39 protein-coding genes and 3 pseudogenes are annotated in these 51,727 nt (G+C 45.1%); 22 read left to right on the top strand and 20 right to left on the bottom strand.

The window, feature by feature from the left end:
* From QUB56_RS25085 to QUB56_RS25075, 3 genes and pseudogenes are all read left to right on the top strand, one after another.
* Nucleotides 1–189, top strand: a pseudogene (locus tag QUB56_RS25085) (hypothetical protein); the annotation flags it as partial.
* A 99-nt stretch (nucleotides 190–288) separates the two neighbouring features.
* Nucleotides 289–1,560, top strand: a pseudogene (locus tag QUB56_RS25080) (RNA-guided endonuclease InsQ/TnpB family protein).
* Between the two features lie 27 nt (nucleotides 1,561–1,587).
* On the top strand, nucleotides 1,588–2,001 hold the full coding sequence (locus tag QUB56_RS25075; RefSeq protein ID WP_332958900.1) for a Uma2 family endonuclease: 414 nt from the start codon (nucleotides 1,588–1,590) through the stop codon (nucleotides 1,999–2,001).
* Between the two features lie 120 nt (nucleotides 2,002–2,121).
* On the opposite strand, the gene QUB56_RS25070 is transcribed toward QUB56_RS25075, so the two are convergent.
* Nucleotides 2,122–2,307: a hypothetical protein gene (locus tag QUB56_RS25070; RefSeq protein WP_332958899.1), complete on the bottom strand. Its 186-nt coding sequence runs from the start codon at nucleotides 2,305–2,307 to the stop codon at nucleotides 2,122–2,124.
* Between the two features lie 12 nt (nucleotides 2,308–2,319).
* On the bottom strand, nucleotides 2,320–3,399 hold the full coding sequence (locus tag QUB56_RS25065; RefSeq protein ID WP_332958898.1) for a PIN/TRAM domain-containing protein: 1,080 nt from the start codon (nucleotides 3,397–3,399) through the stop codon (nucleotides 2,320–2,322).
* Nucleotides 3,400–3,794: 395 nt separating this feature from the next.
* On the opposite strand from QUB56_RS25065, the gene hemW reads away from it, so the two are divergent.
* From hemW to QUB56_RS25040, 5 genes are all read left to right on the top strand, one after another.
* Nucleotides 3,795–5,162 (top strand): radical SAM family heme chaperone HemW, encoded by a 1,368-nt coding sequence (gene hemW / locus QUB56_RS25060; protein WP_332958897.1) that lies wholly within the window; start codon nucleotides 3,795–3,797, stop codon nucleotides 5,160–5,162.
* 227 nt (nucleotides 5,163–5,389) lie between these two features.
* On the top strand, nucleotides 5,390–5,650 hold the full coding sequence (locus QUB56_RS25055) for a hypothetical protein (protein ID WP_332958896.1): 261 nt from the start codon (nucleotides 5,390–5,392) through the stop codon (nucleotides 5,648–5,650).
* A 110-nt stretch (nucleotides 5,651–5,760) separates the two neighbouring features.
* Nucleotides 5,761–6,033 (top strand): DUF1830 domain-containing protein, encoded by a 273-nt coding sequence (locus tag QUB56_RS25050; RefSeq protein WP_332958894.1) that lies wholly within the window; start codon nucleotides 5,761–5,763, stop codon nucleotides 6,031–6,033.
* Nucleotides 6,034–6,748: 715 nt separating this feature from the next.
* Nucleotides 6,749–6,895: a zinc ribbon domain-containing protein gene (locus tag QUB56_RS25045; protein WP_332958901.1), complete on the top strand. Its 147-nt coding sequence runs from the start codon at nucleotides 6,749–6,751 to the stop codon at nucleotides 6,893–6,895.
* A 126-nt stretch (nucleotides 6,896–7,021) separates the two neighbouring features.
* Nucleotides 7,022–7,264: a hypothetical protein gene (locus QUB56_RS25040; protein ID WP_332958893.1), complete on the top strand. Its 243-nt coding sequence runs from the start codon at nucleotides 7,022–7,024 to the stop codon at nucleotides 7,262–7,264.
* 278 nt (nucleotides 7,265–7,542) lie between these two features.
* Here the strand turns inward: QUB56_RS25040 and QUB56_RS25035 are convergent, their stop codons facing one another.
* Nucleotides 7,543–7,686 carry a hypothetical protein gene (locus QUB56_RS25035; protein ID WP_332958892.1) on the bottom strand — a complete coding sequence of 48 codons (144 nt, stop codon included), beginning with the start codon at nucleotides 7,684–7,686 and terminating at the stop codon, nucleotides 7,543–7,545.
* 1,185 nt (nucleotides 7,687–8,871) lie between these two features.
* On the opposite strand from QUB56_RS25035, the gene QUB56_RS25030 reads away from it, so the two are divergent.
* The 4 genes from QUB56_RS25030 (at nucleotide 8,872) to QUB56_RS25015 (ending at nucleotide 13,528) form a co-directional block, all read left to right on the top strand.
* Nucleotides 8,872–10,731: a DUF7507 domain-containing protein gene (locus QUB56_RS25030; protein WP_332958890.1), complete on the top strand. Its 1,860-nt coding sequence runs from the start codon at nucleotides 8,872–8,874 to the stop codon at nucleotides 10,729–10,731.
* A 152-nt stretch (nucleotides 10,732–10,883) separates the two neighbouring features.
* On the top strand, nucleotides 10,884–11,165 hold the full coding sequence (locus tag QUB56_RS25025; RefSeq protein ID WP_332958889.1) for an aromatic amino acid lyase: 282 nt from the start codon (nucleotides 10,884–10,886) through the stop codon (nucleotides 11,163–11,165).
* A 492-nt stretch (nucleotides 11,166–11,657) separates the two neighbouring features.
* Nucleotides 11,658–11,822: a hypothetical protein gene (locus QUB56_RS25020; protein ID WP_332958888.1), complete on the top strand. Its 165-nt coding sequence runs from the start codon at nucleotides 11,658–11,660 to the stop codon at nucleotides 11,820–11,822.
* Between the two features lie 140 nt (nucleotides 11,823–11,962).
* Entirely contained in the window at nucleotides 11,963–13,528 is a 1,566-nt protein-coding gene (locus tag QUB56_RS25015; protein ID WP_332958887.1) for an FAD-dependent oxidoreductase, read from the top strand.
* Nucleotides 13,529–13,822: 294 nt separating this feature from the next.
* Here QUB56_RS25015 and QUB56_RS25010 read toward each other — a convergent pair whose 3' ends face one another.
* The gene (locus QUB56_RS25010) at nucleotides 13,823–14,692 is read right to left on the bottom strand and encodes a lipid kinase (protein ID WP_332958885.1); all 870 of its coding nucleotides are present in this window, start codon (nucleotides 14,690–14,692) and stop codon (nucleotides 13,823–13,825) included.
* A 224-nt stretch (nucleotides 14,693–14,916) separates the two neighbouring features.
* Here QUB56_RS25010 and QUB56_RS25005 point away from each other — a divergent pair, with 224 nt between their 5' ends.
* Nucleotides 14,917–16,218 (top strand): HEAT repeat domain-containing protein, encoded by a 1,302-nt coding sequence (locus QUB56_RS25005; RefSeq protein ID WP_332958884.1) that lies wholly within the window; start codon nucleotides 14,917–14,919, stop codon nucleotides 16,216–16,218.
* Nucleotides 16,219–16,347: 129 nt separating this feature from the next.
* Here the strand turns inward: QUB56_RS25005 and QUB56_RS25000 are convergent, their stop codons facing one another.
* The 14 genes from QUB56_RS25000 to QUB56_RS24935 all read right to left on the bottom strand — a co-directional run bounded on the left by QUB56_RS25000 (nucleotide 16,348) and on the right by QUB56_RS24935 (nucleotide 33,228).
* The gene (locus QUB56_RS25000) at nucleotides 16,348–17,484 is read right to left on the bottom strand and encodes a DegT/DnrJ/EryC1/StrS family aminotransferase (RefSeq protein WP_332958882.1); all 1,137 of its coding nucleotides are present in this window, start codon (nucleotides 17,482–17,484) and stop codon (nucleotides 16,348–16,350) included.
* Nucleotides 17,485–17,520: 36 nt separating this feature from the next.
* Nucleotides 17,521–18,597: a GNAT family N-acetyltransferase gene (locus tag QUB56_RS24995; RefSeq protein WP_332958880.1), complete on the bottom strand. Its 1,077-nt coding sequence runs from the start codon at nucleotides 18,595–18,597 to the stop codon at nucleotides 17,521–17,523.
* A gap of 5 nt (nucleotides 18,598–18,602) precedes the next feature.
* Nucleotides 18,603–19,475: a phytanoyl-CoA dioxygenase family protein gene (locus QUB56_RS24990; RefSeq protein ID WP_332958879.1), complete on the bottom strand. Its 873-nt coding sequence runs from the start codon at nucleotides 19,473–19,475 to the stop codon at nucleotides 18,603–18,605.
* A gap of 17 nt (nucleotides 19,476–19,492) precedes the next feature.
* A complete protein-coding gene (locus tag QUB56_RS24985) occupies nucleotides 19,493–20,593 on the bottom strand; it encodes a DegT/DnrJ/EryC1/StrS aminotransferase family protein (protein ID WP_332958878.1) in 1,101 nt (366 codons plus the stop codon).
* Between the two features lie 13 nt (nucleotides 20,594–20,606).
* A complete protein-coding gene (locus tag QUB56_RS24980; protein ID WP_332958877.1) occupies nucleotides 20,607–21,293 on the bottom strand; it encodes a sugar transferase in 687 nt (228 codons plus the stop codon).
* Between the two features lie 335 nt (nucleotides 21,294–21,628).
* Complete coding sequence (locus QUB56_RS24975) at nucleotides 21,629–22,510, bottom strand: glycosyltransferase family A protein (protein WP_332958876.1); 882 nt, start codon at nucleotides 22,508–22,510, stop codon at nucleotides 21,629–21,631.
* 282 nt (nucleotides 22,511–22,792) lie between these two features.
* Nucleotides 22,793–23,059 carry a hypothetical protein gene (locus QUB56_RS24970; RefSeq protein WP_332958875.1) on the bottom strand — a complete coding sequence of 89 codons (267 nt, stop codon included), beginning with the start codon at nucleotides 23,057–23,059 and terminating at the stop codon, nucleotides 22,793–22,795.
* 74 nt (nucleotides 23,060–23,133) lie between these two features.
* Nucleotides 23,134–24,267 (bottom strand): glycosyltransferase, encoded by a 1,134-nt coding sequence (locus QUB56_RS24965; protein ID WP_332958874.1) that lies wholly within the window; start codon nucleotides 24,265–24,267, stop codon nucleotides 23,134–23,136.
* Nucleotides 24,268–24,370: 103 nt separating this feature from the next.
* The gene (locus QUB56_RS24960) at nucleotides 24,371–25,246 is read right to left on the bottom strand and encodes a glycosyltransferase family 2 protein (RefSeq protein ID WP_332958873.1); all 876 of its coding nucleotides are present in this window, start codon (nucleotides 25,244–25,246) and stop codon (nucleotides 24,371–24,373) included.
* 74 nt (nucleotides 25,247–25,320) lie between these two features.
* Complete coding sequence (locus tag QUB56_RS24955; protein ID WP_332958872.1) at nucleotides 25,321–26,493, bottom strand: hypothetical protein; 1,173 nt, start codon at nucleotides 26,491–26,493, stop codon at nucleotides 25,321–25,323.
* 54 nt (nucleotides 26,494–26,547) lie between these two features.
* Nucleotides 26,548–27,861 (bottom strand): O-antigen ligase family protein, encoded by a 1,314-nt coding sequence (locus tag QUB56_RS24950; RefSeq protein ID WP_332958870.1) that lies wholly within the window; start codon nucleotides 27,859–27,861, stop codon nucleotides 26,548–26,550.
* A 10-nt stretch (nucleotides 27,862–27,871) separates the two neighbouring features.
* The gene (locus QUB56_RS24945; RefSeq protein WP_332958869.1) at nucleotides 27,872–29,059 is read right to left on the bottom strand and encodes a glycosyltransferase family 1 protein; all 1,188 of its coding nucleotides are present in this window, start codon (nucleotides 29,057–29,059) and stop codon (nucleotides 27,872–27,874) included.
* Nucleotides 29,025–30,365 (bottom strand): oligosaccharide flippase family protein, encoded by a 1,341-nt coding sequence (locus QUB56_RS24940; RefSeq protein ID WP_332958867.1) that lies wholly within the window; start codon nucleotides 30,363–30,365, stop codon nucleotides 29,025–29,027. Before QUB56_RS24940 ends, QUB56_RS24945 begins: the two co-directional genes overlap by 35 nt.
* 79 nt (nucleotides 30,366–30,444) lie before the next feature.
* Complete coding sequence (locus QUB56_RS24935) at nucleotides 30,445–33,228, bottom strand: polysaccharide biosynthesis protein (RefSeq protein ID WP_332958865.1); 2,784 nt, start codon at nucleotides 33,226–33,228, stop codon at nucleotides 30,445–30,447.
* A gap of 1,333 nt (nucleotides 33,229–34,561) precedes the next feature.
* On the opposite strand from QUB56_RS24935, the gene QUB56_RS24930 reads away from it, so the two are divergent.
* Nucleotides 34,562–36,778: a polysaccharide biosynthesis tyrosine autokinase gene (locus tag QUB56_RS24930; RefSeq protein ID WP_332958864.1), complete on the top strand. Its 2,217-nt coding sequence runs from the start codon at nucleotides 34,562–34,564 to the stop codon at nucleotides 36,776–36,778.
* A gap of 20 nt (nucleotides 36,779–36,798) precedes the next feature.
* On the opposite strand, the gene QUB56_RS24925 is transcribed toward QUB56_RS24930, so the two are convergent.
* Complete coding sequence (locus QUB56_RS24925; RefSeq protein WP_332958863.1) at nucleotides 36,799–40,203, bottom strand: PAS domain S-box protein; 3,405 nt, start codon at nucleotides 40,201–40,203, stop codon at nucleotides 36,799–36,801.
* Nucleotides 40,204–40,814: 611 nt separating this feature from the next.
* Here QUB56_RS24925 and QUB56_RS24920 point away from each other — a divergent pair.
* The 7 genes from QUB56_RS24920 to QUB56_RS24890 all read left to right on the top strand — a co-directional run bounded on the left by QUB56_RS24920 (nucleotide 40,815) and on the right by QUB56_RS24890 (nucleotide 48,012).
* On the top strand, nucleotides 40,815–41,789 hold the full coding sequence (locus QUB56_RS24920; protein WP_332958862.1) for a LysR family transcriptional regulator: 975 nt from the start codon (nucleotides 40,815–40,817) through the stop codon (nucleotides 41,787–41,789).
* Between the two features lie 110 nt (nucleotides 41,790–41,899).
* Nucleotides 41,900–42,964, top strand: coding sequence for an anthranilate phosphoribosyltransferase family protein (locus QUB56_RS24915; RefSeq protein ID WP_332958861.1), 1,065 nt, complete (start codon nucleotides 41,900–41,902; stop codon nucleotides 42,962–42,964).
* Between the two features lie 142 nt (nucleotides 42,965–43,106).
* On the top strand, nucleotides 43,107–43,712 hold the full coding sequence (locus QUB56_RS24910) for a molybdenum cofactor guanylyltransferase (protein ID WP_332958860.1): 606 nt from the start codon (nucleotides 43,107–43,109) through the stop codon (nucleotides 43,710–43,712).
* Between the two features lie 119 nt (nucleotides 43,713–43,831).
* Nucleotides 43,832–45,007, top strand: coding sequence for an aminotransferase class V-fold PLP-dependent enzyme (locus tag QUB56_RS24905; protein WP_332958858.1), 1,176 nt, complete (start codon nucleotides 43,832–43,834; stop codon nucleotides 45,005–45,007).
* 620 nt (nucleotides 45,008–45,627) lie between these two features.
* Nucleotides 45,628–45,975, top strand: a complete 348-nt coding sequence (locus tag QUB56_RS24900) for a DUF6717 family protein (RefSeq protein ID WP_332958857.1) — start codon at nucleotides 45,628–45,630, stop codon at nucleotides 45,973–45,975.
* A gap of 14 nt (nucleotides 45,976–45,989) precedes the next feature.
* Entirely contained in the window at nucleotides 45,990–47,339 is a 1,350-nt protein-coding gene (locus QUB56_RS24895) for an LCP family protein (RefSeq protein WP_332958856.1), read from the top strand.
* A 163-nt stretch (nucleotides 47,340–47,502) separates the two neighbouring features.
* On the top strand, nucleotides 47,503–48,012 hold the full coding sequence (locus QUB56_RS24890) for a pentapeptide repeat-containing protein (RefSeq protein ID WP_332958854.1): 510 nt from the start codon (nucleotides 47,503–47,505) through the stop codon (nucleotides 48,010–48,012).
* Between the two features lie 246 nt (nucleotides 48,013–48,258).
* Here the strand turns inward: QUB56_RS24890 and QUB56_RS24885 are convergent, their stop codons facing one another.
* A complete protein-coding gene (locus QUB56_RS24885) occupies nucleotides 48,259–49,512 on the bottom strand; it encodes an S-layer homology domain-containing protein (RefSeq protein WP_332958852.1) in 1,254 nt (417 codons plus the stop codon).
* 827 nt (nucleotides 49,513–50,339) lie between these two features.
* Here QUB56_RS24885 and QUB56_RS24880 point away from each other — a divergent pair.
* Nucleotides 50,340–51,727 (top strand): annotated as a pseudogene (locus QUB56_RS24880) (hypothetical protein); the annotation flags it as partial.

Below are 51,727 nucleotides of genomic sequence, written 5' to 3'. Positions count from 1 at the left end.
GTCTTACACTTTATCCGCGCCGTTCGCGAGTCAAAGTCTTTTCAGGTAAGGGTTTTAGGCTTATTCAGCAAACCCTATTTAGAAGCCGAGAAAGTCCGCCTCATCAAACACGAGTACAGGCAAGGTGAAATCTATGCAAGGGCAGGGGCAAGCAAACCTCATGCCATTATTACGGGGAACGTATTATAAAACTTCATTAAGATTGTAAGCATCAATAAACAATAGTAGTATCATATAGTCATGAGAGTTAAATGAAATTGTTTCGCTCGTTCCGAATGGAGACTCTGGATGCAACTAACAGAAAGGCACATCATTAAATCTACGGAACACCGTTTCGCACTGATTGATGAATTAGCTTTTAAATCCAAAAATCTCTACAATGCTGCCCACTACGTCATTCGTCAGAGTTTTATCTATGGATGGGGCTATATCAACTACAACGAAATGAACCGTTTGATGAAGTATCATCAAGCCTACAAGGCTTTACCTGAATCGGTTAGCCAACAAATCTTGATGATATTGGATAAGAATTGGAAATCATTCTTTGAAGCGGTCAAAGCTTACAAAGCCGATTCCTCTAAATTCACTGGTCGCCCCAAACTGCCGAAGTACAAAGATAAAGCTAAAGGGCGAAACATTCTCGTCTACACGATTCAAGCGATTAGCACTACACAGTTGAGAAAAGGAATTATCAAGCTTTCGGGTACGGAGCTTTTAATCAAAACTCAAGTCAATCCCGATCGAATTTGTCAAGTTAGACTTCCAAATGCGATTCCTATGTAATTGAGGTAATTTATGATGAACCGGAGTCCACCGTTAGTAACGGCAACTCTGTAGCTAGTATTGATTTAGGATTGGATAACTTAGTGGCGTTAACTTCAAATCAGCCGGGTTTTATCCCTCTGTTGATTAACGGGCGACCATTGAAATCAATCAACCAGTTCTACAACAAACGTAAAGCACAGTTACAATCTCAGTTGAAAGGAAGCCGCAAGATATCACCCCGCCTTCAGCGTTTAACTCGCTGTCGCCACCAAAAAGTTGATAATTACTTACATCACACAAGTCGCCTAATTGTTGACCATTTGGTAGCGAAACAAATTGGGACGCTAGTAATTGGTAAGAATGCACAGTGGAAAACCGAGATTGATTTAGGAAAGCAAACCAATCAAAACTTTGTCAGTATTCCTCACGCTCGATTAATTGAGATGTTGGAATACAAAGCTCGACTGGTTGGAATCAAGGTGATCGTGCAAGAAGAATCTTACACTTCGCGCGCAAACTTTCTGAATCTAGACCCACTCCCTGTTTACGGAAAAACCGATAAAGACCCTGTGTTCCAGGGTAAGCGAATCAAGAGAGGTTTGTACAAAACATCAGTCGGTCAATTAATTAATTCTGATGTTAATGCTGCGTATAACATCCTTAGAAAAGCAATCCCAAATGCGTTCAGCACTCTTGATAGAGAGCTGCGTAGTTCAGCCAATGCGGGTTAATCCGCTCAAAGTGAAAGTGAAGGGGGAGGGACTTAACGCCTCCCATGTCATGTGCAATAAATGACTATACTTTTGCCAGCTATCTGTACTTTTGAGGAACCATCTTCGGGGAAGTGGTTGTATGCCTTACATGGCAGATATGAAAGTTCGGAATGAGACATCTAATTTTTTTTACTATCCCGATGTAGCGGTGAGTTGTGATGAACGAGACAAAAATGCTGATGAAGATTTCATTCGCTACCCGCGCTTAATTGTGGAAGTTTTATCGCCGGCAACAGCGGCTTTTGACAGAGGCGATAAATTTGCTGATTACCGCACTTCTGAAAGTTTGCAAGAGTATGTATTAATCAATCAAGAAAGAGTTAGTGTAGAGTGTTTTCGCCGGAATGCAGAGGGTTTGTGGGTGCTTTATCCTTACACTCAAGGACAAGAAGTTCAGTTTGCTAGCGTTAATTTTAGCTGTGCAATTGAGACATTGTATGAAGATGCGATCGAGATTGGTTGATTTTAATTACTCCTGAATCACTGATATTGATAGGATTGAACCGCTTTCGACGCGTTAGGCGAAGCCGCGCGTAAGCGCTAGGACGCGAAGGAAGAGAACAAAAGAAGAAGCTGGTAATTGCTATTTTTTCTTGGTGGCTTTCCAAGTGCCGCCGTAGAAGTAAAAAGGATTGTTTGCACTTACCGATTCCCAACATTTAAGACACAAAAAAAACCACTGCCCCGACTCGTCATACCGGGCGCGGTAGAGAATCGGGGCAGATTGGGAACAGCGATCGCAATATTTGATTCTGATTGCCCTGGCCATTGTTACTCTGTTTCAAACAATTACGGACTCTTGAGGGCGGGCGAATATCATCCGGCCGGCGCTGGTTTGCAGGGCGCTGGTGACTACGACTCGGGCTTCGCCGCCGACATAGCTGCTTCCTGCTTCTACGACAACCATGGTGCCGTCATCCAAGTAACCGATTCCCTGAGAGGGTTCTTTGCCTTCTTTGCGGATTTTTAGTTCGATCGTATCTCCGGGCAAATAAGTGGGGCGCACCGCATGAGTCAAATCGTTGATATTCAACACCGGCAGTTTTTGGACGGTAGCTACTTTCGATAAGTTGTAATCGTTGGTGAGCAAAATGCCGTCGATATCCAAAGCGAACCGGACTAATTTCGCATCGACTGTGGCCAGATCTTCGTAGTCAGCCGAGTGAATTTGAATCCGTTCTGGATATGTTTCTTTGATGCGGTTGAGTATATCTAAGCCGCGGCGCCCGCGCACTCGCTTTTGATCGTTGGCGGAATCAGCTATTAGTTGCAGTTCTTGCAGCACGAATTGCGGCACGATAATTTGACCTTCGAGGAAACCTGTTTCTAGCAGGTTTTCAATTCGGCCGTCAATAATGCAGCTAGTATCGACAACTTTGGCACTTGCTGGTTTGAAGGTACCTTCGGCTACCAACACCGTGTCAATGCTTTTGGGGTTGATCAGCCGCAAGAAAGCGCGGCCGTGGGTGTCGGTCAAACTGACGCCTGTGAAGCCGAACATGACGCTACCCAAAACTGCGACTAGAGGTTTGATGAAGCCGAACTCGCGGGGAATTGGCAGCAGGAACAGCGGAGCCAGCATTAAGTTCGCTACTAGCAGTCCGATGATTAAGCCGATCGCCCGCGTCAGCAGCATCTCCACTGGCAGATCGCGGACTTGTTTTTCCAGACGGCGATAGGTTGTTTGAGCCACCAATCCCATCACGAAGCCGATTAATGCTCCAAAGGAGCCTAGTACAGAACTTAAACCTTGTATATTTGTAACTTGCACCAGCAGATTGCTCGGCAGCAGTTCGACTCCGTAATAGCCGATGCCTCCGCCTGCGATTATGAATGAGATAATTATGATTGCGTCTAGCATTTGTTCTAGGTTAATGAATTTATTCACATTATATCTTTTCAGTGCTGATACTTGTTTTCATGCTTTGGTCGGATATCGCTATCTTTACTCACGGCTTTTCATAAACTTATATTTCGCCCTTGTACCCTTTGGGGGATGTGCCACCGAGTCGATCGGCATTTACCAAGCCCGGCCGAAAGCAGAAGGTGCGAATATACCGCCCTGCGGGCTGTGCAGGAATTGTCGCTGCTCTCAACTGGTACGGGGTTTAACTAAAAGAGCCGTAGCACGGGCGAGGGCCCGACGCCATCGTTCGCAGCGCTTTTTTGCTAACAAAATGTCATAATATACATAATTATTCATAACAGTTTAATTAAAACTTTAGATTTGAAGTTGAGCTGGCGGCTCCAGAGGTAATGAACGCTACCACAGATTATTTAACATTTGAATTAAAAAAAAGTACGCAAGTGGCAAATTCCGGCATTCCCAGTTCGGCTTACCTGCACGTACCTTTTTGTCGCCGTCGCTGTTACTACTGCGATTTTCCGGTTTTTGTGGTGGGCGATCGCAAAAATGGCGAGAATTCCGGCACAATTGTGCAATACGTTGATGTACTGTGTCAAGAAATTCAAGAAACTAAAAATTTAGGCGCATCTCTAAAAACAGTTTTTTTTGGTGGCGGCACCCCTTCGCTGCTTTCTGTCAGTCAGTTGAGCAATATTTTAGAGACTCTCGACGGCAAATTTGGGATTGCTGCAGAGGCAGAAATTTCTATAGAAATAGACCCGGGTACGTTTACTTTAGAACAGTTGCGGGGATATGCAGCGGCGGGAGTAAATCGAGTGAGTTTGGGAGTGCAAGCTTTTCAGGATGAATTGCTGCAAGCTTGCGGGCGATCGCACTCTGTCGCTGATATTTTTGAAGCGGTAAAAATAATTCGATCGGCTGGTATGGTCAATTTCAGTTTAGACCTGATTTCGGGACTGCCGCACCAAACCTTAGAACAGTGGGAAGCTTCCTTGCAATCGGCGGTGGAAATTAGCCCGACTCACCTGTCGAGTTACGACTTAATTGTTGAGCAGGGAACTGCTTTCGGGCGCTACTTTCAAGCAGGCGCGCAGCCGCTGCCAGCAGATGAAACCGCTGCTGGTATGTACCGTTTGGCGCGGGAAATTCTGACAGGTGCTGGCTACGAACATTATGAAATTTCTAATTACGCTCAAGAGGGCTATCAGTGCCGCCACAACCGCGTTTATTGGGAAAATCGCCCTTATTACGGCTTGGGCATGGGGGCGGCGAGTTATGTGGAAGGCCGGAGGTTCACAAGGCCTCGCAAAACTCAAGAATATTATCAGTGGGTGCGATCGATGTCTAGCCTCAATTCCCCTGCTACCTCAAAACTTGGAGGGGAAACCCAGCCAGATAGGGATCGAGAAATTGAGCAAAATTTTCAAGTCTCAGAAAATGACGTTTTGTTAGAAACGCTAATGCTAGGTTTGCGTTTAGCAGAAGGAGTGACGCTGTCGGCGCTGACTCAAAAGTTTACTCAGCAAACCGTCGATAAAATTTGGCGTTGTTTGCAGCCCTACTGGCGCCAAGGATGGGTGGAAATTATCACTGAGGATAGGGCGATTCCCTACGGGATAGATCCGCTTCACGCAACTTTAGGCGATGGCGCGAAACTGCCGCTTTCGGGCAATTTAAGGTTGAGCGATCCCGAAGGTTTTTTATTTTCTAATACAATTTTAGCCGATTTGTTCAGCCAGTTAGGCGAGGATAATTAGCTCTGTCTGAGGAAGTACACCCCCAGGCAAAGGCGATCGGCCCTAAAGCCGGGGCCGCCAATGCGACAGTCAGCAAATGAAATTGAACCCTAGCTTTAGGCTGTCAAAAATGACCTATTTTCTATCGATCCCTAAACAAAACTTAAGGGCGAAGTAAGCCTAGAGATAGACGCAGCGACTGAAATCCTGCTGTCATACTTAAGAGTAACAATTAAAAAAATACCTTGATGGAAACTCTAACTTTAGAACGCAACAACATCCACCGCAATCCCAATAGGGTAACTAGCGAGCGCGGCTGCAGTCAGGCCTCAAAGTGTAATTTTTGCGGTCACTACAAACTGCAAAGAGGTTCAGTAGGTCACTGTCAATTGTTGAACGCACCTGTTCGGGGAGGATGGAAATCTTGCGCTTTAGCAATGCCACCATTTGCACCTTCTTGGGAATACGTGGAAGGCGCCAATGTTTCCCCTGCAGCCTTAATTAATTAACCCAAACAATGTAGAAAAAATTTTTTTTAAGTGGCGATCTGCTATATATGCTATATTTAGTTTAGGCCAGTCGCCGATGGATCGCACAATTTCACAAACAAGTTAAAAAGATGAATTTGACACTAAATGAAGTAATTTCCGAACGTCATGCGCGCATTTTGTGTTGGTATGTAAATACTACCAGCCAAGTGCAAATCGCTCGGATTACAAATATTCCTAATTGGTATTTTGAGCGGACGGTTTTTCCAGGGGAACGTTTTTTGTTTGAAGCGCTGCCGGAAGCTCAGTTAGAAGTTTGCAGGAGTACGGAGACAGGTGGTATTGTGTGCGAGCGAACTTTGTGCGATCGGCTGCGAGTTGAAGAGTTAACCACGGCTGAGTGAAGATAATTCCCCAGACTTACCGACGAGGGGTAGAAACCCGGTTTTTTTTTCAGAAACCGGGTTTCTCTGTGTGATTTTGACATACTCACCGCCCGATCGCACCTGCGGTAATTCTTGACTTTTCACAGGGTGATGCTACCGGATCAGTCTTACTCTCCCTCCACCTCCATCAGCCAGTGGTGGCAATGCCCTATCCCGACTTCTTTACCTTCTATAGCAATCCTAAATGATTCTACTCGTTACCAGTCAGAGGCTGGTAACGCAGATCCCGAGGCTGTGCCTCGATTGTAGCAGGCGAGGCTCTTCCTCTGGACATTGATTAAGAGGCGAAACGCCTGGAAGTTATTGAAACTGATGCGAGGAGTGCTATGGTACCGCAGCAACGGTTCCCCATCCTCGTTATATCCGCAAAATAGAAAAAGATTTAAAACAGTTACAGAAACGAGTTTCTCGGAAAAAAAAGGTTCAACTAATCGCAAAAAAGCTATAAATAAATTGGGAATAAAACATCTAAAAGTTAATAGGTAACGCCCAAAAAACGCTATTTTGACGGCGTTGTGCGTTGTGAAATAAGCGCGATTTCCTAGCCTACGAAAACCTTCAGGTGAGGAAGATCGTGACAAATCATAAACTTGCTAAATCTATCAGCGATACAGCTTGGTAACAATTTGCCCAGTGGTTGCCATATTTGGGAAAGGTGTAGGGCAAAACAGTAATTGCCCTTACTCCTGAGTACACCTCCCAAGATTGTTCAACCTGTGGTAATAGTGTCAAGAAATCGCTTTCAGTTAGGATTCATATTTGCAGTAGCCGCACATTGTTATATAGCGGTTCTCGGAAAGATGAGGTATTCACGAATTAATTAACAATTCCCCAATCCCCCAATCTAAAATCTAAAATCTAAAATCTAAAATCTAAACTTGTACCTCATCTATCTGAGAAAGGCTATATCATGTCCGGTCGATTACCCGACCTCAGGTAGGGGCCCGTGAGCCAACAATATCTGCCAACAATCTCCAATTTCAAAAACCCGCCCGGCCGGGATATTATGGTCAATCGATCGCACATGATATTAGATCGCGATCGCAATGCAGCTTTGAATATTCTGGCGAAAGGTTTGAGGCAAGCAGGAGCAGATTTAAATACGGTGGGACACATCGGAATTAACGCTTGGGGACACACCCACCTCTACTCGTGGCTGGTGACATCCGCGAGCAAGTTGACTGATTGAGCCCAGAATCAAGAGTGCGTTTACACCCGGGAGTGTCAATTGAGGGATCTTCGCGCCTCTAGTAGGAATTCCCATCTTTAGCTTCCGCCTCCCTCTGCCTCATACCATTACAGGTTGGCTGGCATCTATCTTGAGATAGGTGCCTACTGCACAAGCGCTTATATCCGAAAATATACTTAGATGCTGTCGGCTTGCCTCCGCATAATCCCTTTATGGGTTGGCTGAAATCTATCTTGAGATAGGTTTCTACTTGACAAGCCTTTATCTCCTAAGATATATTAATCTTCTACCGGCCACAGCAGATTTGCTGATCCGCCCTGAAGGAGCAGAGTGCAGGCATTTATCCTCTTTCCCCAATTTCTGGCTCCCAATACAGGTTGGCTGTCATCTATCTTGAGGTAGATGCTTACTTGACCAGCCATGATATCCGAAGATATACTTAGATGCTGTCGGTTTGCCTCCGCCAAACCCCTCTACGGGTTGGCTGCAATCTATCTTGAGATAGATTCCTACGAGACAAGCCTTTATCTCCTAAGATATATTCATCTTCTACCGGCCACAGCAGATTTGCTGGCCCCCCCGAAGGAGCAGAGGGCAGGCATTTATTCTCTTTTCCAAATGTTTCGATCCCAACAGTCTCGGCTGAGGGTGGCCGGCAGCTAACAACCAAACAGCTAACAACCAAGAGGTAGGTAACATCGACTGAAAAATCAAGGCTTTGCCGTTATTAACCTGTTTTATAGGTTCTCGCGTGAAATCGGCTCCTCATATCAATTCCGGTAACACCGTTCGGGATGGGGAGTGGTCCGCGGTCCGTGGTCCGTGGGGGAATTATTGACCTTGACTTTATCGTGCCCATCCAACCGGAAACGATATCAAGTCTGGTTGACAGCCTCTAACCAACGTGTTCTTTTCAGTGATGCTCAATCACACTTGTAAACAAAGACAGCCCAAGGGTTAGGAAAGTTCCCTAGACAAATCACCGCAAATAAGGGTAGAGCCAGAAAAGTTACTATTTGCGAATCTACTCTCAATGGCATCGCTTAGACGTGCTTTATTGCTGAAGTTGAGTTGTAGTTTTTGATGTCAAATAAGGCTAATGTTTCCGCTTCTGACGAGCAGAAGTTTTTGTCATGCCAATAAATTGAATTTAAATTAAACGCGGTTTTAACGCAGTTTAGTGATTTGTATTGCTGATGCTTCGACCGGAATGGCGAGCTAAATAGTGACGCTTGATTTTTTGATAATAGCAAGCGATAGCTTTTAGCTAGCATTTTTTACAAGCAGTTCGGCGGCTTTTTCCTGCTTAAATATGAACTAAAAAGAATCAAAATAAATCATAAAAAAAGTTGCCAATATACTTGACATAACAAGATTGTGAGAGTAACTTAGATTCTAAGCCAATAAAAATCCTTGCCACAGGAAATTAAATACCTTTTTGATGGCTGTTCACCTTCTAGAACAAGCTATTTGCCAGTGATTGATGAAAGCAAGATTCATTAATCTGAAGTGACTGATTGCCGATTAACAGGGTTATTGTATAGATCAGGTTTGTCACTCAAATACAACACAGAAAAACCAAGTAGTACAACACAGGAGAATTACCAATGACAACCTATTCAACTGTTTTTAATCAGCAATTTGGCGCGTCAAATGAGCCGATTAATGCACTTTTTGAATTCGATCAAGACTTCACGGGCGATGGCTTGAACGATATTCAAGTCACGCTCAGCTTAAACCCAGGCGCTAATTCTGGCACTGAGGATATGCTCGGTGTTGCCTTCGATATTGCAGGCGATGCCACCAGTGGCTTGCAGATTGTGAATATCGATCGGTCTGAGCAAAGTAATACTCAAACCCTGAGCACTTTCAACCCCACAGTTGTTATTGGTCCCAATCAGGTAAGCGATAGTGGACCCCTCGATCCTGGCTTTAATACCAGTGGGAGCGATTCCGCTGAACCCTACGATGTGGGCATCAAATTCAGCGAGCAAGGATCGGGAGAAGGGATCGTCCAGACAGCGAGCTTTGTGATCAGCAAACCAGGTGCATTTCTTGACAAGTCGCTGATCGAGAACACCAACTGGTGGGTGCGCTTGCAGTCCACTAATGGCGGTGGGGAGAGTGCCAAAACGGGCGGCTTTATCGGCATGATTCCTGGTGGAGGGACTCCACCAACTCCAAATCCAAGCATCTTCATCGACAAAGTAACCAACGGCGCGGACGGTCTCAACATTCTCGCAGGTGAGCTGATTACCTGGACTTACACAGTCAGCAACACCGGCAACGTCCCACTCTCAAACATCACCGTCACCGATGACAAAGAGACAGGCCTCACCTACTCGGCTGGCGACGCGAACAGTAATGCCTTGCTGGATACAAACGAAGTTTGGACTTACACGAAAACCGGCACTGCCCAGCCTGGCAACTACAGCAACACTGGTAGCGTTACCGGGAACTACAACGGCACACCTGTAAGCAGTTCTGACCCCAGCAGCTACTTCGGTGCTGACCCCAAGATTGCGATCGACAAAGTAACGAGGAGCGCTCCTGTGCAAGGGGATGGCCTGTTAGTTCCGCAAGGTAGCCCAATAAGCTGGATTTATACTGTCACCAACACCGGGAACGTGCCTCTCTCTAATGTCCAGGTGACAGATAACCAAGGTGTGGTTCCTGTTTACCAAAGTGGTGACACCAACCTAGACGGCAAGCTCGACCTCACAGAAAGCTGGGTTTACAGCGCTAACGGCACTGCCATATTGGGCAGCTATCAAAATACCGGGACGGTTCAAGGTTCCTACACCGACGACTTGACCAACCCCGCAACCCCGACGGATTCCGATGATAGCTCCTACACAGGCATGCTGCCTCCGGGAGCGCGGACACCAGGCTTCTGGTCTAATTGGCCTGCTGTGTGGAACGCCAATGCCAGCGACGATTCCTCCTTTGCCGGCAGGGCAGGTTTCCCAACCAGCGACATCCTGCGCCCACCTTACACGGCAGCTACACGAGATCCAGTCACAGGACAGATTACTGTGGGCATTCTGGTTGGTGACTATAACCGGAACGGACAGACGGATGCAGGTGAAAATACCTTGTTCTACACCCTTCAGGAAGCTCGGACTATTGTCAACGCTAGCCTGACTCAGCAGCAGGACCGTCGCTATACGCTCGATCGCTCCTTGATTGCCTCTTGGCTGAATTACCTCGCCGTCAACCCCGCGCCGACTGGAGATATGAGCCAGGCGATTATGTGGTTGCAAAGATCTACTCCCGACGAAAACGGCGATGGCAAGGGAGATGGGAATCTCTCCTTGCAGGCATCAACCTACCGAGTCCCTGCGAGTTCCCCAGCTTGGTCAAACCTAAGTAACACCTACAACGGATTGCCCACCGGCGAAGTGCTCAACAACAAGCTCGATTCCTACAACAACACCGGACTGTTCGGGCCTCAGCCTATCATCTAATGTTGGCATAACCTAAGTTGCTAGTTAACGCTAGTTGCTAGTTATCACCGCTACTGACTCTTAAAGGGAAAGGGGAAAGGAAAATAGCTTTTCCCCTTTTCCCTTTTTCCCATTTCAACTTTCAAACGCATCTACCCAGCGAACAATTAAGCTTGGCAGCCCAGATTTTACCCACTTCGATTTTTAGGAAGGAAAATACCGTTCATGCCTATGGTGCAATTCAGAAAACTTGCGTGTACTTAGCTAGAGAAAATCAGGAACTAGCAGCGGCAATACTTGATTTTCCCATTGCTGGCAATATTGAAGATGTGCCAACAAATGCTCGAAGAACTGTGCAGCGTGTTAGGACACAGATTGACACCCTCTCTTACATTTTAGGAATCGAAATGATGCACGCTGCACAACCTATTGACTTACAGCAGATTCCACGTTAAGGAAGTACATCCGTCAAGCGATCAATCGCTGTAGGGAAACGGCACGGCGCCGTGTCCTCTATCGAAAGCTATGCACCTGACTTACCTAAAAAATGCTGTAAGATGGCAAAAAAATCCTCAGTGGAAATTATCGACAGTCACTAAAAAAATATTTGAACAGTACAGACAGGTCGTTGCTTTCATGAAAAGCGATCGCGTGTTAACCTATGGTATTGAAAAGTCATATTCATTTGTGAAAAACTATCAAAAATAGGTAGAATCAAATTTTTGACAAATGTGAAAACTTACTCGCTTTTGACTAGCTTAAATACCATTTTTTAGGGCCGTCTAAGATTATGAATCCGGTTGCCAAATAGAACTTGGTAGTCCCTAATTATTTGAACTTATATTCGTTTTCATCGGGAGCAGATAACTTGCTCGGAGAGGCGCACGCAACAGGTTAACTGTTCACCATCAAGATTAATAAAAAAGATATTAAATCCCCTAAATCGCTTGCGTAAGTTCCGTAATGGCTCACTAAGTAATCTCAAAGGGAGCCACTGGACAATTCAATCCAAGCTGCAAGGGTTGCTGCTAGGAGTTAGCCTCGGTTCTGTGGTGGTAGTTAGTGGGATTGGCTGGGGGGGTGACAACCCGCCTGAAACTCTGATGGAGTAAAGATTTAGCCAACTTATGCTAAAAAAAAGATAGGTAGAAAGCGGGTTTCCCGCCACCCCATGCGTAAGCCCTGAAACTGTCGGAAATGTTGATCTAAGCTAAATTATAAAAAATCAACCGCTGTTTAATACTAAAACCCGATGTCCCTCACCGAACAAATCCTCTCCCAACTGCCAGCAGATGCCCTCGGAGGCCTGAGAAAAGTCGATCGACTCTGGGAAAACCTCAAACAAAACACCGCACCGGCACCCCAAGCAGTCAAACACAGCCAACAACCCCTGGAAACCCTCGACTTCGACATAGTTATCGGCGGCGGAACCCTAGGAATATTAATCGGTACCGCCTTAGCCGTGCGGGGTTGGCGAGTAGCCTTGCTCGAACGCGGCATCCTGCGAGGACGCGAGCAAGAATGGAACATTTCTCGCAAAGAATTAGACGCATTCTTAGAACTAAATCTGCTATCTGTTGAAGAGATAGAAAAAGCCATAGCCACCGAATACAACCCAGCGCGCATCAGCTTTGCCAACACTCCAGACATCTGGATTTCGGGCGTACTAAACATCGGAGTCGATCCAGTTTTCCTCCTCGAAACCCTCAAGCAGCGATTCCTCCAAGCTGGAGGGAAACTATTTGAAAATACCCCCTTTAAAATAGCTACTATTCACCCAGATGGAGTCCTTGTTGAATCGGAAAATACCGATTTACAACTTGCTAAAAATTTATTTAAAACCAGATTATTCTTAGACGCTATGGGACATTTTTCGCCGATTGTCCGCCAAGCAAGACAAGGCAAAAAACCCGACGCCGTATGTTTAGTAGTCGGCAGTTGCGCTCAAGGATATCCCAAAAACGACACCGGCGACATATTTGCATCCTTCACCCCAATGCAAAATCAGTGCCAATATTTTTGGGAAGCATTTCCAGCCAGAGACGGCCGCACCACCTACTTATTTACCTACATAGACGCCGACACAGAAAGATTCAGTTTAGAAACATTATTTGAAGAGTATTTGCGCTTGCTTCCCCAATATCAAAACGTCGAGCTCGAACAGTTAAAATTCCAAAGAGCACTCTACGGATTCTTCCCCTGCTATCGCCAAAGTCCTCTAAAAACGCCTTGGAATCGCATACTCCCAGTCGGAGACAGCAGCGGTAGCCAATCTCCCCTCAGCTTTGGCGGTTTCGGCGCGATGGTACGCCACCTCAAACGCTTGACTCTAGGAATTGAGGAAGCTTTGACAAGCGATAGTCTCAGCAAAAATTCCCTGGCACTTTTGCAACCCTACCAGCCGAATCTATCAGTTACCTGGTTGTTTCAGCGTTCGATGAGTGCTGCGATGAATCAAAAAATAGACCCCAATCAAATCAATCAACTTTTGGCTGCGGTATTTCAGGTAATGGCAGAGTTGGGAGAACCGGTACTCAAACCGTTTCTTCAAGATATCGTGCTGTTTCCTGCTTTGTCCCAAACTCTGTTTAAAACAGCAATTAGCCATCCCGGATTAGTTATGAAAATTATCCCGCAGGTGGGAATAGCTAATTTGCTCGATTGGATGGTTCATTATGTGAATTTAGGAATTTATACGGGATTGCAGCCTTTGGGGAAAGCCGTAGAACCGCAGGTAAAAAATTTAGGACCGGAGCAGCAATACTATTTTCACCGATTAGTTGAAGCGTGGCAATACGGCGCTGGAGGCGATTATTAAGTGAACTGGCTAGGAGGGCTTGTTGCACAAAAAATTACTCGTTACTAGGCTGGAGCCTAGTAACGCAGATCCCGAGGCTCTGCAAAATTACTCGTTACCAGGCTGGAGCCTGGTAACGCAGATCCCGAGGCTCTGCCTCGATTTTCGGCAGCGAGGCAGAGCCTCTATATATGGGTTCCCAGGCTGGAGCCGGGGAACCAGTTAACTGATATATTCGGCAGCGAGGTAGAGCCTCTAGATATGGGTTCCCAGGCTGGAGCCGGGGAACCAGTTAACTGATATATTAGTTGTGAGTTATAAAGGAGCTATAACTGCTAAAGCTTGAGGAATCACTCGGAATTTTGCAGGGGTGTAAGTTGTAATTTCACCGTCGGTATTAATCGGACGGCGTTTGCTAGTATTAACCTCAAATTCTTGAGCTTGCAATGTGCGAACGTTAGGCCAACTGGTATGATTGCCTTGCTTCATAGCCGGCAGCAAAGCAATGATTTCCCACCAGTTTTTTGTTTCCAAACTGTACAAATCTAGTCGCCTGTCGTCGATTGTGGCATCCTCGGCAACTTTCATGCCGCCACCGTAATAGCGGCCGTTGCCAATGGCAATTTGAATAGTTTTAACATGAAAAGATTGGTTGTTTACCTTGATTTGTGCTCGGAACGGTCGCGCTGACAAAATTGTCTGCAGAGCAGTAAAAGCATAAGCTAAAACTCCCCAGCGCTGCTTTACGTCTTTAGTCAGCCGCTGGGTAATTTGCACGCTCAATCCCAAACTCGCTACATTAAAAAAATGCTGGCCGTTCACCCAACCTAAGTCTATTAGCCGAACTTGACCGCTGGCAATTACTTGACAAGCTGCCGATAAAGCTGTAGGAATTTCCAGAGTGCGAGCGAGGTCGTTAGCCGTTCCCATCGGCAAAATACCCAAGGGTAACTTGGTGTCTATCAAACCTTCTATGGCGGCGTTGAGAGTGCCGTCGCCACCGCCGATTATTACTAATTCGACTTGGTTTTGGTAGCGCCGAATTGTGTCGGGAAGTTCGCGGGGGTGGTTGGTAGATTCTATAATTAACTCAAAACCCAGTGCTTCTAATTCTACAGTGGCTTGAGATAATAGCTTTTGCCCTTTTCGGGAGTGCTGGTTTACTATAAGTAGAGCTTTCTTCATTGGTTAATCTTTAATGGAGAATATGGAGTATTTTAAATTACAAAAAGTATAGCTTGATGGCTTAACTGTATGAAATTAATGCTTTAGTTCGATTTTATAGATTATGATGGATTGACAAAAATGTCGGAAAATGGATAATTGTAGCAAAAGATTCCTAAAAAGTACCTCCGGCTCTGGGCTAGCAGCAAACAATCTCGCTTCTCGATCGAAGCCAAACTAAAATTATGTCTAATTTTTTAGAACAAGCGCAAGTCGCTGCCGATCGCAAAAACTGGCCCTTGTTAGTCGAATGCTTGCAGCAAGTGACAGCCAAGGGGGGCACGCCGCAGGAACAACAACACATTTTAGAGCAAGCTGTTAGTTTAGCAATAGAAGCCTTGGAATGGGGTGATTTTCAAGACCGTTGGGAAATTGCTAAAGTATTGCCCAATCTGGGAAATGGCGCGATCGCACCTTTAATTTCGATTCTGGAAGACGAAGACGCAGACACGGAGCAGCGGTGGTTCGCCGCCCGCATCCTCGGAAAGTTCGATCGCCCGGAAGTGATTCAAGCTTTAGTAGAATTGGTCAAAAATTCCGACGAAGAATTGAGCCAAATCGCCGCCGAAACCCTAGGGAATTTCGGCCCTCGGGCTATAGAATCCCTCGCAACTCTCCTACTCCAAGAAGACTCGCGACAGTTTGCAACAGCAGCACTTGCCCAAATTCGGCGCACCGAAACCATCGCACCGCTGTTGAGCGTAGTCGGAGACTCTCAAGTTGCGGTGCGGGCGCACGCAATCGAGGCCTTGAGCAGCTTTCACGACTCCCGCATCCCGCCGGTACTGGTAGCAGCACTCAAAGATCCGGCGACAGCAGTCAGAAAAGAAGCCGTGCGAGCTCTCGGGGTGCGCGCCTATTTAGACGCAGATTTAGATTTAGTTAACTTGCTCAAACCGTTGCTTTCGGACATCCGATTAGAAGTTTGCAAGCTGGCGGCGATCGCTCTAGGGCGAGTGAAAACCGATGCTGCTGCGGCTGCTTTATTTGAATTGCTGCGATCGCCCCTAACTCCGGTTGAATTGCAAATCGAAACTGTGCGCGCCCTAAGCTGGAGCGAAACCGCAGCCGCTTTAGAATATTTGCAGCAAACCTTAATTGCCGACTTTTATAACTCAAACTCTCTTGTTTGTCAAGAGATTGTCACTGTTTTAGGACGAGTAGAAAAGCCGGAATTAAAAGCCAAAGCTGCTGAAATTATGATGGATTTGCTCAAAACCGGTCATCCCGCCGTGGAGTCTGTGGAAATCAAACAATCTTTAGCTTTAGGGTTAGGGCAATTAGGGGATATGAGAGCGCTAGATGTCCTGATTCAAATGTTAGCAGACGCCAACACAAGCGTCAGGCTGCACTGCACTGCTGCGCTCAAACAGCTAGGTGCTGCCGAGGCGAGGCAGCAATTACAAAGTTTACTTAAGCAAGAGAGTCTCGAACCAAGATTAAAACAAGGAATTGCGATCGCCCTGCAAGAATGGCAAGAAAATTAATCAAAAGACAAAATACCCAAATCCCCAACTTCTTGAAGAAGTCAGGGATCTAATAGCGATCGCATCTTTCTTCTTCCTGCCTCCGTTACATCGGTTACAGAATCCGTTGCCGAACTTCCTTCGGCTATCTCATCCATTTTCTTTGTGAATTTGGGCGATCGCACTTGTCACCCGCTCTAAATCTTCATCAGTTAAATTAGAGCCAGAAGGCAAGCAAAGCCCGTACTCAAATAACTCTTGGGCCACCGCACCTTCAATACATTCGCAATCGGCAAATACTGGCTGTAAATGTAAAGGTTTCCAAACCGGACGCGCTTCTATTTTCTTTTGAGCAAGTGCTAAACGAACTTGTTCTCTATCTGCACCGAAAGCGGCCGGATCGATTGTTAAACAAGTCAGCCAGCGAGTAGATTTTCCAAAAGCAGCTTCCGGCATAAATTCGATTCCCGGCAAGTTTCCTAAAGCTTGTTTGTAAACCTCAAAATTGTGTCGTCTCGCTTCAACTCGCTCCTCCAACACCCGTAATTGACCGCGACCAATTCCCGCCAAAACATTACTGAGACGATAATTGTAGCCAATTTCTGAATGTTGGTAATGAGGAGCGGGGTCACGGGCTTGTGTTGCCAAAAAACGAGCTTTTTCTACCAGTTTTTGGTCATCGGAAACTAACATTCCGCCGCCGGAAGTGGTGATAATTTTATTGCCGTTAAATGAGAAAATGCCGATTTTACCAAAGCTTCCAGGCGATCGGTTTTTATAGCTAGCCCCTAGAGATTCTGCCGCATCTTCTATTAGCGGAATTTCATAAGCATTGCAAGCTTCTAGAATTGGGTCGATATCGCAACTTTGACCGTAGAGGTGTACAATTACAACAGCTTTGGGTAAGCTACCAATTTTTGCTCGTTTGTCAAGTGCTTCTCGGAACAAATCGGGGTTGAGATTCCAAGAAGTGCGATCGCTATCAATAAAAACTGGTTTGGCGCCAAGATAAGTAATCGGCGTCGCAGTCGCAATAAAAGTCAGAGTCGAGCAAAAAACCTCATCTCCCGAACCGACACCAATTAATTGTAAAGCCAAATGCAAAGCTGCGGTACCGGAAGTAACAGCCGCTGCGTGTTTAGCGCCAACTACCTCGCAGAATTCTTGCTCGAAAGCATCCACATGGGGGCCGACGGGGGCGATCCAATTGGTGTCAAAGGCTTCTTTGACGAACTCCTGTTCGAGGGAACCCATGTGAGGTGTTGATAGGAGAATTTGTTTGAGCATTACTTCTAACCAGGCTTATTGACTACGAGCTTGCTGTTATGGTAAAGCACGATAGGCAGGGAAAAACCCTGAATTGAACAGTGTTGCAGAATCCGTCTCCAAAGCGCTTGCCCGCAATTCTACCAGATGATGATATTTTTCTTCATCTGTAATCAGACGCATTGTAAAAAAAAGATGCCTTTGTTCAGAAAACCCAGACTTGAATATATAGAGACTATCTTGATTTGAGCCTCCCACACCACCTCCCATGTGAAAAAACTCATTGCCTCGTTCTTGAGACCAGTATCTGCCGTAATCAAATACTAAACTAAAAGGAGACTCGCTCAAAAACTCGGTTTTGCTTCCACCGAGGTGAGCCTGAACTATCCCACCGCATTCCAGAAACAAGCAAGCACTGGCAATCTGATCTCCCTTTTCTACAAGGCATAAATGAATGCTATCGCCTAATTTTGATAAATCTTCAAAATAACTGCGCCCAAAATAATAAGATTGACTGGCTTCAACGCGCCCCATAGTCTCTTCATAAATTGCCATAAATTCATTGATATATTCTAAATAAGGGACTATTCTTGCCGTCAACCCCAATCTTTTGCACTTATTAATTGTACTTTTATGACCTCTTCTAGTCCGCGATTTAATTTGAGAGGCAGGAAGTTTTAAGTCAACGGATACCGTGCTGCCATTGTCAGTGAGAGTACCGGGTTTAAATATTTGATTGATGTTCTCGTTGAGGATGGGATGAAGCCGAAAAAAAGCGGAACATATATTTTTGCTCCTGAACACCCGCTTCAACTCTTCGATCGCCGAATCTGGAAACCCAGGCGTACTAGCTGCTGCCTCACTTAATAAAATTCCGGGATACCCGTAGGGCGAAACCGCATCAAAAATTCCCTGTGCGGTTGATTTTGTGGGAAGTATATCATCGCATTGACGCAGCAAATAAGGCAGGAAAAAAATCTTGGCGCCATCAACCATCAAAAAAGCTTCAGGAGTTGTCTTAGTTCTTTTTGCTTCAGTCAACAAATACTCAGGCAAGTGATAGGTATCATGGCGCACTTTTTGCAATGTTTCCTGCCACAATGGGTTTAATAAATCAATAATTTGAACGTTCATTTGTCTTACTCCGACCACACAATGGGAAATATTGCCGGATCGCTGAAATCAGGATTGCCGTTGGGCAATTTACGGCACAAAAGTTCGTTAGGGATGTGAATTTCTTCTCCTTTTTGGTTCCAAAAATGCCTATATTGGTTGGCTTCGTCCTGTAGATGGATTGCCATTGCCAAGCGGAAGACATTGCTGGTGTTGGGGTAGCTGCCGTGAACTGTCCAACAGTGATGAAAGCTGATTTGACCTTTCTTTAATATCATTGGCAATTTCAGGACTTGTCGTCCTTCTCGGTGAAATTGATCTTCAATTTCTTCAAGGTTTGGGTTGTTGAAGGAGCGCATATTTCCGAGTCCAGGCCACTTGTGGCTACCATCGAAAACGGCGACCGGCCCGAGAGACTCATCGCAGTCTTGGAAAGGTATCCAAGCGGTAAGTAAGTTGTCGGAGGTACAGGTAGACCAGTAAGCGCGATCGACGTGCCAGCCGATGGTGGTTTTGGTGCTTTTGGGCGGTTTACAGATGATTTGGTCGTCTAGAATGCGAATTTGTTTGGTTCTGGCAAGTCGTGCGGCGATCGCGCCAATAATTGGCTGAAGGGCAAATTTTCGCAGCAGCTTGCTTTGCAAGGAAATGAATTCGTTATTGCGCGTAACGTCCCCATCTTCCGGCTTCCAGTTGCAGTATCCGCCACTGAGGGGAAGTACCGCATCTCGTTCTCCCCGGTAGAACTTTTCGCAGCCAAGTATTCCCTCTTCAATCATTTCATCGGGGATGACTTTTTTTGAGATGTACCAGCCGTGTTCTTCGTAAAAAGCAACATCTTCTTCTGTGGGTAAAAGAGCTATCTGTTCGGCTGTCAAATGTTGGGTAAAAGTCTCCATTTTTGCTCTACTCCTGACTAATAACTAGCGCTTGGTTGCAGTGGGTAAAATTCAGCAATTTTTGCTGCTACTTGGGTAATATCGTTGTAGGAATAACGATGATCTGTGGGAACAGTCAGCAGGCGATTTGATAAATCGAAGGCCTTCGGATCGTTACCCGACAATTTGTCTGGCGGTTGAGGCCAATGAACAGGAGCGAAAATGTTTTTACTTATCAAAAATCGGCGCAGTTCTTCCCTAATTTGATGATTTTTACAGAGTAAGATGCTATTAAAGGGAACAGAACCGGAAGACCAATTTGTAAATAGAGGTTGGTAACTTTCCTGTTGGTTTTTTAATAGCATCTCTAAAAAATCTTTGACGTTGGTTGCCCGCTGTTGCCTCATTTCGGAAATCTTTAAACTTAAGAGTACATTGTTTGTGAGGGTGGAAATAGACCGATCGCCATCATTGATTAGATGCTCCTCTCCTTCCATTTGCAGGATTCGATAGCTATCTTTGGAAATATCTGCACCTATCAAGTACGCTCGCTTGAGCAGCATAGCCGTGAGTTTTTGGGCGGCTGCCGATGATTCGGGTTGAGAAGGTCGAGGCAGTTCCATTTTTTGCCCAGACCAAATCATCGCTCCGTCTGGAATCGGCAGTGTTTTACGCAGCGATGCCATTGCGTAATGAGCGGTAGTTTGCTGCGCCCAAAGCGAGAAAGGATCGTGGCTGTGGTCTTCAATTAAGATAATATCTTGATTTTGAGTCAGCCAATCTTGCCAAGGTTTTCCTTCTTTCACCCCAAACAAATTAACTGCCAATACTAAATCACCCGGTAAGGGGCGAAGGGAGTTAAAATCAGGGACTGTTTCTGTGGGCAAATCGCGATACCAACACAGCTCGAAAACTTTACTGATTTTGGCTGCAACTTCCATGCAGTAATATGTCGGTAAATGCAGCCTTAATCGACCTTCGCGATCTCCTTTCAAAAAACGCTCAAGAGCCAATAGAATGCCCGTAGCTGTGGAAAATAGTTCGTAGTTTTCGGGGAATAAATTTTCCGATGATGCTGGTGGTGTCAAGGCATCATCCGACCAATGAAATTCTGAGCCGACTTCCCATCTTGCTATCATTGATTTTAATGCCTCATTCATTACCTTTAAACTCTTCACCGGTAGCCTGGCCTTCTTGACTAATTTCTTTTTGCCCCAAGACTTTCCAGACTGTTAGGAAAAGTATTTTTAAATCTAATGACAGGCTCCAATTATCGACATACCAAACATCAAGCCTGAATTTCTCCGGCCAATTTCCATCTAGAAGTCGGCGACCATTTACCTGGGCCCAACCGGTGATTCCGGGCATAACATCGTGGCGGCGCGCTTGTTCTGGACTGTAACGCCCTAGATATCGTACTAATAAGGGGCGAGGCCCAACAAAGCTCATGTCGCCTTTGAGAACGTTCAATAGTTGTGGAAGTTCGTCCAGACTTGTTTTGCGAAGAAATTGACCGAGGGGTATGAGACGCTGTTCGTCGGGCAGCAAATTGCCATCAGCGTCGCAATCGCTTGTCATAGTGCGAAACTTGTAGAAATTGAAAACCCGACCGTTTTTACCGGGACGGGGTTGGCAGAAAAAGATGGGCCCGCCCATGCGGATGTAAATGGCGATCGCCACCATTAATATGAGGGGAGAGAAAACCAAAAGGGCGATCGCTGCACATAATCTATCTAATACCCACTTAACCAATTGGCTGACTTTTTTGGGATTTACTAGTTTATTAAGTTGCGATATTTGTGAGTTTGATTTGAGCGGTAGTAATTCGTAAATACTCATGATTCTGCACCCCAACAGCAATTTACTGTTCTTCCCTGACTCTTACAGTATACTGGTTTATACGGTAATGAATCCTGTTAGCTTTACATAAATTTTAAATAACTTCGGTATTCTATGAAGCTTTTGTGAACTTCGGGTTGGGGCGATCGCTTACTTTTACAGCAATAGTCCGGAAAGTTTTTAGTTTGCCGTCTGAAACCCTCGATTTTCCGTTGGTAGCGAACTTGCCTTGGAGCCTTGAAACCCTTATTCTACGGTTAGCCATTAAAAACTGTCCGAAGTATTGTAACCACAAAGAGTCTGATCAACCAATTACTTGAATCTTCATTTGGTTGCTAATTACTTCCACCGCAGGGATACAAACCAAATTCATCAGCGATCGACTGACTCAAAAATACCAATCTATACTTAAAAATCTTTTTAATGAGGGAGCCAATACCTTGCATCAAATTTGTCTTGAGAATCTGTGACGTTATTTTTTTGTTTGCTAAAATATTTTCACCATTTTCAATGGTGTAAACAGCTCCCACAAAGGGTAAGGGTTGGATATTGGCACCCGGTAACACATTAAAGGTACAATCATACCAATCAGGATTTTCAAAAACCCGCTTATGCAAAGCATACTTAATAATCACCGAGGTGCCACAGGTCTGATTAAAAGTTTTAGTGTTCATGTAAAGAATTTTACTGTTTTCTCGATAGATGTATCCTTTCCTAAACGCCCAACCATCACCATCCTGATGTTTATCGACATACTCAGCGAGGTGTTTACTGACACAATCATCAGAATCTACCACCATAATATGTGAAGGCTGAAATTGTTGACTAAAGTCTATTCCCGTTAAAATTTTTCGGGATTTGTCTGCATTTTTCAGGGTAATTTCTTTGCTATGGAAAGCATATTCATAACCCTGCAGCCGTTCTTGTTCGGTTTCCTTGTAAATAGGTACTGGAAAATCAACCTCAACATAGTAAAGATGAGGATGTTGAAACTGAATATTCGGCCTCTCGTTACAAACCACAACAACTCGGAAATTAGGTGATGTTTGGTTACAAGCAGACTTAACGCATCGTTCAACTAATTTAGAGAGGATTTCCCATGAATTTGTAATTTTTTTACTTTTGACCGGAATAATAAAGACAAGCATGAATATTTCCTCATATTTTAGTTTTTTAGAGTTTGTTAAAACAATTTTGCTGAGTATATCCATCATCATTTGATAACTCGACTATCACCTCATCTCGCACTTTCCACTCGTTCTCTTGAAGTTGATATTTTCACCAAAAGAGGCTATCTAGCGTTATTATAAACGCCTAAAAAGAAGCTGTCAAGGTTACGAGCTATAAATTTTTATCTAAATTCAATATCGTTGATTGCTAAAAACTCTTGCCCCAAGCATTTAGGGCATTATTTGAGAAAAATTAGCACACTAAGTACGCCAGACCTGAATTTGTTTGAGCATGACTTCTAACCAGGCTTATTTACTAATAACTTGCTGTTATGGTAAAGCACGATAGGCAGGGAAAAACCCTGAAGTGAGCAGTCTTGCAGAATCCGTCTCCAAAGCGCTTGCCCGCAATTCTACCAATTGCTCTGGTTCTTTGAACGGATCTGGAACGCGATCGAAACCCCGAACCAATCTCGAAACCCGCACCATGCTCAAAGCAGTTGAACCGCAGGCATAGACTTCAAATCCAGCGCGGCAGATGCTTTCTGCGGCGATGTAAGCTGTGCGGCACCATCCGTAAGTAACTAAAATTCTCATTATATTCTTATCGTGTTTGTACTAAAAAGTTACCCGTGGGATGACAGAATTGATTTATGAGTGCTTCCCATGTTCTAAGATAGAACGTCGCTATACAGACTTTCGTATAGCTTTAAGATATGTGGCACGTCATAATTAACCATATCTTCTCGTCCGCGCTTGCCCATCTTTTGAGCTTCGTCTGGATGATCTAAAATCCATGCCATTGCTTCAGCCATTCCGTTGATATCTCCCACTTTTACCAGCCGCCCCTTTCCATCTACTAATAAATCGCGAGTGCCGCGAATTTCTGTACCAATGACGGGGGTTTCCATGCACAAAGATTCCATCACGCAATTGGGAAGTCCTTCTTGTGCAGAAGCAATCAAAGTAGCTACAGACGCACGCATTAAAACTGGAATATCCCTGCGTAGCCCCAAAAAATGCACTTGGTTTTGAATTCCCAACTTGGCTGCGAGTTGCTGCATTTCCTGGAAAATTCGTCCATTTCCGGCGAAGGCTAAATGTACTTGAGGCCGACCGAGTTGGGCAAATGCCTTTAAAATATCCCCAGGACGTTTGCGGGGAATAAATTCAGCTACCGACAAAAACAAAGAGTTTTCCGGTGCTAATCCCAACTCTTGACGTACTCCCATTATCTCAGCTTCGGAAATAGCATGGGGATTAAAGCGCTCGAGATTTAAACCAGTTCCGGGGATATAACGAACTCGTTCGGGAGAAATGAGTCCATAGCGCTTTGCTGCTGACTCATCTTCTCGATTAACTACTACTAAATAGTCTGTCCAAGGCCCAGCAATCTTTTCTAATCCCAAAAATATTGCATTTTTATGGGGTGCGCCTCCCTGGTAGAAGTGAAAACCTTGAGCAGTGTAGATTACCTTTACTTTTCCCTGCTTTCTCCAATTGTTAAGAGCATAGCGGGCAACAAAAGCAGCTACTGGTGTGGAAACATTTACTAAATCGTATTGTTGCTGAGCAAGCACCTGACGAATTTGTTGGGGAGCTGCGAGCAAGTTTTTCGGATCTAGGGGGTTGCGCGACCACTCGATATCCCAAACGCGATCGAACAAATCTGGGTAGTCCTTGGTAGTAGAAAGTTCTTTCGCCATTGCATCTACCCGCCAACCTTGAGCGCGTAGGTGCTTGGTTAGAGGCAGGAAAAAATCAAGAGTACCTGGAATAGTAGTGATAATTAGAAGTTTGTTCATGTTTTTTGTTTTTCCTTCAACCAAGCTTCAGTCATCTCTCGCACGTAGCGGTAAAATTCATTCCGCCCTTCGCCTAGCACTTCATCTCGATAGTCTTTCAATACTAAATATCTTCAGTTTCACGATTACATTGTTCCCAAATTTCTTTCCATTGTCTTAATTCTTTTGAAGAAACTGGGTGATTACCAGCCCGATGCCGTAGGATCTTTAAATTTAAACCTGTACTCATTGCCACAACATCTACTGAACCTTTTGCTAGTTGCTCTACTACCCCCCATGTCCACCCATAGTTTTTTTCTTGCCATGCTTTTCCTAGTAAGATTTTAGACAAGTTATAGCGACTTAATAAAATTTTTTTGAGTGACAAATCTGCCACACGATATGCGAGTAAAATATTGGGAATACAGGCAAAATGACTGGTTGGATAGCTACGAAGTAGAATCTCATAATCTTCAATCCGAGTCGCCCATGTTTGGTATTGATAAGTCCGGAACCATTCAATTTTTCCCATCCACGTGGGATGTAATATGTTAAAACCTGCTCTCGGACGATGACAAATTTCATTGTGTTCAAGATTTCCTTGAGTTATTCCCATAGGCTTTCCTTCTCCATCAAAGACTAGATACTTTGTTCCTAAAAGATCAATTTCAGGATGTGCTTCAAGATATTCTACTTGAGATTTTAGACGCTCTGGATAAGCAATATCGTCCCCATCCATTCGGGCAAAATACTTACCCTGACTCAGAGCGATCGCCTGGTTTAGACGACGCTGAAGCTTTTGGTTAAGCCCATCGGCTATGATTCGAATTCTCGGATCTTTAAAACTCATGGCAATCTTTAATGTTTGATCTTCAGAGCCATCATCAATTAGCAGAAGTTCCCAATGAGAATAGGTTTGATTTAACAGAGAACGAACTGCTAACTTTAAAGTTTTTTCACAGTTGAAAATAGGCATTCCAATACTGACCAGTGGTTCCATTTTATCCTCCTCTAAAGTATGCCCTCGAATTTACAGACACATGATTTTTTTGGAAATATAAAGCGTTTTATGTTTCATAAATTAAAAAAATAAGTATGAACAGCAAGTGGCTCAAGTTTTCCATAAAGCTTCCCATGTCTAAAGTTCATCCGAGAAATCTCTGGAACCATTGAACGCAGATTTTTTACAGAAATAGGTAGTGGAATTGTAAAATTATCAACTGCTTGATTAGAGGCGTTAGTAAGAATTACCATAGCTTTATCGTTGAGTACCCAAATAGCTCCAAATACATTTTGGTAGTTAACATCTATTTTACGCCAACTTCCTTGTAATAAGAAAGGAGTGATAGTCTTAACCTCAGGCACTAAAGATTTTAATCCCTCCCATAACTTAGGATGATCTGGCAAGTACCAACTACTATCATAATAAGTGTAATAAATAATTCCTTTAACCCCTGCCACTAAGGCTTGGTAGGTCATATTTTTTACTTCATTAAAAGTCGGAATTACCGGGTGTTTAAGATGTTCTTGAGAATCTGACCAGGAAAAAGCCTGTATATTCGCATAAACAGTTCCATTGAAGGGTGCAACTGTCTCACGAGTAAGAGACACTCGCCGATAAGTAGAAGAAATTTCATCATTGTTACCAATGGGATAAGATTGCATAGCAATTATATCAGAACAATTTTCAAATTTATAAATTTCATCGGAATATCCACTTATATAAGTAATATGGTTGGAATCTAATGATTTTATCTTATGATTCAATTGCCGAATATCATGGGGAGTCTGCTTGCCATCATTTACGTCATCCGCAATATTCCAGGCTAAAACAGCAGGTTTGTGTTTAAACTCCTTAACAACATTCTGTAAATTAATTTGTTGCTCAGTAATAACATATATTCCCTGTTGTGCTGATTGATCAAGAAAGTCCCCATAGCTACTTTGATCGTTTCTGTCGGTTGTCGAAGAAACATGAATTGTATTAAATCCAGCCTTCGCAATGTTCTGCATAGCTTTTATTCTCTCTACTGCTGTTGATTGCCATGAAACATGATAAAATCCCAAGGGAAATAAAGGCTTACCGTTCACAGTTGTGATTCCCTTAACAATTTTTACACTTCTTATTTGGGATTGAGAAAGAGAATCTGGATAAGGGAAACCAAGAAAACCATTATCAAAAAATAAACACAAACTCATAATCAAGGATAGTAAAAAAAATGTCGCAAGCTTAATTGTGTTCTTCATAGTTAATTGTTAGTATTAATGAAACAGCTAGAAAAAATTTTGACTTTAAGAAATTTACTTTGGAACTTTTCTCCTAAGAGCGATCGCAACAGAGCAGAGATAAAAGCCAATAAATTGTCCTATAGAAGGAGTTGGATAAAACGTTTCTTGACTTCCTGCTGAGACCAAAAAAGCAACTGTTACCCAAAAGATGGGTTTTTGTCCAATTTCAAACTGATATAGATTACGCAGTATCAAATAAAACAAGAAAGAAAAGATTACCAAACCTATTAATCCAGTTTCGGAAGTAATCTGCAAAGGAAGCATATGTGCATTGTCCCCACGATCAATGGCAGAGCCAAATCCGTTGCCAACAAACCAATTAATAGGATTATTATCTAGACTCGCTAGGTGTGCAACCCATCGCTCATCACGCCCACTTAAATTTTCCTTTTTATTAGCTTGTAGTACCGTAAGTTGTCGTTCAATAATTGAGCCTTCATTAGAGTTTAACTCAAGTGATTGCAATCCAATTTGGGTGGCAAATATTGTTATTACTAGGAAGAAAGTAATAACCCAAAAGGCATGAGTAGGTTTATACAAGTAATATACAACGACAAAAAATAACATCGATACTAAACCAGCGCGAGATTCGCTGATAAATACAATGAATAAAGAAATAACAATTAAAATTGTATTCTGAATCGCTTGATTTTGATTTGGTGTTAAATGAATTCTCAATCCGATTAGCATCATTACTTGAGCAGCTACATAGGCACGATTATATCCAACAAATCCCAACCCCTGTTTTCCACCGGACTTGGCTATGCCTTCATAAAATTGCCAAGGTCCTACTTTCGGTAAATGTGCAACTATACTATCAATCGGAATTAAACCTGCATAAGTTATGAAAACTCCCATACATACAAAAATCAAGACTCCATCAACTATCCATCTTGCTACTTCAAGCCTTTTGGGTGTTAAAGGTACGGTTGATGTCAACCAAAATATTGTAAAAAATACTGAAAGTCGATAAAGCTGGAAGGCACCAAAAATCGAACCACTGGACTCTTGATCTGCCGAAGCCTGATAACTAATATAAGATACGATAGAACCAAAAAAAACTATGAATAAAACCAAAATTATCTTTTTTGCAGAAAAAGAAATTTCAACAGTAAATCGCCGACATTTCCAAAATGTGCAAATTAGGCAAACAAACGCTAGATCGGACAAGGTTGGCCAAAGAGCCCAAGGTCCAATCGGTAAGATAGGAATAGTAATACTTTGAGAAGCCAAGTAACAGCACAAAGAAAAAAATAACCACTTAGTCTGATTTAACTGCAATAATAAATAATCTTCATTCTCCTTTTTATAATTCTCCTTAGTCATTTTAATTACCTTAGTTAATTCCCTGAGTAGATATGTATAGCTTTTGATATAAGTTAACCAAGTTTGTCAGACTATTTTGAATGTTAAATGGACTATACTCCATTATCTTCAACATTTCTGGTTTAGAAATGTCAAGTTGACTTTCCCAGGTATTTAAAATCAAATCAGACCATTGTAATGCAGAGCGTGATAATGAAAGCCGTTTTATTAGCAAACTGCGATCTAATTCATCAGTAATAACATCTGATAAAACCAAAGGAAGTCCCGCAGCTTGTGCTTCAATACCTACCACTGGTAATCCTTCGTGTATGGATGGCAAAAGAAAAACATCCATCATACTTTGCATTAATTGAGGGACATCAGATCGCAATCCTGCAAAAATAACATAAGGTGTCAATCCCATCTGTTTTACTTTTTCCTCAATCATGGAGCGTAAAATGCCATCTCCTATCAATAATAGACGCATTCCAGGGTATTTTTTAGCAACAATAGCAGCGATTTCTAAAATAAATAAATGATTTTTTTGATCTTCAAAACGACCAACATGACCAATTATAAAAGCATCTTCTGGAATGCCTAATTCCCGACGCAAGACAAGTCCATCCACAGGTGTTTTAAACGGTGTTAAATCAATACCACAATAGAGCACTTGCCAACGGGGGTTATTCTCCCAATCATCCCCAAATAGAGCCACAGCGGCGACACGACTTGCAGCTAAACCTGTTGTAGCAGAACCCTGAATAAAACCTTTCATTAAGGTCGTATAGAGCCGTCTTAAAAAACTTGCGTGGGCATCTACCTCAGAAGTATCATTATGACTATGAGCGATGCGGATCGGTACTCCCACCTGTTTTGCTAACCATAGAATATAGCCACTAAAGTGATGGACGTGGCTGTGAATTATGTCATAGGGACCATACTCGCGCAAAACACGTTTTAAGTTACGACTGTACAACCAGGGTTTTGAGCGATCGAGACAGGGAATTATCTTGCTTCCCAAGGTACGAATCTCTTCATCGTAAGCGCAGGGCTGATCTGTATGAACCAGAAAATCCATCTGAAAGCGATCGCGATCGATATTTCGCAAGATGTGCATGAGCCACGTTTCAGTGCCTGCCCGGTTCATGCCGCCAACAGCATGGAGGATTCGGATAGAAGGCTTATCAACTAACATATGGTGGTGATTTTGTTTTCTCATGTTTTTGGATCTTGTATATTGCATAAGCAATGACTGCAAAACTAAAAACTACTTGAACGATCGCCCCAACGATCAGCGCGATCGCCGCCCCTAGGACTCCCTGTGTCGGAATTAACCAGAAACAAGCGATCGCACAACTCCCCGTTACCAAAACAAACAAAGGCATTTGCACCCGAAAGTATCTAGCCGCCGTCATCCCGTAACCCAAAAAGGAAGAAACGTAACCCATACCCGCAGCCACCATCAGCCACGCGAACAAATCCGATCGCTCGGCATACTCCGGCTTATAGAGTAAAGTTAGGATTGGCCGGCCGGCAACAACAGCGACAAAAACGCCTCCCGCACCTAACATCAAGCCAACCCCCACCAGCTTCAGAATTAGCGTGCGAAAAGCAGTGCTATTTCCCGCCGCATAATATTTTGCCAGCCGCGGACTTGCAGACTCCGCCAGCGCACTCACTACCATCTGCCCAACCACCATCAGGTAAGACATTGCAGCGAAAATCCCCAGTTCCCGTTCGCCCAAATACCGCTCGATAAAGTATCGAGGAATGTTAGTATTCAGCGAAATCAACATCATCACAAAACCCAGAGGTAAAGCCAGCCAAACTAACTTTCCCAAAGTTTTTCTCTCCCAGCGCGGGTACAAGGGATTTTGGCTGTTTGCAAGTTCAGCATTGGCCACTAATAAATCTTCTCCCTCTCTCCCATGCGAGGAATTCTTTAAAATTAATCTACCATTGCCAATCTCCCAGCCGAAGAGAACTAAACCCCAGGCAATTGCTAATCCGATCGCTCCCCCTACAACACTCCCCGTCAAAGAAACTCCGATACCTAAAAGTAACAGCGATAACGGGCCTTTAATCATCAGGGCGATCGCAATCCGATCCATCCGTTCGTGTTGTTGAATCAGTCCGTAAAACACGTCGCTGATCGACTCAAATGCCTTTGCCAGGGCGATCGCCAAAATCACCAACGAAGTCTCCCACCGATATCCTGCTTTGAGCGTAATTCCCGCAATTATCAAGAGTGCTAACCCAGTTCCAATTAACCTCAGGCCCAGATAATCACTGAAAACATAGTCCCCTTTGGCATCCGTCGCTTGGATACCTCGCAGTTGCAAATTAGTAAACATGATAACAGGCGCTGTGACCGCCAGACCCAAGGTAAATTGACCCACCATTTCAGGACTGCCCAATTTAGCAAGCGCCACCAACATCCCCCACTGGGAAGCCGCATAAATGAGGTTACCCGTGAAAGTCCAGGAAAAATTCCGGCGTAGTGTTAGCGGTTTCAACTGTTTCATTAGTAGCTAATTACCTGCTTGCTAATTTGTCTATTCAAACTCGTGTATTTTCCCTCAAAAAATCTTAACTAATACCCCCTTAACTATTAACAGCCAGATCCCCCATCAATTTTTCTACCTGAGAGCCTTCTACAGGCTTAGAGAAAAAGTCTCCCTGTCCGTAGAGGCATTTCAAAGCTTTGAGCTCAGCTATTTGCCAGCTCGTTTCCACTCCTGTTGCAATCATACCCATACCTAACTCCTCACTGATCGCCCTAATTTTCCGAATATTTTCTAAGTTCTGGTTGCTAGCATCCAGCCCGCTGACTAGAGAACTATCTAGCTTCAAACTGTCGAATCTCCCATACTTAAGCCGCGTCAATTGGTAAAGGTGAGTTAATGATACATCACTAACACCGCAGTGGTCTATTTGTACTTGCAACCCTAAGGTTTTAATTTTGAGAAAAACCGACCCCGCCAACTCGGAATTTTCCGTCACAACATATTCAGGAATTTCTAACCTCAAACTCGAAGTATCGAGATTTGTTTCCTTCAATATTTTGGGAATCGTCTCGATTAAGTCAGCGTGGAAAAACTGTTTTCTAGTCAGATTCACGCTGACTGTTAAAGGAGATTCAAGAGCAAATTGCGACTGCCAAATCCGCATCTGGCTGCAAGCTTGTCGCAGCACCCACTCGCCAATAGGAACAATCAAGCCCGTTTCTTCTGCAGCTGGTAGGAATTCGTCTGGCAAAAGCAAACCTCGATTCGGGTGCTGCCACCGCAACAGCGCTTCAAAACCACTAATTTGAGCGGTTTCCAGACAGACGATCGGCTGATAGTACATCCGAAACTCGTCATTGGCAAGAGCCACCCCCAAATCATTATGTAACTGCACAGATTCTGAACTGTTAATTTTTGGCGTATCCGTTGTTTCTTTGGCTGTATTTGCGTGCAAATTAGCTGTTGAATATCCTGGTATGTATTCAGGTATTAACTGCTGTAGCATGGAGACAATTAAATTGGCATCATTAACATCGCCTGCTTGACAAAGGGCTTCTACTTCGTCGTCAATATTTTCTTTCACTAGGCGGCTGGCATTGCCGAGACTGAGAATTTTTTCGTGTTGAGTGCGGTTGTATTTCTCGCCCGGAATAAACAGCTCTTCAAACAATTTTTCTCCCGGCCGCAGCCCTGTGAACTCGATTTCTATGTCTTTGCCCAGTTCATATCCTGAGAGCCGAATCAAATCCTTTGCTAAATCACAAATTCTGACTGGTTCCCCCATCTCAAGCATGAATACTTCCCCGCCACTGCCGATGACTGCTGCCTGCAAAACCAGTTGAACTGCTTCGGGAATTGTCATGAAATAGCGAGTGATATCTGGATGGGTAATTGTGATCGGCCCGCCCTCAGCAATTTGTCGCTTGAAAGTAGGTACGACGCTACCCCGGCTGCCAAGAACATTACCGAAACGAACCACTACAAAGGGGTTTTTGCTTTTTTTGGCTGCTTGCAGCACCAGCATTTCGGCAACTCTTTTGCTAGCTCCCATAATGCTAGTTGGATTCACTGCTTTGTCGGTGGAAATCATCACAAATTGTTCCACCTGGTATTTCAATGCCATATCTAGCAGATTTTTCGTCCCCCGCACATTGTTAGTAATCGCTTCAGGCGGGTTTAATTCCATCATGGGTACGTGTTTGTGAGCCGCCGCATGGAAAATGATCTCTGGTCTCATTGTCCGAAAAACGTACTCTAAGCGATCGCGAAAGCGAATATCGGCTATCAAGCCTGTCACGCGAGTAATATCTGTTTGGGTTTTGCTGTTTTGTTTGATTTCTAACAGGATTTTTCCGAGTTCTTGTTGAATATTGAATACAGAATTTTCTCCGTGTCCGACGATGATAATTTCTGCGGGAGCGCACTTTAATATTTGCCGGCAAAGTTCGCTGCCGATGGAGCCACCCGCACCAGTAATTAGAACTTTCTTGCCTCCAATCAATCCCAAGACTTTCTCAACATCGGTTTGAATGGGTTCGCGGCGGAGCAAGTCCTCAATCTTTACTTCTCTGAGGCTACCTAAACTTACACGACCATTCATGATTTCGTTGAGGCGCGGGAGGATGCTGGTTGGAATTCCAATTGACTGGCAAATTTCTAGGATTTCCCTAATCTCTTTTCCCAGAGCTGAGGGGATGGCAATTATGACTTTGGCTATATTTAGCGATCGAACTACTTCGGGAATGCTATCACGATTGCCGACTACAGTCAGTCCGCGAATCTGCTTCCTGAATTTTTTGGGGTCGTCGTCAATGAATGCGATGGGATGGAGTCCTACCTCCGGGCTCCTCTGCATCGACAGCACCAGAGATGTGCCTGCACTGCCCGCACCGACTATCAGGATGCGATCGCCCTGCTGAAATTTCCCGGGTCTTGGGTTCCATCTTTCGAGGGCGGGAATGCTGAAACGAATCGCTGCAACTAACAAAAAGCTGATCATAGCCTGTAGTAGCGGCAGCGATCGTGGCAGATTTGCGATCGGCGAATTATTTAGGTGGTAGAGTTTTTGGAACCAGATAGTTTCTACTACTAGGGATATACCTATCAGCATCGCTATTTGTTCCATTTCTTCCAGGCCGGCATACTGCCAGTAACGCTTGTATAAGCCGCCGGCATAAAATACTATAAGTTTGACTGCTACAAATAATACTGTAATTACAGCCAGACTTTGTAAGTAGGGACCCAGATTCAATATGCCATCTAAACGAATGTCCAGGGCCAATAACGGTGCGATCGCAAAACAAATTGTATCGATTATCAAAAAATGACGGGTTCTTAATCCGACCAACACTTTACTGAGTTTTTTTATGTTCTTATTCATCACACCCTCTTAGACAACAACTTTACCGTAACTAGAGCGAATACCTAATGCTGAGGTGGTTTTTTATACCACCCTGCGCGCTGTAATTAATCAGCCTTTTTATCGGGCATCACTCAAGTGATATTCTCTTTAAGGATAAATTGTTAAGAAAATGTCCCATCTCTTAATTTCCTTTTTGAGATTTATATGTGGTTGATTAAATTTTTAGATCGCAGCTTATTGCTGAGTTTACCAGACTCTACTTCTTCGCTCTCTCATAACGTTATAAATTTTTAATTATTACTTAATATTTCTTAAGCAAAATATGTTTTGTTAAGGGGGTGGCAAACAACATATGTGGAAAAACCCTGACATTGCTTGACTTAAATCATCTAAGGGCTCTCGTCAATAATTTGTTTAAAATCCTAAGGCGTGTTTTCTTGCCTCGTTGTATCCTAGAAAATAGGCGAGCTCCGGCATGGAGTCTTGAGGAATCGAGGAGACTTAAGTACGCAACAGTGGGATTCGTTAAAACAGCTAATTCCACCGCTCCAACCCAAAACCAGTAAGTCTGCGTCATGACCACCGACAGGTTGTGAAGGGCATCCACAGGATACTCAGAACCGGGGCGTTATAGCAAGACCTGCGGTGAACGAGCAAGTGGGAAAGCCTGGCAACACGGTTTTATCGGTGGCAAAAAGCCGATATTTGCAAACAAGTCCTAGAAGGCCTACAAGCCGATGCAGACTAACTCCGAAACCTAGACTGTCCGGTTGATTAGGTCGATGGAACCGTGATTCTTGCACACCAACACCCCGAGGGTGGAAACAAGGCGGCAAATCACAGGAGAAACTAGGTCGTTCTCGTGGTGGTTTTAGTAGCAAAATACACATTTGTTGTGAGGGTAAAGGTAAACGCATAACTTTTCTTCTGAGTCAAGGTCAACCTAACGAGTCAATTTTTTTAGAACAATTGATGGAACACTTGAGCAGTAAGCGCATTCTGGTGCAGATAGCCGCGTCTACCCCCTGAAAGAGTGGTAGGAGACAAAGCCTCACGCACGTCGTCGCATCCGTAGTCATCTACGGCGAGGTATCCGTTTTACCATCCCACGACTTTCAAATGAACTACGTCGCGGTCTTTTTAGCCCTGAAATCTACCGTCAAGGCAATAATATAGTTAAATGTGCTATCAACCGACTCAAGAACTGGAGACCTATTGCTACCCGATCTGAGAAATTGCGTGCAAATTATACAGCCATGATTACGATCGCCTGCATTCGGTTGTGGTTATAGTTTAAAAACACGCCCTAGGGTGTTAAAGTTTACCAAAAATTATTTTTCGGGAGTAACAGATGGAATCAACTGAAAGTGGTATTGGATTTCAGGAATACTGGCAGATTTTGAAGCGCAGGTGGCTGCCAGCCTTAGCTGTATTTGCCTCGGTTGTGGCACTCACCACCTATGGCACCCTGAGGCAAAAAGCAGTTTATGAAGCAGAAGGAAAGCTGTTATTTAAGAAAACAACTCCTGGATCTGCTTTAACAGAATTGGGCAAAGAAATCGGAGTGTTGACTCCGGCGGCGGAGCAAAGCAACCCTCTGACTACCGAAATAGAACTGATTCGTTCTGTCGAAAATGTCGAAAAAACTATAAATAGGTTTCAGTTAAAAGACGAAAAAAATCATCCCCTGAAAACCAAAGATTTTTTTAAAAAGCTGACCGTAGCTACTGTTAAGGGCGCTGATATCCTAACGGTTTCATACAAAGACCAAAACCCAAAGATAGCAGCCGATGTCGTAAAAACCATGATGAACTTTTATATAGATAACAATCAAAAAGTGAATCGCTTAGAAGCTGTGTCTGTTCGACAGTTTATTGAAAGGAAACTGCCTAACTCGAACCAAGCTATGCGGAAAGCAGCGGCAGAATTGAGTAAATTTAAAGAAGATAATAAAGTTGTAAATCTTGAAGAAGAAGCTAAATCAGCAGTAGCAGTTATGGCGCAACTAGAAAGTCAAATCGACCAAGCTAAGTCGGATTTGCTCAATGCCAGTGCTAAGTCCAAAGCATTTGAAGACGAATTACAAATGAATCCCCAGCAAGCATTGACCGCCAGCACTCTCAGCCAATCTAGCACTGTGCAGGAAGCTCTGAAAGAGTACAAACAAATAGAGCGTGAGTTAGCTATTGAGCAAAATCGCTTCCGGGATAAGTCGCCTATGATAACTAGGTTAGAAATTAAAAAAGCTACCATAAAAAATTTACTCGACCAACAAATACAACAAGTTTTAGGCGGGCAACAGCCGTTGCTCAATCAAAGTTTACAGATAGGAGAGGTGAAACCAAAACTGATCGAAGAATTTATCAAGGTAGATGTAGAACGCCAGGGTTTGGCTGAGCGAGTTACTATTCTATCAAATGCTCTATCTGGCTACAAGCAGCGGGTAAAACTTTTGCCGAAGTTAGAGAAGGAAAAGCGGGAACTAGAAAGAAAACTCCAAGAAGCGGAAGCTGATTATGAAGAATTGCAGAAAAAACTCCAGCAAATTCGGATTACTGAAAATCAGCAAGTGGGGAATGCTCGGATTATCCAAAAGCCGAGTGTTCCGGAGGAACCAGTGCGTTCTCGCAAGTCTTTATTGCTGGTATCGGGCAGCTTGTTGGGAACTCTGCTTGCTCTAGCTGCGGCGCTGCTTTTAGAATCTCAAGATAAGTCTGTCAAAACTATTGAAGAGGCGAGGGAATTATTTGGGTTTACTTTGTTGGGGGTGATTCCTTTCCAGAGAAAGTTTGAAAAAAATCCTCGGCGCAATTCCTGGCAACTTAAGTCTGCTGCGCAGGATTTAGGGGTATCTCCCCGACAGATTGTTGTTAGAGATACTCCTCATACTTCGAGCAGTGCTGCTTACCGAATGCTTCAGGCAAATCTCAGGTTCCTGAGTTCTGATAAAGAGCTGAAAGTGATTGTTGTCAGTAGTTCGCTACCGCAAGAAGGCAAGTCTACTGTATCCGCTAATTTGGCTGTAGCTATAGCTCAATTAGGACGGAAGGTTTTGCTGGTAGATGCGGATATGCACTGTCCTGTTCAACATCAAATTTGGGAACTTCCCAATCAAGTAGGCTTGAGCAATGTGATAGTCGGACAAGCTGGGTTTGGGGATGCGATCGCCCAAGTTATGGATAATTTAGATGTGCTCACTTGCGGGGTGATTCCGCCTAATCCAATGGCTCTGTTGGATTCACAGCGGATCACTTTATTGATTAAGCAATTTTCGGCTACTTACGATGCAGTGATTATCGATGCTCCTTCTCTGAATGTTGCTGCTGATGCTCTGATTCTGGGGAATAAAGCAGATGGGATTTTATTGGTTGTGCGACCTGGAGTGCTTAATTCGGGTACTGTGGCTTTTGCCAAGGAGCTTTTGAAGAAATCAAGCCAGCACGTTCTGGGCTTAGTGGTGAATGGAGTAAGTCCTAAAAACGAACCGCACAGCCATTACTATTTTACCAATGAATCTTACGCTCAAGAGCAGAGTCCTGGTATCAATAAAATAACGAATAACCAGTAACCAATAACAACAGTTAACAGTTAGCTGTTGACTGTTGTTATTGGCAGCCGCACTCCGAAAGTCGAGCCGAGTCCTTCCCCGGGACTTTCGGCCCAAACACTGCCGCCGTGGAGTTCCACGAGATGGCGGACGATCGCCAATCCCAGTCCCAGCCCGCCGTAATTGCGCGTAGAAGTGCTGTCAGCTTGGCGGAAGCGATCGAACACAAAGGGCAAAAACTCCTTGCTAATGCCAATTCCCGTATCGCTGACAACGATCTTCACAGAGTGAACCGGAGACGGCCCAGACAATATGGCGCCACCCGCTGCTCCCGGTCCCCCATCCTCCGAAAGCCTTATTTCCACGCGACCCGACGGCGGCGTAAACTTAATAGCATTCGAGAGCAAATTAGACACCACCTGCTGCAAACGAGTAGCATCGCCCCTCACCAAGCTCACCCCTTGGTCACAAAAACTCACCAATTGAATTCCCCGAGCTTCAGCATCAGGGCTCAGCGCTTTCACGGCCGTTTCTACAATCCGCACCAAATCCACCGACAACAGCTTCAAACACACTTTGCCGCTCACAATCCGGGAAACGTCGAGCAAATCCTCAATCATCTGAGTCTGCAACCGCGCGTTTCGCTCAATAGTCTCCAAACCCACAGCCGTTTTTTCCGGACTCATCTGGCGCTGCCGCAGCATCTGGGCCCAGCCCAAAATCGCGTTCAGAGGCGTCCGCAACTCGTGAGAAAGCGTTCCCAAAAACTCGTCTTTAATCCGGTTGGCCTCCGCTGCTTCCCGGTAAAGCCGCGCATTGTCGATAGCCACCGCCGCATCCCGCGCCAAATCCTGCAGCAAAACCAAATCGCCCTCCCCGCAGCGGCGGCCGGACTCCCCGCACAGCAGCGAAATCGCTCCCAGGGTCCGCCCGCGAGCTATCAGCGGCACGCAGATTGCCGACAGCACCTGGGATCGCAGCACCAACTGCAGTTCCCTGTCGGGGACAACCGCCTCGATCACCCATTCCGGTATTTCTGCGTAGAGCTTCGACTCTCCAGTCCGCAGCACCTTTGCTACTCCGTGCCGTCCCTGGGGGTCTAGCGGCAAGCGCCGGTCGATTTGCCACAGCATAGCGACTTTGCGCGGATCTGAGTTAGCAACTGCTTGCAAGCGGATCGAGCCGTCGGGTTCGACCAAATGCACGCAGCACCAATCCCCCAGGGCCGGTACTGTTAAATCTGCCAAACCTTGCAGCGCCTCCTCGTAATCCAGGGAAGCCGACGACAGCAAAGCCAAAGCTTGAGCGCGAAAATAGGCTGTTTGGGCCGAACGCTGGCGATCGTCAATATCCGTACAAGTCCCGAACCATTTGAGAATTTTCCCCTCCGCGTCCCGCACGGGCAATGCCCTGCCCAGATGCCAGCGGTAAGCCCCGTCCGATGCCCGTTTAAAGCGGTATTCCACCTCGTAAGTCCCCCCCGTCTGTACCGAGGTCTTCCAGCTTTCTACGCAATTTTCCACGTCATCTGGATGCAGGGCTAGCTGCCACCCCCAGCCTTGAGTTTCCTCCAGCGTCAAGCCTGTATATTCAAACCAGCGCTGGTTGTAGTAGTCGAACCAGCCGTCTGCTGAAGCAGTCCAAACTATTTGCGGGATGGCTTCAGCGAGGACGCGGTAAAGCTGTTCGCTGGCTTCGGCTTGGCGACGGGCGGTCTGTTCCCGCGCCAAGGCTAGATTCCGCTGTTCTTCGGCCTCTTTGCGATCGCTGATGTCGCTAATTACGCCGATCCATCTGCAGGGATTGCCTTGTTTGTCAAGCACTGCTTTGCCCCGATCGATCCAGTGGAGCCAGCCGCCCCACTGGCACTGAACGCGGTATTCCTGAAAAAATGGGGCCGCAGAAATGCGTGGCGCACTCAAATACCGATCGACCGAGGCCTCGACTCGATCGCGGTCGAGCGGGTGCAAGATACTGTGCCAAGCTTCTCTTGTCCTCGGAAATCCGCCTTTTTCGTACTCCAAATGTTCGTCTACGTGACCGAACCACAGCACGATGCCAGTCTCGATATCCCATTCGTAAATCAAATCGCTGGCACTTTCTGCTGCAATCCGAAACCGCTCTTCAGACTGTCGCAGCACTTCCAGAAATTTAAAGCGTTCCGTCACGTCCAAAACCAGAGACAGCACCGATATCAACTGTCCCGAATCGCTGTAAACAGCCGAGTTGTACCACTCGCAGTGCACCAACGAACCCCACTTATTATAATTGCTGTTGCGAACTACATTGCAGCGATGGTCTGGGTTTTTTAAACTATAAATTGCCGCTTCTACCTCTGACAAATCGCCCTTAGAAATAAATTTCTCTTCGCTAAAATGCTTGCCTAAAACTTCTGTTGCCTTCCACCCAAAAATCTTCTGGGCCGCCGGCGACCACCCGCTGAGACGAAAGTTTTCATCCCACTCTATCACCGCTAGGGGCGTATTTTCAAAATGAGAAGTTAGTTTTTGCAGCGCGTTGCGCAGGGATGCTTCTACTTGCTTGCGCCCTGTAATATCGCTAAAAGAAATAGCAATGCCGTCGCCCAATTTAACAGTCATAATCCGAAACCAGCCGACAATGCCTTCGCTGTTGTAATAAATCTCGGTATCGAGGGGAATTCCTGTTTCTACAACTTGCACGAAACGATCGAACAAACTGTTATCTTTATGACCTGGTCGCACTTCCAGCAATCGCTTGCCGACCAATGCTTCAGGGGTGCTTAGCTGAATTTTTGCCGCTGCTGGATTGATGTATTCCCATTCAAAATCCACAATTTTGGATTCGTCGCGAATGCTGCGCAACACGTTAAATCCGTCTAGAGATAATTCCTGAAAAACGCGGAAGCGTTCTTGGCTTTCTTGCAGCTTCTCTACAGTGTCCAGCAGGATTTCCTCGACTCGCTGGCGCTGCATTATTTCCGAGAGCAATTGCTGGTTAATTTGCTGGATTTCGGTTGTGGGGGACGATCCGGAATTTTTAATGGTAGAGTCGGTTTGCGGTCGATCGACCTTTTGGGTTAAGAGCGCCGTATTTGCTGGTAAAGAAGCCGCCCCAGCCAAACCCAACATTTGAGGAACCCAGGGTATCAGTTCCGCTACAGCCCACAGAGAGATGACAGCCGTCACGGCCGCGAGCGAACTTGACAGCCATTCGCTGGGATGCACCAGCATCCAAACTTGCATCAACTGAGTTGTCCCGCCGCAGAAAAACCAGGCTCCCAATAGGAGAAACCCCTTGCTCAAAGGCACGTCCCCCTGCTTCCGGACATAGTAATATGTCAGAATTGCTGGAATTGAATAATAAGCCAAGGCAATTAACAAATCGCTGACTGCGTGCAGTCCCATCAACTGGGGCTGCCACTGGCAACATGCACCTTGCAGAATAAAATTGTGGTTAAATGACATAATCTTAAGAAATGGCCGCATTTCGGCTTTCCTGTGCGATCGATCCGGCGTTGCACTTGTGTTGCTGACCCGCTAATTCCTAGTTTATACAAAAAAACAGAAAACAAGAGTGACTTTAGTGCGGGGATGAAAGTTCACTACAGGTTTTAACCGGCCTGCAATATTCGTACATTGATTGAGAGGTTTAGGCAGAGTCAGGTACTATAATGCCCAAGGAGGTAATAAATTTCAGGCGAGTTTTCGGGTCCAAAGCATAGGGATAAACCAAGCAATTTAGCGCAAGTGATGAAGCGATTCTGACTGTGCAGTTCATTCCAACCGTTTAGCTACAAGCTGGAAAAAATCGATGAATTTCTCTTGATTAAATCCATTTTTTTATAACTTTGCAGATGCAGGAATCCCTTCAACATAGGAGAATCGACCTCTACTTTGGTCCTCAGCAATCCTAGCCGAGCAAATTGATTCGTAGAGCCAAGCATCCCCGCGTCTCGCCCCGGAATCAAAACTAATCTGTACCTGTATCAAAGTCTACTAAATTCTGCTACTAAATCGGTTAATGTCACAGATTATCTTCCAGTAAAATTTCTGAAACCATCTCGAATTAAACCTCCATGCGCTTAGAGCAGCTTCAAGCATTTCTTTCAGTTGCTGAAACCGGTAGCTTTCAGCAAGCGGCCCGGAAGTGCGGCGTTACGCAATCGACTATTAGCCGCCAAGTGCAGGGATTAGAAGCATCCGTGGGTTTGTCGCTGTTTCACCGTACGGCCCACGCGAAGCTGACTGTGGGAGGGGAACGCCTGCTACCTCACGCTCGCAAAATCTGTCAGACTTGGCGAAATGCTGCTGAAGAATTGGGAGACTTGTTGGCGGGAAAGCAGCCGGAACTGTGCGTGGCTGCGATTCACTCGGTTTGCGCTGCTTATTTGCCGCCTGTGCTGCAAAAGTTTTGCCGCGACTATCCTAACGTGCAGTTGCGGGTGACTTCCCTCGGGAGCGATCGAGCTCTGAAAGTCCTCAAAGACGGTTTGGTAGATATAGCAGTGGTGATGAACAACCGCTATTTTACTCAAGCCCCGGAAATGTTGGTTGAGGTACTCTACAATGAGCCGATCGAGGTGTTGATGGCGGCGGGTCATCCCTTGGCCCAGTACGATCGAGTACCTTGGCCGGAATTGATTTGTTACCCGCAAGTGGTGTTTAAGGATGGGTACGGAATGCAGCGGATGGTGCAAGAACAATTTGGACGCATCGGTGCTAAACTTCATGCTGTTTTGGAACTCAACACTCTTGATGCTTTTCGGGGTGTGGTGCGACAGGGAGAATTGATTGCTTTGCTGCCGCATTCAGCTTTGGTGGAGGCGAAGGGCGATCGCACTTTAGCAATTCGGTCGATCGCCCTAGATCGGTCAAATTCCAAGGTTTCGGCGATCGGCCAATCGGCGATCGATCCGGCTTGGACTCGCGAAGTCGTGTTGGTGACAACACACGATCGAATGCAAATTCCGCCGATCGCCCATTTCTGGAACCTGGTACGCGAATGTGTGCCGCCCTTTGATGTAATCCAGCTAGAAAAATCAGGGAGTTAATTCGATTATTTTGAATAATTGAGAGTTCGGGATTTTAAATTTAAAACGATTCAAATCTTACCAATTACTAACTACCAATTACTAACTACCAACTACCAACTTAACAAGTTATGAGTGACGCATTTAGAGAATTGCTGCGAAAAATTGGCAGCGGAATACACACAGGAGAAAACTTAACTCGATCCGAAGCAGCAGCAGCCACGCGGATGATGTTACTGGGAGAAGCAACACCGACTCAAATCGGAGCTTTTATGATTTCCCACCGCATTAAACGGCCCACCGGCGAAGAATTAGCCGGAATGCTCGATGCTTATGAAGAATTGGGGCCTGTGCTTGCTCCCCCAAACCGAGAAAAAGGGTTTTCCGTCTCTACCGTCGCCGTGTTTGGCGTTGCTTACGACGGGCGATCGCGCACAGCTCCAATTAGCCCAATAACCGCCCTAATTTTAGCCGCCTCTGGCGTCCCAACCCTCATGCACGGGGGAGATACCATGCCAACCAAGGAAGGCATTCCCCTGATTGAAATTTGGCGCGGTTTGGGAGTAGACTGGAGAAAACTCCGTTTAGAAAAAGTCCAGCAAGTTTTTGACAATACGGGTTTAGGTTTTGTGTACCTTCCCAAGCATTTTCCTCAAGCCGCCGCTTTAGTACCCTACCGCCGCGAAATCGGCAAACGGCCACCTTTTTCGACAATGGAGTTGATGTGGTGTCCCTGTGCCGGCGACGTTAACGTCATCTCCGGCTACGTCCACCCACCGACAGAAGGTATGTTTCAAAAAGCCTTTGAGTTGCGGGGAATAAAAAATTATACCACAGTCAAAGGATTGGAGGGAAGCTGCGATTTGCCGCGCGATCGCACTGCGATTATCGGCATTTCTAAGCCGGATGCAGAGTTTGAGCGAGTGCTTTTAGCTCACGGAGATTACGGCTTTAGCAGCACAAATCCTCCCTTTGAATCAGCGCCTGACTTATTAAAAGAAATGCAGGAAGTGTTGCTGGGAAAACCCTCGGAATTGATGCAGTCAGCTATCTGGAACGGCGGATTTTATCTGTGGCGCAGCGGAGTTTGTTTGGATATGAACTCGGGTTTAATTGAGGCAGAAGCTTTATTGAGCAGCGGTAAAGTCGTGCAAAAACTTGAGGAAGTTAGCCAAGCCGTTAGTGTTTTGAGTTGAGAATAATTGATCTGTTTTATGCGTAGTGGACACACTACATTGAGCAGGTTTTTTGGGAAATCCCCGCCAAATATTGAGAAAATTTTCTTCCTTCTTCCCTCTTCCTTCTTCCCTCTTCCTTCTTCCTTCTTCCTTCTTCCCAATGACAAATCATAAAATTGCCGTAATTGTGCTTGCAGGCGGTCAAAGTTCGCGGATGGGTAGGGATAAAGCCCTGTTGGAAATAGAGGGCAAATCCCTATTGCAGCGGGTGTGCGAAGTTGCAGCAGTTGTAACGCCAGAAGTTTATGTTCTGACTGCTTGGCCCGCTCGCTATCGATCGACCTTAACCGAAACATCCAAATTTCTGGTAGAGTACAATCCCGGCTGCGGGCCCTTGGTTGCATTGACTCAGGGATTGAAAGAAATAGCCACCGAGTGGATTTTACTGTTAGGTTGCGATTTACCTTTGTTGAATGCTGAGATTATTCAGAAGTGGGCAAGTCAGTTAACAGACATTCCCCCGTCTACTTTAGCAGTTGTGCCTTATCAAAATCCGCGCTGGGAGCCTTTGTGCGGCTTCTACCGCCAACAATCTCTGCCCAGTTTGCAAAGTTTTATTGACAAAGGGGGACGTTCCTTTCAAGTGTGGTTAAATCAAATCCCCGCCATCCCTCTACCTGTAGGGGAACAAGAAGCAGTCATGTTATCGAATTGCAATACATTAGAAGAGTTTGAGCAATTAAAAGGTAAAATGAGTAACAGTTGACAGTTGACTGTTGACGGGTGACTGTTGACTGACTAATGACTAATGACTAATGACTAATGACTAATGACTAATGACTAATGACTAATGACTAATGACTAATGACTACGGACTAATTACTAATGATTAACCAATATTGGTTGCTTGAGCGCAATATAACTTTCCTCAATCACGGCTCTTTTGGGGCTTGTCCGATTCCCGTATTGGAAGCGCAAACCAGTTTTCGGGAACAACTGGAAAGAGAACCACTCCGCTTCTTTCTGCGCGAATTTGAACCATTGTTGGATAATGCGAGAAATCAGTTAGCAGCATTTCTCGGTGCGAGTGAGGATGACTTGGCTTTTGTGCCGAATGCCACCACGGGAGTAAATGCAGTTTTGCGATCGCTCTATTTTGCTCCGGGCGACGAATTGCTAACTACAAATCAGGAATACAACGCTTGCCGCAACACACTTAACTTTGTAGCCGAGCGGACAGGAGCTAAAGTAATAGTAGCAGAAGTACCCTTTCCAATTGAGTCGCCCGAACAAATTATTGAAGCAATAATTAAGTGCGTTTCACCGCAAACAAAGTTAGCCTTATTAGACCACGTTGTGAGCCAAACAGGTTTAATCTTTCCCATCAAACAGTTAGTCGGCGAGTTAGCTAACCGTGGCGTGGATGTATTAGTAGACGGAGCTCACGCGCCGGGAATGGTAGCGCTGAATTTAGATGAGATTGGCGCGGCTTACTATACGGGAAATTGTCATAAATGGCTGTGCGCGCCGAAAGGTGCGGGCTTTCTGTACGTGCGGCGCGACAAGCAAAATGCCATTCGGCCAACTACGATCAGTCACGGTGCTAACTCGCCCCGCGCTGATAAATCGCGCTTTCAATTAGAATTTGACTGGATGGGAACAGGCGATCCGAGTCCCTATTTGTGCGTGCCTGTAGCTATTGATTTTATGGGTTCTTTGTTGAGTGGTGGCTGGCCGGAATTGAGGGCAAAAAATCATGCTCTGGCGTTGGCGGGGAGAAAAATATTGGCGGACAAATTAGGTTGGCCACTGCCTTGTCCTGATGAAATGGTGGGTTCCATGGCAGTTGTGCCACTGGCAGACTCCCAGCCTGATGCAGTTGCAAAGGGAGGAATTCCACCTTTGCAACAGGCGCTGTGGGAGATTTTTCAAATTGAAGTTCCAGTGATTCCTTGGCCGGATGCTAGTAAGCAGTTGGTGAGGATTTCGGCTCAAATATACAATACTTTGCCGCAGTATCAATATTTAGCTAAGGCGCTGGTTGAGCTGACGAGAATTTGAGCTGGGTTTTCCCGAAAACAAACATCACACCCAACTACAAACAGTTAAAGGTTTCTAGTTAGGGTGTTCGTCCTCATAGTGGGGTAAATAAAAAATATTCGTCATTACTACAAAGGTAATAATGGTTATAAAACTCGGCACAATTTAACTTCCAGGCTCTTCCTGGGAACCGATGTAAGCGAGGCTCTGCCTCGGCCCAGACTATGGAGGCTCTTCCTCCGGATATGCGTTACCAGGCTCTTCCTGGTAAGGAGTAATTGACCTTGACTCGAGCGTGCCCATGCAACCGGAAACGATATCATTACTACAAAGGTAATAAGGGTTATAAAACTAGGCACAATTAGAAGAAAAAATCTTGCAATGAATCACCTTTAAACGTCTTTGATTTGGCTACCATTTACCGAAAATAAAAAAAGTTAAAAAACTGCTCTCAAGCCCGATATGCCTAGACTTCACCAATCCGCCCAAGCCGAACAACGTTTGTCAATAACCGCGAGTTTTTTTAAGTTAAAACATGGTTGTCAAATCCGATAGTGCACAACTCCCGGGCAACAGAATATAATTTATCAAGACTTGCCTTGGCGCCGACAAAACAAACGAAATAAAAAGAGGAGAATAGCATGGTTAATGCCATGATGGTAATTTACCCCTATCGCGAACAGTACACCTGGGTTTTTGACGACGAGCGAGTCGGACTTGTCCGAGAACCATTTGTTCAGGGCGTCCCCGAAATGATTAACGTGCTCGTCGCAGACATTCCCAATGCCGATCGAGGTTTCCGACTCTTATTTTCGGCCAATCCATTTCCCGGATATCAAGCAGAAATGCTGTGGTTGAAAGAAGAATACGGCGGTAACTGGTATCGGTGGGAAGCGAAAAATCTCGAAGGCTGGCTGTGTCCGGCTTTGCTCAAATACTTTCCAGAAGCACCGCCCAAGTTTTACTGCAAAGCTGAAAAAATGCAATAATCAACACCAAGTCAATGAAAAACTGGTCAATCTTTAAAAGCAACTTTGTTAAACCAGTCGATCGAGAATCTCGAAAAAAGCCTAAATTATTCCTGTATATATTTGGGCTATTTTTCCTAGTTTTCACAGCCGCCATCTCCGCAGCAATCGGGGCAATTACCGCCCTCTTAGCTCCCGTGGAACCCCCAGTTATCACTAGAGTCCTAGACGCTACTGGCTTTAACTATACATCATCCAACCCCTCTGGATACCGCCTGTCGCGGCCAGTTAATATCTTGATACTGGGAATTGACCGCGTGCCGGAAGCAGCAGCCAATTCCCCTAAGATTTTTGAGGGTCGCAGCGATACAATACTCTTGTTGCACCTCGATCCTAGAGATAAATCTATTAGTTTGCTTTCAGTTCCGCGAGATACTCAAGTCGAAGTTCCCGGAGTTCCCTTCCGCAAAATTAGCGAAGCCAATGCTAGGGGAGGAGCAGCTTTGGCGGCGCGATTGGTTAGCAGTATGCTGAACAATACGAGAATTGAACGATACGTGCGAGTCAGCAGCAGTGCGTTTCGGGAATTAGTCGATTTGTTGGGCGGAGTTGAGGTATTTGTACCTCGCGCAATGTCTTATACAGATACCGCCCAAAAGTTAAAAATAAACTTAGCCCAGGGATGGCAAACTCTCAATGGAGAACAAGCAGAACAATTTGCTCGGTTTCGCAACGACGGTTTAGGAGATATCGGCCGCATTCAGCGGCAGCAATCTTTGATTCAAGCTATTCGGAACCGGCTCGCAAGTCCATCAGTATTTGTGCGCTTGCCACAAATTGTTCGATTGATGCAAAAATATGTGGATACAAACCTAAATTATGAGGAAATATTGACGCTGGTAAATTTCGGTTTGCAATTGGAGCGAGATACTTTTAAAATGGTAATGTTGCCTGGAAGTTCGAGTTCAGAACAAGGGGATTTGAGGAGTTATTGGATTTTAGATAAGGTCGGGGTCGATCGCATTATGACACAATATTTGAACCTGGGCGTGCCGGATTTGGCACAAGGACGACTTCGCAATCCCAGCGAGTCTGTTTTGCCCAAAAACCTCAAAATAGCTGTCCAAAACGCTTCTAGCAAACCGACAACCGCAAAAACCGTTGCTGAATTTCTCAGAAAACAGGGCTTTTTTAATGTATCTGTAGTGCAGGATTCGCCCCAGAAGGAGCGTCAAAGTCAAATTATTGTTCAGCAAGGCGATTTAGAGGCAGCGAATCTACTGCGAAAAGCGTTAGGCGGCGGTAAAATTGAAGCATCTTCTACTGGTGAAATTAATTCTGACTTGACACTTCGCGTCGGCGAAGATTGGGTAAAGCGATTTTAATTAATCATTAGCCATTAGTCAACAGTCAATCGATTTTAGATTTTAGATTTTAGATTTTAGATTGTTAACAGTCATCAGTCAACAGTCAACAGTCAATCGATTTTAGATTTTAGATTGTCAACAGTCAACAGTCAACTATGCCCAATTCCCCATTCCCATCATCATGAAAAGAGTCTGCCGAATTTTCCTGAGCCTGGTTTTAAGTTTAGTGTTGGCTTGTGGGTGGGTGCTGCTGAGTGCTACTCCGGCCTTTGCCCTGCCGAAAACAAGTATTAATTACACAAATATTAATTTGTCCGATCGCGATTTTTCCAACTCGGATTTAGCGGGGGGAACATTTGTCGCTGCTGAAATGCGGGGAACAAATTTTCAAGGTGCTGATTTAACTAATGCGATTTTAACTAAGGGAGTTTTGCTGAATGCCAACTTGTCAGGTGCCAACCTCTCCGGTGCTTTGGCAGATAGAGTTACATTCGACGGCGCTAATTTGACAAATGCTAATTTTACCGAGGCAATTATGACTCGAACTCGGTTTTTTGATGCTGCAATTTCCGGCGCTGATTTTACAGACGCAATTATCGACGCTTATCAAGTGGCTATCCTGTGCGAGAAAGCAGATGGTGTCAATCCCGTGACGGGAGTTTCTACCCGAGAAAGTTTGGGATGCCCGTAGAAATTCACACTTAAAGAAAATCCCTGGCTAATTACAGCAGATTCCACGTTGATGAAGCACACCCGTCAAGCGATCGCGAGCTTACGGGAAACGGCACGGCGCCGTGTGCTCTATCGAAAGCTATGTACCTCACTTACCTAAAAAAAGCTGTATTTGATTAGATGCACCTGTAGCGATGTAAAATACACACATTAAAGCCCCTCTCCTGTAAGGCGAGGGGTTTGAAGAAATTTCCCAGTATCAGCTCTATCGAGCGCTACAAATGCCTGTGCTGGCAGTACCAACTACCAACTCGGAATCCAACTGCAAATCTAAATCGGTGTCGGGATTAACAGCATACAAATCGACTTTATCTCTACCCAAAAACACCCCGATCAAAGTCCCGATTCCCGCACCGCCGAGCACCTCTTCAGTCGCGATCGCCCGATCGCCCGTAACACCTGCGATCGCCGCCGCTGCTGCTGCACCCAAGGCCGTATTCTTAACCAGATTACCAACATTAACCCCCTTGGTAACAGTTTCTTTCCTAGTAATCAGTTGCGAAGTAGCATTGAGAGGCACTCTGCTGCCGTTGATTATACTTAATTCTTGAGCCACAAACTGAACGCCCGAAGCAGTCGATCGCAATTCGCCACTAATTTTCGAGCCTTCGGGTATCAGCACTTGGGCATTACTGCCCTTGATATCCGAAGCTACAGTCAGCGTAATCGGAGACTTGTCATTGGGGCCGAGCAAAATCTTGCCTTTTGCATACTCGATTGGAATAGTCGCCCCGCTGGGAATTTTCACAGCCACAGACTCGCTAATATCAATCTTAGCAATGTAAGGAGAATTAATTGCTCTTGCTTGATTGGTACTCACTAATGTTTGATAGATAAAAGCAGCTACTTCAGCTCGCGTTGCTGACTTGTTAGGTTTGAGAGATTTAGGATTGGGATAGCTGACCACCAACTGTTTTTCTGTAGCAGCAGCAACGCTTTTAACAGCATAACTTTGAATCTCACCCGCATCATTATAGTAGCTGAGAACATCTTGAAAATTGCAGGTAGGCTCATAGCCCATGCCGTTATTTAAAGCGACTACAACTTGAACGCGAGGAATCTGCTGTCCCGGCCTGAAAACATTGCCGGGATAGCCAGACATCCATCCCATTTCATAAGCTTCTGCGATCGCCCCGCTTGCCCAAAAATTAGACGGAACATCGGCAAACCTTACAGCAGCGCGGGTTTTTGCCTTTTTCACAGAACGCACCATTGCCGCGAATTCAGCCCGCGTTACCGGTGCATCCGGGCGAAAACTGCCATCGGGAAATCCTTTGATAATTCCTCTTTCTGACAAATCTTGAATAAAATCTTTTGCCCAGTAGTTATTATTAACATCCGAAAAAGCTGTCTGAGCAAAAGAAGGCGCGGGAGCTAGCATCGGCGCTGCGGTTGCGGCAACTGTTCCCAAGGTTAATAACACAGATGTACCGGATTTGATGCGATGTAATACAGACATTTTTTGATTCTCCAATTTACACAATTTTTTTATTGAGGAGAACTAAGCTTTTGATAGGCTGATTGATTCGGGCCCAACTTGCTCTTTCCCTCAGCTATGTAATCATTATTGAATGATTGTACTTATTGGGCGGGGAAGATACGGTCTTTTAAAATAAATATTTTGATGCTTGTTTTGGGATTTTAAAATGCTTATATTCCTTAAAATCCTTATGTTGCTTATCTCCCTTATCTACCTTGTGTCTGCAATTAACAGGATTTAGGGACAAAGCCGTTTGATATTAGTTAACTATAGCCTTTCGAGCGAAAGATGAGAACTGGGCATAGGGCATAGGGCATAGGGCATAGGGCATACCTCACTTTTTTGAGAACCGCTGTATATTAACTAAAAGTGAATATAATTGACTCGATCGAGAAATACCTGTATCCTGATGAAGTTGTAGCGGTTCCGAGTGGTAGATGGGGATATACGGTTATCCTGTGTCCCTCCCCCCACATAGCCATGGGATTATAATCGATGTAGTCTTACAGTTTTGATTAACGGGCTTCCCACCAGTCGCTTAGAAAAGACAATCGTCGAAGCCATTAGACCATCGCATAAAATTTTAGCGGGCTGTGCTACCGTATTAATTTGCGGTTAATCCTAGCCCTAAAAATATCAACAGGACTTACTAGCAAGCTAGAAATAGGGTTTCAGCTTAAATATTGGGTTCCAAAGTGACAAGTCTTAAGAAAAACCAGGTTGGTGAGCGTAAGTCCCGCATCGAATCTAAAATCTGAAATTAACAATCTGCAATAGTTGCTGGCTGTGCCGGGAGAAGTTAGGTCATGAAGGAACGAGTATTACCCAAAATTAGAACTTCGGCGACGCCACCCCAGGTCACTCAAGCAAGTTCGCCCCTATTGCATCAGAAGCCGTCTATTTCAGAGCTATCAGAATCTTTGGGCAGCAATTCAAACATATCGAAGGAAGTAGGAGGGATTCAACCAAAAACAATTCGTCGTAGCTTGAATTGGCAAAATATTACTGTAGAAGCGCCCTCTCGGGGTAATGGGATGTCTTTACCAGGTGGGATTCAACGCCAACAGGAAGAACCACCAGCAGTAATGGGCGAGCAAGTTTCAGCAGATTCAGCACAAAAAAGCCCTCTGGAATTAAGCAATTCAACGATATCGACCGACTTGTCAGCACAAAAGCCATTAATCGCCCGCGCTCCGTTTAATGGGCGAAATATTCCAGTAGAAGCGCCCTCTCGGGGTAATGGAATGTCTTTACCAGGTGGGATTCAACGCCAACAGGAAGAACCACCAGCAGTAATTGGCGAGCAAGTTTCAGCAGATTCAGTACAAAAAAGCCCTCTGGAATCAAGCAATTCAACGATATCGACCGACTTATCAGCACAAAAGCCATTAATCGCCCGTGCTCCGTTTAATGGGCGAAATATTCCAGTAGAAGCGCCCTCTCGGGGTAATGGGATGTCTTTAGCAGGTGGGATTCAACGCCAACAGGAAGAACCACCAGCAGTAATTGGCGAGCAAGTTTCAGCAGATTCAGTACAAAAAAGCCCTCTGGAATCAAGCAATTCAACGATATCGACCGACTTATCAGCACAAAAGCCATTAATCGCCCGTGCTCCGTTTAATGGGCGAAATATTCCAGTAGAAGCGCCTCAAAGTTCCTCCGCTTCTAGCACTTACCCACAAGGAATTCAGCGTCTTGAAACCCCTGGCGTGAAGGAACAAAAAAAATTAACAGAATCTCTCCAGATGCAGCCTCTTGAGGCAATTCAGTCGAAGAGTAGTGAAGGCGAACCGCAAGAAAAGGAAGAGCAAAACAAGGAATTAGTTCAAACCAAACTAACCGTTGGCGCACCTGGGGATAAATACGAACAAGAAGCTGACAGCATGGCGGCGAAAGTCATGACCATGCCAGACTCAGCTATCCAGCAGCCAATTCAACGTCAAACAGGGGAAGACACAGAAGCAGTTCAAATGCAACCAGAGGTAAATTCCATCAGTCCACTGGTGCAGCGCAAGTCCGGGGAGGAAGAAGAAGGAAAGATGAAGTCAGAGGTGCAACGAGCATCTGATGGGAGTTCTGTGGCAAGTTCCAGTATCGAAAGCCGCCTCGCCAGTTCCAAGGGTGGAGGCAGCGCTTTACCCGATAGTGTACGCCGTTTCATGGAGCCGCGCTTTGGTGCAGATTTTAGCAACAT

Origin of the sequence: Microcoleus sp. AR_TQ3_B6, from assembly GCF_036702785.1 — a bacterium.
Classification (GTDB): Bacteria; Cyanobacteriota; Cyanobacteriia; order Cyanobacteriales; family Microcoleaceae; genus Microcoleus.
Note: the sequence above shows the minus strand (reverse complement) of the source record. Positions and strands in the feature narration are given on the sequence as shown.

Bases quoted from the DNA above. Each gene is read 5' to 3' on its own strand.
- QUB56_RS24960 (WP_332958873.1), bottom strand. From the start codon at position 25,246: ATGGAACCACTGGTCAGTATTGGAATGCCTATTTTCAACTGTGAAAAA.
- QUB56_RS25050 (WP_332958894.1), top strand. From the start codon at position 5,761: ATGAATTTGACACTAAATGAAGTAATTTCCGAACGTCATGCGCGCATT.
- QUB56_RS24935 (WP_332958865.1), bottom strand. From the start codon at position 33,228: ATGAATAAGAACATAAAAAAACTCAGTAAAGTGTTGGTCGGATTAAGA.
- QUB56_RS25015 (WP_332958887.1), top strand. From the start codon at position 11,963: ATGTCCCTCACCGAACAAATCCTCTCCCAACTGCCAGCAGATGCCCTC.
- QUB56_RS25005 (WP_332958884.1), top strand. From the start codon at position 14,917: ATGTCTAATTTTTTAGAACAAGCGCAAGTCGCTGCCGATCGCAAAAAC.
- QUB56_RS24985 (WP_332958878.1), bottom strand. From the start codon at position 20,593: ATGATAGCAAGATGGGAAGTCGGCTCAGAATTTCATTGGTCGGATGAT.
- QUB56_RS24895 (WP_332958856.1), top strand. From the start codon at position 45,990: ATGAAAAACTGGTCAATCTTTAAAAGCAACTTTGTTAAACCAGTCGAT.
- QUB56_RS25070 (WP_332958899.1), bottom strand. From the start codon at position 2,307: ATGGCCAGGGCAATCAGAATCAAATATTGCGATCGCTGTTCCCAATCT.
- QUB56_RS24920 (WP_332958862.1), top strand. From the start codon at position 40,815: ATGCGCTTAGAGCAGCTTCAAGCATTTCTTTCAGTTGCTGAAACCGGT.
- QUB56_RS24885 (WP_332958852.1), bottom strand. From the start codon at position 49,512: ATGTCTGTATTACATCGCATCAAATCCGGTACATCTGTGTTATTAACC.
- QUB56_RS24975 (WP_332958876.1), bottom strand. From the start codon at position 22,510: ATGATGATGGATATACTCAGCAAAATTGTTTTAACAAACTCTAAAAAA.
- QUB56_RS24955 (WP_332958872.1), bottom strand. From the start codon at position 26,493: ATGAAGAACACAATTAAGCTTGCGACATTTTTTTTACTATCCTTGATT.
- QUB56_RS24965 (WP_332958874.1), bottom strand. From the start codon at position 24,267: ATGAACAAACTTCTAATTATCACTACTATTCCAGGTACTCTTGATTTT.
- QUB56_RS24980 (WP_332958877.1), bottom strand. From the start codon at position 21,293: ATGAGTATTTACGAATTACTACCGCTCAAATCAAACTCACAAATATCG.
- QUB56_RS24905 (WP_332958858.1), top strand. From the start codon at position 43,832: ATGATTAACCAATATTGGTTGCTTGAGCGCAATATAACTTTCCTCAAT.
- QUB56_RS24900 (WP_332958857.1), top strand. From the start codon at position 45,628: ATGGTTAATGCCATGATGGTAATTTACCCCTATCGCGAACAGTACACC.
- QUB56_RS24925 (WP_332958863.1), bottom strand. From the start codon at position 40,203: ATGTCATTTAACCACAATTTTATTCTGCAAGGTGCATGTTGCCAGTGG.
- QUB56_RS24995 (WP_332958880.1), bottom strand. From the start codon at position 18,597: ATGAACGTTCAAATTATTGATTTATTAAACCCATTGTGGCAGGAAACA.
- QUB56_RS24950 (WP_332958870.1), bottom strand. From the start codon at position 27,861: ATGACTAAGGAGAATTATAAAAAGGAGAATGAAGATTATTTATTATTG.
- QUB56_RS24945 (WP_332958869.1), bottom strand. From the start codon at position 29,059: ATGAGAAAACAAAATCACCACCATATGTTAGTTGATAAGCCTTCTATC.
- QUB56_RS25065 (WP_332958898.1), bottom strand. From the start codon at position 3,399: ATGCTAGACGCAATCATAATTATCTCATTCATAATCGCAGGCGGAGGC.
- QUB56_RS24990 (WP_332958879.1), bottom strand. From the start codon at position 19,475: ATGGAGACTTTTACCCAACATTTGACAGCCGAACAGATAGCTCTTTTA.
- QUB56_RS24915 (WP_332958861.1), top strand. From the start codon at position 41,900: ATGAGTGACGCATTTAGAGAATTGCTGCGAAAAATTGGCAGCGGAATA.
- QUB56_RS24940 (WP_332958867.1), bottom strand. From the start codon at position 30,365: ATGAAACAGTTGAAACCGCTAACACTACGCCGGAATTTTTCCTGGACT.
- QUB56_RS25030 (WP_332958890.1), top strand. From the start codon at position 8,872: ATGACAACCTATTCAACTGTTTTTAATCAGCAATTTGGCGCGTCAAAT.
- QUB56_RS25010 (WP_332958885.1), bottom strand. From the start codon at position 14,692: ATGAAGAAAGCTCTACTTATAGTAAACCAGCACTCCCGAAAAGGGCAA.
- QUB56_RS24970 (WP_332958875.1), bottom strand. From the start codon at position 23,059: ATGAGAATTTTAGTTACTTACGGATGGTGCCGCACAGCTTACATCGCC.
- QUB56_RS24930 (WP_332958864.1), top strand. From the start codon at position 34,562: ATGGAATCAACTGAAAGTGGTATTGGATTTCAGGAATACTGGCAGATT.
- QUB56_RS25000 (WP_332958882.1), bottom strand. From the start codon at position 17,484: ATGCTCAAACAAATTCTCCTATCAACACCTCACATGGGTTCCCTCGAA.
- hemW (WP_332958897.1), top strand. From the start codon at position 3,795: ATGAACGCTACCACAGATTATTTAACATTTGAATTAAAAAAAAGTACG.
- QUB56_RS24910 (WP_332958860.1), top strand. From the start codon at position 43,107: ATGACAAATCATAAAATTGCCGTAATTGTGCTTGCAGGCGGTCAAAGT.
- QUB56_RS25055 (WP_332958896.1), top strand. From the start codon at position 5,390: ATGGAAACTCTAACTTTAGAACGCAACAACATCCACCGCAATCCCAAT.
- QUB56_RS24890 (WP_332958854.1), top strand. From the start codon at position 47,503: ATGAAAAGAGTCTGCCGAATTTTCCTGAGCCTGGTTTTAAGTTTAGTG.
- QUB56_RS25035 (WP_332958892.1), bottom strand. From the start codon at position 7,686: ATGGCTGGTCAAGTAAGCATCTACCTCAAGATAGATGACAGCCAACCT.